The following is a 57,671-nucleotide window of genomic DNA, read 5'->3' as shown; positions in this document are numbered from 1 at the left end:
TAGCGCGGGCTTTGACAATTCGGAAGTCGGCACAGATGCAACGCAAGGATTGACGCCCATGCATCGTCAAAATATCGATGAATCGCGCGTCGATGAAGTGTTGGTTGACGACAATTTAGATGACAGTGATTATCCAGATATTACTGATATCGCCGATAAAGAAGCTGCTGAACGTAGTAACGATGATGATTTTTAAATAATCTATTTAAGCATATAAATCCCGCCCGATATCATGCATCGAGCGGGATTTTTTCATCTCATAAAAGACTCTTAGTTTTTAAGGTTTTATCAAACCTAAATTACACTGCGGATAATGGCTGATCGGTCCAAACGTCACGGTAGCTGGTGTAATAAGTGATCACCCCTATAGGGAGTAGCACCAATAAACCCAGTCCCAGTGTAAATATGACCGCAAGTAACATTATTATCGGGCCAATCAGACCAAATATAGTAAATGGTGCAATATTTTTCATGCAGCCTCTTAGGCTCATTTTCATCGCTGTGGTCGGTTTTATATTATGTAAGACCACCAACGCTGGTGAAAACCAAATGGCCATAATAATAGGAATCATCGCTAGCATCGCCACCAAGAAAATCAGCAATAGTATGATAACCATACCACCATTAATCCCGCTAGCATTTGCCATATCAGCAAAACCACCCGTAAGCCCAATAAGTAGTGCAGAGATAATACCTAAAGGAACAACGACTGCAAATATAGCCAGCAGATACAGCATAAACAAAATGACTAACGGTACAAAATGGGTACTAAAGGCGGCAAACAGATAATCAAACCTAAGCTCGTTACCAGTAGCTTGCGCATCAGCACCTTTTATTATCCCGCCAATAAAGACGAAGGTAATAAAAGAGAAAAAGAAGCTAACAAACGGGATGATACTACCCAGCATCAATATAACGAAATAGACCACCCCTATTCCTATCCATAATAGTGGCTGGTCTTTGAATAATAGGTAAGCCTTCGTCAGCCAACTAACTCCCCATCCTGCTTGACAAGCACGAGGCTCTGCCAATAACTGAGGTAAAAGCTGACCATAGTCGTCAGTGGGAGGCAAATCTGGCGGCAGACTATTGGGCTTCTGTAGAGATATGTGTTGTGGCGAACTGCTAGAGATGGACATCTTAATCCTCAAAGATAAAGTAAAAATTTTGCCTTAGTTTTACATATTGATGAAAAAAATCCCAACTTTATTTCATTAAATTTAATATAGTCAAAATATCCTAAAAACGTGACGGTATTGCTGATGTCAATTTTTTGTAGCCTCTGTCTGCGCAGGCACAGCAAGCAAGCAAAATGGATATCAGCAGTGCGTGATGTATCAATATTACTTTTCGCTGACTATAAGTTAAAATTATTTTTTATGATTGGACAATTCAAGCAATCAAGCCCAACCATCCAAAGTGCCTGCCCAACCTTTGACCAATGGCGCACTAATAGCTTCTAACAAATCTATGTGCGCCTCATCGGCATTCAGCGCTGGAATATAGTGATACTCTTGCCCGCCAGCATGAAGAAAGTTCTCACGGTTCTCAATCGCCAATTCTTCCAACGTTTCTAGACAATCCGCTGAGAACGCTGGACTGAGAATTTGTACTGACTTTACACCTGATTTAGCCCATTCATCGAGTATGACGTCGGTATAAGGCTTAACCCACTCTTGCTTACCAAAGCGTGACTGAAAACTAATAATCCATTCGTCATCTTTTAGACCAAGCTCGTGCGCGACTTGCGCTGCGGTACATTTACAACGTCTAGGATAAGGGTCGCCTTTATCCATATACGGCTGCGGAATACCGTGGAAGCTAAACATCAGCTTGTCAGGTTTGCCATGTACCGCTTGAAAGCGGCGAATACTATCCGCTAATGCTTTTATATATAAAGGATGCGCAAAGTAGTCTTTAACGATCGTAATATTAGGCAAGTTACGCTGCTTTAACGACCATTTAGTAATGGCATCGTACACTGCACCCGTTGAAGTCGCTGAATACTGTGGAAATACGGGTAACATCACAAAGTGGTCAACGCCTTCGCTACGCAGTTTGTCCATCACATCGGGCAAACCTGGATTGCCATAGCTCATTGCAGAATGGACAGAAACACGAAATGGTGCAGCCTGCTCAGCCAAACGCGTATCTAACATCGCCACTTGTTGGTTCAGGATATTGCGCATTGGCGAGTCACCATCCCAAATACTGGCATAAGCTTCTGCCACCCGTTTAGGACGGCTTGGCAACACAAACAGATTTAGGATAATCGCCCACAGGAATTTTGGGATTTCAATCACCCGTGGGTCTGATAAGAATTGTTTGAGGTAGCGACGTACCGCAGGCGCTGTCGGCTCATCAGGCGTACCAAGGTTGACCAATAAAACGGCAATACGTGGGGGCAATTTAGGTTTCATAGAGTATTATTTATTATTAGGTTAATTAAAGAAGAATATGAGGTAAAAGATTATTAAGTCATTATTGAATGACTGCGTTATGAGTGTAGCATTTTATAGATCGATAGCGCGTGGTAAAAGCACACTAATACAATTTGATACGCACTGGATGGTCACTGCGCTCGAAAGACTCAACTCGAAGGTTGTGCTCATCCGCGCATCGCCATACAATAGGCAAGCATATTGCCATCCTATTTTTTTATTGATAATTGATAATTGTCGTCTTGCGAGGTAGCTTTGAACGCACGTCCTGATAGTACCAGTGACCACCCCCCAAAAGATCACGCTCATGTGGATAGCTCAGTCGATACCGTTGGCTCAGTTGGAATCGTCACACCACAGAACTTCCATTTTGCCGAACCCTTGACCTTGGAGTGCAACCGCACCCTGCCCTCATTTGACTTAATGGTAGAGACTTATGGCACTCTTAATAGCGACAAATCAAATGCCATATTAATCTGTCATGCCTTGTCCGGCAGCCATCACGCAGCAGGTTTGCACAGTGCCGATGATAAAAAGGCCGGCTGGTGGGACAATATGATTGGCCCCAATAAAGCCATCGATACCAACCGCTTTTATGTGGTATGCCTCAATAATATTGGCAGCTGTTTTGGCTCTACTGGTCCAACGACGATTAATCCTGACAGTGTCAATGCAAAACAAGCAGATAACACTAGCGAAGCAGAGGTCTATGGCCCTGACTTTCCGTTGGTTACCATCAAAGACTGGGTAAAAACCCAAGCCATGCTCTCAGATCGCTTGGGCATTGACGTCTGGCATGCCATCATCGGTGGCTCAATGGGCGGTATGCAAGCACTACAATGGTCGGTCGACTATCCAAATCGTTTAAAACGCTGCGTGGTCATTGCCAGTACGCCCAAACTCTCTGCCCAGAATATTGCCTTTAATGAAGTCGCACGTCAGTCCATATTGTCTGACCCCGACTTTAAGGATGGACGCTATTTACAAGCTGGCACCTACCCTCGTCGCGGACTGATCCTCGCACGTATGGTTGGTCATATCACCTATTTGACCGATGATGCGATGAAGGCTAAATTTGGTCGTGATTTAAAATCTGGCAAATTTATGTATGGCTATGATGTCGAGTTTCAGGTTGAAAGCTATCTTCGCTATCAAGGCGAACGCTTTAGCGAAAATTTCGATGCCAATACTTATTTGCTGATGACCAAAGCCTTGGATTATTTTGATCCAACGCGTGGCTATCTGTCAGGGCAGTCATCAACCCAGTCAACAGCACCATCAGTAGACTCTACAAATCCGTCGGAGTCTGGATCGCTACTTGACGACTCAATCGCGGCGTCTGTCGAAACGACTAAAAATGCGACCAAACAAGCGGCACAGCATGCGCTTGAAGCTACCTTAGCAACTGATAATTTAGCAACTGGCGATGAAACTGACAGCGAAACTCAAACTGACACTGAAAACGATCGTCAGCAAGAATTAGCGGCGCTCAAAGCGGCCTTTGCCCACACTCAGTGTCAGTACTTAGTGGTGTCGTTTACCACCGACTGGCGCTTTGCTCCTGAGCGCTCACAAGAGATTGTCGATGCGTTGATGGCGACTGGCAAACCTGTCAACTATATCAATGTCGATGCGCCACATGGTCATGACTCTTTCTTATTTGATATTCCCCGTTATATGGGCGCCGTTAGAGGATTTTTGACCGCGCCATTTATCACGGACAACCATGCTAAAAACTGCCAGACGAAAAACAGTCGTCAGCAAACAGGAGTGCGCTCATGAGAATGGATCATCAACTGGCCGAGCGCTGGATTGCCCCGCAGTCACATGTGCTGGACTTAGGCTGTGGCAATGGTGAGCTGCTTGCACACTTGCAGCAACATCGCGGCGTCACTGGCTATGGGCTTGAGATTGACGAAGAAAAAATCAATGATGGTATCGCCAAAGGTTTGTCTATCATTGAGCAAGACCTGAATGACGGCCTTGCGCGCTTCGCTGATAATAGCTTCGATACCGTGGTCATGGCACGTGCCCTGCAAGCGGTGAAAGCGCCTGATGTGCTCTTGCTCGATATGCTGCGAGTTGCCCGCGAAGCAGTCATCACCTTCCCTAACTTTGCCCATTGGCAAAACCGACTGCATCTAGGGCTTAAAGGCATGATGCCCGTTTCAGAAGCGCTGCCTTATGAATGGTATAACACGCCAAATATTCATCTATGTACCTTTAAAGACTTTGAGCAGCTTTGTGCCAAGTATGACATCCATATCATCAACCGCTTTGCCGTTAGTGATTCGGAAAAAGGTCACACACCGCTCATGAAAGCCTTGATACGCCAAGCGCCAAATCTGCTGGCAGACGTCGCTATTTACCGTGTGACCAAACAAAAACCAGCACAATAATACCTACAACAATGAGGGTTTATGCCCCTTTGAAACTATCTAAAAATAGCCATTACGCACGTTTTTAGACCTTAATACATTGTTAACTCTTTATTATCTCTTAGTAACTCTATGATTTTATTAAGGACACTAAGGTAGTGATGAGGATTAAATCGTGTAATTAGTATTTGAGTTTCGTAAGTTTGGGTGTTAAGCTAGCGAAATAGTGTCAGTCACACCTCTATTTTAACCGTTTATCGGTCCGACTAAAGGTAACGGCTATACTCAACAACTATTTAAATTGCTAATAATTAGGTAAGTTCATATCGCAAGATTTCACCTAATTGTTATCACCGTCTAACTGTCTTTAGCGAGATAATGTTTAGCGGTACAACTCTTTTTGCTTATTAACTGCCTAATTTTGGAGCTGCTATGAAATTATTAAAAGCTGCGTTGTTCACTGCCTTGTTTTCTTGTGCCGGCCTTGCCAACGCTGAGTTGATATCGAACGTGCCACTTGATACCTCACGTTTTGAGCTAATGCCAGTCAGTGAGCTGTCTGCCAGTGCTGCTCAAGGCAACCATCACGCTCAGTTTTACTTAGCTAAGCGCTTGCAAAAAGGCCAAGGTATCGCTCAAAACACTCAACAAGCGATCCAGTGGTATACCAAAGCTGCTCAGCAAGGCGTTGCTCCTGCTCAGTTGAATCTTGCCATCATGTACTTGCGCGGTGAAGGCGTAAAACCTAACTTGCAACAAGCAAAGGTTTGGTTAGAAAAAGCCGCCATGCGTGGTGATAACCGTGCCAGCTATACGCTTGCCTTGCTAGATGAAAAGCAAAAGAACCTAGTTGATGCTTATAAATGGTACGATTTGGCTGCCCGTGACGGCATGCTTGATGAAAAAGTACGTAACAAAGCACGCGGTAAAATCGGTCAGTTGGCATTGAACTTATCAAGCTCAGACATCGCTAGCGCTCGTAGTAAAGCCGATACTTGGTTTCAGAGCAAGTAAATCTAGCAACATACAGCTTTAGTTTGAAAATAAAAATCCAGCCTTTGAGCTGGATTTTTTGTGTTTAGAGAATGATAAATGCTGACATTAACTGGCTTCGATAATGGCAATCTCAGCATCGGTTAAGTCATATAGCTTATAGACCATTTGATCTATCTCACGGTCGGTACGTTCAATTTCTGCTATCAATTGCTTTGCTTTAGTCTGTTCGGCTAAAAAATACTCTTCCCATTCCGCTTCATCACCCAAGCTCATTTTAATTTTCTTTTTTGCCAGCTCTTTGACGAACTCTGAATACGTTAGTTCATGCCAGTTTTCTAGCTTTTTACTCAGCTTGTCGATATCAAATTTTCGTTGCAAGGTGCGAATAAATTTACCTGTTAAGTCTTCCATTTGTAGTGTTAACTTAGATACCAATAACCCTTTATTCATTACTTCATCATCTTTTGGACTAATAATTGGAATAGCTGATATATTTTTCGCATTATATCTATAATAACCACCCAGTTTTTTTGGGCAAATTTGGTTGAGGTAAAATGAAATTAACTTTGAATTTAGTATTGATAATAGAGTCATTATTGAAATATTAGAGGAATCAGTTGGAATTAAAGCAGGCGTGTTAGCACCATTAAATGCTGTATTTGCACCCAACAAGCCAACTGTAAAATTAGTATCTACACCTTTTAGTATGAGTTTCTCGGGTGTAATATAATTGAAATTTCCAGCACGAAGATGTCTGTAAAAATTTTCTTCAAAAGCATATTTCTTACGACTATCCTTTCTTTCCATCAGATCATCTTTGAACTCAAGCAAATAATTGTAGCAATTAGGGAAAAGCTGGATAAAATCATTCATTTCAATTAATTTAGAATCTCCATTTTCATTATAATAGGGATATATAATTGATGCTGTAGGTTCTGTATTAGAATATTTAGAGACTTCCTGACCACGATAAGCATATGGATAGATAATCTCAGTTTCCAACTTATATCTCTCGATAATTTCCTGATTTACCACAAAAGCTGCATCCATTCCTGTTAGACAGCCGATATAGGCAGGAGCAAATCTTTCAAGAAGTTCATAATGTATGTTTTTGTCTTCTAGACTTTCTATTAAATCAAATGCAGAAAACTGCCATGCTTTTGATGATAGCTTATCAAATGTATAGTCTGTGGACGGACTATTTTTAACTCCAAAGAAGTTCAAATCTTTTTTATGTATCACCTTCTTATATTGAAAAAAATCATTTTCTTTGTTATTAAGAAAGAATATAGCTGGATACGTTTCTACATCTTCAAAAACAGGAAGAGAGCCAAAATCTATTATTTCGGAAAACTTATTTTCAGATAAAATTTTTCGAATATTTTCACCATAGTCTGTTTGCATCCATTGAGATGATGATATATAACCTGCAACTCCCTTATTGTTAATTAATTTAAAAACCTTTTCAAAAAATAATATCGACAAATCTAACTTACCCTTTGGACTTTGATATTTTTGGAAATAATAATCTACTAAATTATTTTCAATATTCTGCACCCTTACATAAGGTGGGTTACCAATCACCACATCGAAACCACCCTTTGCAAAGACTTGTGGAAACGCTGCTTGCCAATTAAAGGCTTTATCACCTGCGACTGCGGGATCATCAATCAGTGAATTACCACATTTGATATTATTATTGAGGTTATTCAACTTACGTCGCGGCTGCGCTGTGCGTAACCATAGTGACAGCTTGGCAATATCGACGCTTTCTTCATTGATATCGACCCCGAACAAGTTGTTTTCTAAAATACTGTTTTCGATATCAGGGTAAGCCAGACCACTACCAAACAATTTCGTCTCTAGCTCAACGATATACTCATGCTCAGCGATTAAGAAGTTTAGCGCCTCATTTAAGAACGCCCCACTGCCTACCGCAGGGTCACAAATCGTGATTTGTAATAGCCAGTCTCGATACGCATTTAATCTATCTAGAGCTACCTTTTCTTCTTCGATTCTCTTATCTGTTTTTTTTCGTTTTTTACCGCTTTTATTAATAGTAATATCTTGCTCATAATCTTCGTCATTCAATGCTAACGCTAACTTTTTGTCTTCACAAAGCTTGCCGACTGTGTTTTCGACGATATATTTGGTGATGTACTTTGGCGTGTAAAACACGCCATCTTTTTTGCGCTTGGTTTGCGATTTATCTACCACCTCACCTGTCAGCTGCGCCTTTACCTCATCAAGCTCTGATAATGAGTTTTCAAAGATATGACCTAAGATATTGACGTCTACCTCACTGTCAAAGTCGTATTCGGAGAGTATCTTGATATGGGTCTGTAGAATATCATCGCTGATGATGACGCTGTCCAGCAGCTCGTCAGTGCTGAACAGTCCACCGTTATAGGCGAATATCTCGCTATACTCATCTTTATGACCTTTATCCAAATAACCAAAGTACGCTTTGACCCTATCGTACAAAGGCACAGTCATTTTTAGCGATTTCCACTTCTCCCATTCGCTGATGATTCCCTTTGCAAAGTTGGCAGGCAACAGATGACTGTCCTCAGCGAAGAAAATAAACAGTAGCCGATCGAGTAATTTTTGTGACTTTTGAAATAATACTAAATTGTCTACGCTTGGGTTATTGGTGGTCAAATCATTGAATAATTCACGTTTAAACACCGAGTAATCTTTATAAAGCTGCTTAGTTATCGCTTCTTCTTGAGACAATGATGCCGACTTGAGCTTGGCAGGCAAATCGTTCATGATGCTGTCGCGATTGAGCAATAAATACAGTAATGCAAAGTCCTCTTGAGCCAAAGTGAATAGATTGAACTCTATAAACTCAACCGCATTATCGATATACAAACGTAGCTTTTGAAAGTTAGAGGTGATGACATAGCGGCACTTAGGTTGATTGTTTTTATAGCCAAAAGCTTGCTGCTCAATTTTGCTAAGGTCAGTGGTATTCATACCTTTTAGCTCAATCACGCCAATAGCATGACCGTCTTTGAGTATCGCGCCATCAGCCTTTTTACTGCCCGTTTGGTTTTTGAATTCTGTCGTTATATCATAGTCAGGATTGGGATTTAGCGTGTAACCAAAGACATCGACGAATAAGTCACGCAAAAAGCCTTCTTGATACTGCTCTTCTTTACTTAGGCGGATGTTGTCTTGCTTTGATAAGTTTAAAAAACAATGGCTAAAAGTCTGCCATGCTGTCTCTAGCTGAGTGTTATCAAGTTCACGGACATACTTTTCGATGACGATAGATTGGAACAGAGACATATGAGCGCCTTTACAATGAAATAAATATGGTCAAGATGATGAGCAAACGTCTACTATAGCAAGCTCTACTCATCGGATAAATGCCTAAAGACTATTATCACTCATATAGAATCTCTGTCATGAGTCGTTGATATCTTGAACGATGTCATCAGCCATTAAATGATTCAAAAACCTTGCCAAATTTGCTACACTACGCGCGCATTAGCCAATTCCACAATTACGCTAGTGTTATATCTCATTCTAAACCAACCAAGTCTATTTCAAATGAATGCGATATAAGGAAGCCGAGCACAGATTGTACCCAAAGTACATCAAGCGAGGATGACACAATAGCGTGTTTATTTGAACCAGACTGCTAACCCAACGCACTAGGTTTGCGACCTAGCCAGCAGGAGAAAAATATGAGTACCATTCAAAATAGCAATGCGGATACCAATCTGACCGATAGTAAGTCAGCCCCAGCCTACGATAGCGTCACCAATAACATCGTCGTTGCCGCTCTTTATAAGTTCACGCGCTTTGCAGATTTTGAGCAATATCGCGAGCCAATTTTAAATACCATGCTTGAGAATGAGGTCAAAGGCACTTTGTTGATTGCCGCTGAAGGCATTAACGGGACGATTTCTGGTACGCGCCAAAGTATTGACACCGTCCTTGACTACCTGCGTAGTATCGAAGCGATTGGCAGTTTTACCTTCAAAGAATCTTATACTGATGCTCAGCCTTTTTATCGTACTAAGGTGAAGCTGAAAAAAGAAATTGTGACAATGGGCGTAGAAAATATCGATCCTTTGCAATCGGTCGGTCGTTATGTAAAACCAAGCGAGTGGAATGCGCTTATCTCAGACCCTGAGGTTATTTTGATTGATACGCGTAACGATTACGAAGTGCAAATCGGTACCTTTCAAAATGCCGTCAACCCAAATACCGAAACCTTCCGCGAGTTCCCAGAGTACGTCGCAAAAGAGCTTGACCCCGCTAAGCATAAAAAAGTTGCGATGTTCTGTACCGGTGGTATCCGCTGTGAGAAGTCTACAGCCTATTTGCGCGAGCAAGGCTTTGAAGAGGTCTATCATCTAGAAGGCGGCATCCTAAAATATCTCGAAGAAGTGCCTGCCAGCGACTCTATGTGGCAAGGCGACTGCTTCGTCTTTGACAATCGGGTTTCGGTCAATCATAACTTAGAAAAAGGCAGCTATGAGCAATGCTTTGCTTGTCGTATGCCCATTACTCAAGATGACATGCAAAGTGCGGCTTATATCAAAGGCGAATCTTGCCCGCATTGTATCGATAAAGCCACTGACGAGCAAAAAGCACGATTCCGTGAGCGCGAGCATCAAATGCAGCTGGCGAAAAAGCGCGGCGAAGCGCATATTGGTAGCGATGTGATGGACGTTATAGAAAAGCGTAAAGCGGCAAAGATTGAAGCGCGAAAGCAGCAAGAAAACGCTAAATCTAAACAATAGAAATCAGCAAACACTTAACGACACTAGCGTCTATTAGAAATGCGGGTTTATTGAAAATGAGGGTTAAAAGAAGGGACCAACAGCGTATCTTCTTTTAACCCTTTTTTTATACCGCTGGATAAACCAATTGGTCTTGACTATTTAGCTCAGCTCCTGGTGTTGGTTTGGCAAGATCTAAGCGACCAACGCCCATGATATGATCCACCCTATGGCCTCTCAGAAGTAAATAATCGGTAATAATACGCCGATGGCAACGCCACCATACTGCTTCAGAACACATCAGGGTCAGACGCTGTTTTTTTCCCAGTTGCATGAGTTGGTCGAGAGCGGCTTGAAAAGTATCACTCAACGCATAATCTGCATAGTTATGAAAAGCTTGCACGCGCCATAAATCATTTATCTGCTCATCGACCTGCCTTTGTTTTGGACGTCGCCCGCCAAGGTCGGTGCAGTGCTGATAACTGATACCAACTTGACTGAGCGCTTGTGGAAAAGTATCGATATTAAAAACAGGATTGGTACGAGAACGAGGAAAGCTGCGCACATCGATGAGTAATTCGATATCAGCCGCTTGAAGCATCTCAATCAGCTCATCAAGACTACGGGTCGAATGTCCAATCGTATAAAATGTGGTGGTCATAAGTTAAGCCGTTATCGTATTGTCACATTGTGGTTTTAAGTTTTATGGTTGTCGTCCTATTTTGCATGGCTTTATTTTGCATGCTCTTGTCTTAAATGGTTTTGTCTTAAATGGTTCAATGGTTTTGCTCATTCAATATTAACCAGTCTCAACCTGCTCACTCATTAGGACTTTTGTAGGACAATCGTGGTCGAAGGTCGCTAACGCAGTAAAATCAAACAAAGCAATCTAGACCCTATACTTATAACGATACCCAACATAAAAAAATAGCAGACAACCACCAAGGTCATCTGCTATTTCGCTTAACTTACTTTAAGACGTGTTTTTATACCATCAGTATACCGTCAGTCTGAAACGTTATGAGTAATCTATTAGAACAAAATACGGACGCGAATGGTTTCTTCAACGTCTTTTAGCTGATCCAGCGCCGCGCTTGAGTCGTTGTAATCTACGTCCATGACCAAATAACCAACATCGCCTTCGGTCATTAAGCTCTGTGCCAAGATATTGATGTGCGCCTCAGCGAACAGACGGTTAATCTGTGAGAGGACGCCAGGTACGTTTTTGTGAATATGTAACAGACGATGTGAGCCTTCTTTAAACGGAATAGAGACTTCTGGGAAGTTCACTGCCGTGAGGGTATCACCTTGATCTGAATATCGAACGAATTTTTCTGCGACTTCTAGACCGATGTTGGCTTGTGCTTCTTGCGTTGAGCCGCCGATATGTGGCGTCAAAATCACGTTATCGAATTTACGTAGCGGTGATTCAAACTCTTGGTCAGCAGATTTTGGCTCTTTTGGGAATACGTCAATCGCCGCGCCCAAGATTTTGCCAGATTCTAATACCGCTGCTAGATCATCAATCTCGACACAAGTACCCCGTGCGGCATTGATAAAGTAGCTACCGTCTTTCATATGCGCAAATTGCTCAGCTTTCATCATATAGCGGGTGCTTGGCACATCAGGAACATGCAAGGTCACGATATCAGCGGTCGACAGTAATTCTTCTAAGCTGCCGACTTGTACGGCGTTACCCAATGGCAATTTGGTCACCACGTCATGATAAATGACCTTCATACCGAAACTTTCTGCTAACACAGACAACTGTGAGCCGATAGAGCCATAGCCGACGATACCCATGGTCTTGCCACGTACTTCATGCGAGTTGGTCGCAGACTTGCCCCAGCCGCCGCGATGTACGGTGGCATTTTTTTCAGGAATGCCGCGATACAGCATGATGGTTTCGGCCAATACCAACTCAGCCACCGAACGAGTATTCGAATACGGCGCGTTAAAGACGGGAATACCCAGTTCACGAGCCGCTTCCAAGTCTACTTGGTTGGTACCGATACAGAAGCAACCAATACCAATCAGCTTGTGCGCATGCTCCAGTACTTCACGCGTCAGTTGGGTGCGTGAGCGAATACCGATGAAGTGAGCGTCTTTGATCTTTTCGATCAGCTCTTCTTTATCTAACGCATGACTGATATTCTCGATGTTTTGATAACCAGCATCTGTCAATATTTTTAAGGCATTGTCGTGTAGACCTTCAAGCAATAAAAAGCGGATTTTGTCTTTTTGTAGTGATAACGCCATATGAGAACTGTCCTATAATTGTCTTATAAAATTATCTGAAGGATAATCTATAGTCGAAGCAGTTTAAAGTGGGTACAAGGCAACCGAGCGCAAATAGTACAACTTAGTACATTTAGAGAGGTTAACGCCGTAACCATTTACAAGTGCTTTGACTATACGATGGATGAAACGAAAACAGTCCGGATATCTTACACAAAATTCGACGTCGATGTTAGCAGATTAGATGAATTATTGGATATCAAGCCTGAAAACTTTTTATGCTATAGTGAACTATTATGTTCAATGTTTATTAAACTGTCTTTTTAACTATTTATGCCATGTATGCGCGCGCAAATATTTCATTATATAATAAGCATATTCATGAATACTAAAAACCACATTCGCGACCTTCTTATTATATAAACACAGTTATAGCCGCTTCGTTATATCCATTTAGCGATATAATAATCCCCTTTATGCATAGCGCCTACGTTCATACCGAGATTTGACCATGACCTCTTTATCTAGCCAGCCTAAACCTGATACCAATGACAATACCAACGCCGTGCAGACTATTTTACGCACACTGCTTGATAGCCATCAATTTGACGCCAGCCAAATCAAGACCGATAGCGAAAGCCTAGAACATTGGGGCAAAGACTGGACCAAGCATTTCGCGCCTGCCGCCTCTGCCATTGTCTTTCCAAAAACCACTGAGCAAGTGCAAGCCATCGTCTTGCTTGCCAATGAGCACAATGTTGTCTTGACGCCAAGTGGCGGTCGTACTGGTCTGTCTGCTGGCGCGGTCGCGGCCAATGGTGAGATTGTGGTCAGTATGGATAAGATGAACCAAATCGGCAAATTCTATCCTGCTGATCGCTTAGTCGAGATTGAAGCGGGCGTGGTGACTGAGCAATTGCAACAATTCGCCGAATCAAAAGACCTCTACTACCCTGTCGACTTTGCTTCGGCAGGCTCTAGCCAAATGGGCGGTAATATTGGCACCAATGCGGGCGGTATCAAGGTAATTCGTTATGGCATGACTCGTCAATGGATTATGGGCCTGACTGTGGTCACCGGTAAAGGTGATATCTTGCAGCTCAATCGCGGCATGGTGAAAAATGCCACCGGTTATGACTTGCGCCAGTTGTTTATCGGTAGCGAAGGCACGCTTGGTTTAGTGACTCATGCGCAAATCAAGCTTGAGCGTCAGCCGCAAGACTTAAACGTCATGGTACTTGGCATGGACAGCTTTAACGACGTCATGAATGTGCTATCAGCCTTTCAAGCAAAGATCGATTTGACCGCGTTTGAGTTCTTTGATGATGTGGCCATTGATAAGCTGATGGCGCACGGCCAAGTACAAGAGCCGTTTGAATCACGCACCAAGTTTTATACACTACTCGAGTTTGAAGCGCCGTATGAGCCTATCATGGACAAAGCCATGGCAATATTTGAGCATTGTATGGAACAAGGTTGGGTCGTCGATGGGGTGATGAGTCAGAGTCTGGCGCAGGCGGAAGAGCTGTGGAAGCTGCGCGAATATATCTCGGAGACCATCTCAGTATTTACCCCTTATAAAAACGATGTCTCGGTACTGATAAGCTACGTACCTGAGTTTATCGCTGAGATTGATCACATCGTCAGCAGCAACTACCCTGACTTTGAAGTGTGTTGGTTCGGTCATATCGGTGACGGTAACTTGCATCTGAATATCTTAAAGCCAGAAAATATGAGCAAAGATGACTTCTTTGCAGAATGTCAAATCGTTAATAAACACGTATTTGAGACGGTACAAAAATATGGCGGTTCAGTCTCTGCTGAACATGGCGTTGGCATGACCAAAAAGCCTTATCTGCACTATAGCCGCAGCGAAACTGAGATTAATTACTTACGCGAAGTCAAAAAAGTATTTGATCCAAACAACATCATGAACCGTGGGAAGATTTTTGATATGTGATTAGGGTCTGTTGATTGATGGTTTAGCAGGAAGTAAACCATTTTTATGGTATAAAAAAGACGCTAGACTGAAAAGTTTAGCGTCTTTTTTGCTCTTAAGCTGGCAATGCATCACTTGTATAAAAGATTAAAAGCGTAAAAGTAGTTAATCTATAAGATGTTTATGATAAATAAAGCAGTACCAATGCGACCATCAACAATAGACTCAAACAACCTTGGACGATTAAAAACGCTTGGTGCGGCGCCGCGATATGGCGAAACATATTGCCCAAGGCATTGTAAGTAATACCGGCGGCTTTTATATGTGGCGGCGTATCAAAGGTTTTGATAATTTGTAAAAACTGCTCGGTGCGCTCAGAAGTCCAGCCTTGCGGGGTAAACGGTAAAAAAGGAGACAACTGCGCGGCTTGTTTCTTGGTCGCTGGTGACCATAACCAACGCTCCAAAAACAACAAGCGCATGCGCCAATCGACAAAGCTGCGCTGATTGATGACTCGCAATAGCAATACTTCAATATTCTTGTGACGGCTATCCGCAAAAATGCGTTTTTGCAGGTCGAATACCTCAGATTTCTTGCCTTCGATACATTGTAAAAAATGACCATTGCCATAACATAAAGTACCAGTGATACCATGCTGCTCATTATGATCGCGAGCATGACCTTCTACTTCATCGAATATTGAGGCTTTTAGCCGTGCACTGAGGGTAATACTGCTGACATACACCAATTGTATCAGTGCGGAATCTTCTACGGTTTCTAATGTGTCGACCGTGCGCGTTAAGGGCGTCATAAAATAATCCTAAAAAGCCGCCCATAGGCCGCAAAACAAAACAAGAAAAACAAAGACTACGTCCAAGCTCATTCCAGACTCATTCTAAGCTAAGCAGAGATAGCGACTCACAAAAACGTAGCAAATATTTACTACGTGGGACTGTCATTGATCCGCTACCTTGGTATGATGATTATCGAAATCAGCAGTAATAAGCCAAACTGGGACTAGCCAGAAATAATAAGAGATGTGACAGAACTTGGGCACTAGTAGAACAGAGGTAGTTTATTCAAGTACGATTGATACAGCTACTAATGAGGTCAGTATTCTTGAATAGAGACGCTTGCAAACCTACGAAAAACCCTTATCAAAATCTTTGATATGAGATGTGGTCTTTATAACTCATTGTAAATAAAAAGATAAATTATTGTAACGATTATATAAGTCGATTGGAATATTTTTATCGCCTTTGTTACACAAAAGTTTTTAGTTCTACTGATAACTATGGCTATTACCGCGCATACAGCGTTAACTTTACGACATTTATTGACAGCGAAGACAGGAACCTTATGAGTAAAATCGAAAAAATAGACGACTTTCACCTCACGATTGCTGAGATTAAGAAAAAAGATTATCCGCAGTTAAAAGCCTTGATGGATCGCGTATATGTGAACTTGGGCGGTGCATGGTCGAAGACTACTATTCATACTTTGATTGATGCGTTTCCAGAGGGACAGATTGCCCTATTTGACCACGATCAATTGATTGGTATCGTGCTATCGATGCGCGTTGATTATGCCAAGTTCTCTAACCCGCATACCTATGATGACCTGATTGGGCACAAAGAAATCATTAGAGACAATCCAAAAGGCGATGCTATTTATGGCTTGGATGCTCTAATTGACCCTGAATATCGTGGCTACCGTTTGGGTCGTCGTCTTTATGATGCGCGTAAAGAGCTGTGCCGCCAGTTAAACTTCCGAGCCATCTTGGCCGGTGGTCGCATTCCTAATTATCATAACCACAAAGACCTGACCCCTGGCGAATATATCGATGCGGTCGAGTCACGTGAAATCCACGACTCTGCCCTATCTTTCCAATTATCCAACGGTTTTATTGTTAAACGTATTTTGACGGCCTATTTGCCAGATGATGCTCAGTCTAAAGGTTTTGCGACGCTACTTGAATGGGCCAACATTTATTATGAGCCGCAAGACTATAAGCCAAACACCCGTAAATCAGAGGTGCGTATCGGTGGTATTCAGTGGCAAATGCGTGAGGTTGAATCGCCTGAGGAGCTGCTACAACAAGTGGAGTTCTTCGTTGATATTATGGCGGATTACAACTCAGACTTTGCTTGCTTACCAGAGTTTTTTAACGCGCCATTGATGGGTCTGTGTGAATCCACGGATCAAAACGTGGCCATTCGCTTTTTAGCCGGTTATACCGAATGGTTCAAAAACGAAGTCTCGCATCTGGCAGTCAGCTATAACGTCAATGTAATCACCGGCTCTATGCCATTATTGGACGAAGACGATACACTATACAATGTCAGTTATCTCTGCCGCCGCGATGGGACGGTTGAAGAGCAGCGTAAGATTCATATTACCCCGCATGAACGTAGCGCATGGGTCATCGAAGGTGGCGACGAGGTCAAAGTATTCGATACCGATGCGGGTCGTATTGGGATTTTAGTCTGCTATGACATTGAGTTCCCTGAGCTTGCACGCTTGTTGGCGCTTGACGATATGGATATTTTGTTCGTGCCTTTTTGGACAGATACCAAAAACGGCTATTTGCGGGTGCGTCACTGTGCCCAAGCACGAGCCATTGAAAACGAGTGTTATGTGATGATATGCGGCTCAGTGGGTAATTTACCGCAAGTTGAAAGCTTAGACATTCAATACGCACAGTCCTCTATTTTTTCACCCTCTGATTTTGCTTTTCCGCATGATGCGATTATGGCAGAAACGACAGCCAATACCGAAATGGTATTCTTCTCAGATGTGAATTTGGATAAGCTCACTCATGTCCGTAACGAAGGCTCGGTGCATAACTTGCTTGATCGCCGTGATGACTTATTTAGCTTAAAATGGAAGAAAAAAGCCAAAATTCCAGCGAGTAAATTAACCGACGAAGAGCGTCGTGAAAATTCAGGTAGCGTCCTCATCGGTGATCCATTACAAAATCGCGCGCAAAAGCCTTAGGCGATTCGTATAAAAAAACCCTCTAACAAAATACTTTAATAAACGGCTGACTATTCAGCCGTTTATTTTTATCTATCGCTGGTTCAAGATAATTTAGATGTAAGGAAGGCGAATGAAAGTACTATATAGTCAAGGAATTTTAGAATCGCTACAAGGCGACCGACCGCAGATAGTACATTGAGTACCTCTAGGGCGGGTAACACCGTAGCGGTTTAAAAGTGCTCTGACTATATATAGTAGACTGAGCGAGCCTGACAGCGTATCTAATTTATAGGGGATTGACTATGCCAAAGCAAAAAAAGCAGACACTATGACGACTGATAGCCAAAAGATAATTGAGACACCTAAAAAGACGTCGAAGCAAAGAACGTTGTCGATAGTTAAGACCATACTGTTATATGGCTTGATATTTGCGGTGATTTATAGCGCAGTCAATTGGTGGCGACAACCGGTCATGCCAGCCAATCCGCAACTGCAATTGACCGACTATCAAGGTCAAAGCATTGACTTAGCAGCGCTGAGTGAGGATAAACCGGCCCTGATATACTTTTGGGGGACTTGGTGCCCGATTTGTCGTGTGACCTCACCGACGATAGACAAGCTTGCAGCGGCAAATAATTATCCAGTGGTTACCATTGCGATTAAGTCTGGCTCAGATCAAGAGCTGCACCGCTACCTTAATGAAAATAGTTACCGCTTTACCACGGTCAACGATCAAGCAGGTGAGATATTTGCCGATTGGCAAGGACAAGTCACGCCTTCTTATGTGGTTCTAAAAGATGGCGAGATGACGCAAGGGCTGACCGGTATTCAACCACTCTGGTCGCTTAGATTGCGCTTGTGGTTGTCAGAAGTTTTTTAGCGCTTAGCCAGTTAGGTATAATCTAATAAATAGACAATCAAACTTGCCAGACCTATGCTTTAATGGACAAAGTATTTATGCTGACATCAATGATTGGTTTTAGTTAAAAACAGGACGATACTGGTCAGCTCTTTTTACCCTACCCATTTTGTCATATAATAGCTGCCGTTATCATATTCACTTTTCTAATTATTCTGTTAAAAATATTTTTTGTTGCAATCGTCTCATTAGCATTTATGATGGACGTAACTATTTATAAGCAACACGTTATAAGCTATATCTTTTAAGCAACACGTTATAAGCAACGTTTTCTAAGCAAAAGGCTAGCATCGATTATCAAATATTTGACCCCATATTATATTTAACCTTAAGCCTGAATTTCAAACGCAACCTCTAACCCTCATTTTAAAAGACACCTTCTATGACTGATAAAAGCACTGATACACCAAGCCAAGATTATAAAGACACGCTAAACCTTGCCGACACGCCTTTTGCGATGCGTGCAAACCTTGCCAAACGCGAGCCAGATTGGCTGGCTGCATGGGAAGCGGATGATGTGTACGGCAAAATTCGTCAGGCGCGTACAGGTGCGACCAAATACATTTTGCATGATGGCCCTCCATACGCCAACGGTCAGATTCACTTAGGTCATGCGGTCAATAAAGTGCTCAAAGACATTATCGTAAAGTCAAAAACCTTATCGGGCTTTGACGCGCCTTATGTGCCAGGTTGGGACTGTCATGGTCTGCCTATCGAGCAAAAGGTCGAAGCCAAGGTCGGCAAAGTCGGTCAAAAAGTCTCTGCGACTGAATTCCGTGGTCTGTGCCGCGAATATGCAAGCACGCAGATTGAGCTACAGAAGGCAGACTTTAAACGTCTGGGTGTGTTTGGTGATTGGGACAATCCTTATCTGACGATGAACTTCCATCAAGAAGCCAACATCGTGCGCGCTCTTGCCAAAATTTATGACAACGGTCATGTGACTCGCGGTATGAAGCCGGTCAATTGGTGCTTGGACTGTAGCTCTGCGCTGGCTGAGGCCGAAGTTGAATATCAGGACAAAGTCTCAGATGCTATCTACGTTAGCTTTGATGTGCTCGATACCGAAAAAGTTGCCGCATTGAGCGAAATCGATGGTAATATCGCAGCCGTTATTTGGACGACGACGCCTTGGACGCTACCTGCCAACCAAGCCATCGCCGTACATCCCGAGCATGACTATAGTGTGGTGGCGACCGAAAAAGGCAACTTCCTACTAGCGACTGATTTGGTTGAAAGCGCACTGACTGCGTTTAAGCTCAGCAATGAAGGCGTATTAGCGACTGTATCCGGACGCGAGCTGGAAGGTCTACGCGCCCAGCATCCATTGATTGAAGATCGTCAAGTGCCATTAATTTTAGGCGATCACGTGACTACAGATAGCGGTACGGGCCTCGTCCATACCGCACCGGGTCACGGTCTTGACGATTATATCGTTGGTCTCAAATATGACTTGCCAGTTGAAAACCCAGTGAGCGGTACAGGCGTCTATTTAGACAGTGCAGCGGTATTTGCGGGCGAGCATATCTACAAAGCCAATCCAAAAATCATCGCCGCCCTACATGAAAACGGTCATCTCGTTAGCCATACCAAGATTGAGCACAGCTATCCGCATTGCTGGCGTCATAAATCGCCAATTATCTTCCGTGCCACGCCGCAGTGGTTTATCAATATGGAGAAAGAAGGCTTACGTGAGCGTGCACTTGCAGATATCCCAGCCGTCAACTGGACGCCAGCATGGGGTCAAAACCGTATTGAATCGATGATGACAGGTCGCCCAGATTGGTGTATCTCACGCCAGCGTACATGGGGCGTGCCGATTGCCTTTTTCACTCATAAAGAAACGGGCGAGCTGCATCCAAATACGCTTGAGCTGATGGAAGTCGCCGCAAAAAATATCGATGCTGGCGGCGTTGAAGCTTGGTTTGATGCCAGCTGTGAAGATTACTTAGGTACAGAAGCGGCTGATTATGATAAATCTACCGACACCTTAGACGTTTGGTTTGACTCGGGTACGACGCATTTTGCCGTCCTTGAGCAACGCGATGAATTGACCAATCCCGCTGATCTATACTTAGAAGGCTCTGACCAGCATCGTGGTTGGTTCCAGACGTCACTGCTTACCTCTGAAGCGATGTACGAGCGCCCACCGTTCAAGCAAGTATTGACCCATGGTTTTGTGGTCGATGAAAACGGCCGCAAGATGAGTAAGTCGCTTGGCAATATCATCACGCCGCAAGAAGAGATCAATAAAACAGGCGCAGACATGCTGCGTTTGTGGATTGCGTCGAGCGATTATCGTTATGAGATGAGCGCGGGCAAAACAGTATTCAAAGGTGCGATCGATATGTATCGCCGCATCCGTAATACTCTGCGCTTCTTGCTTGCCAATACTGATGACTTTGATCCAGCGACCAACAGCGTTGATATTAATGAGCTGGTCAGCCTTGATAAGTTCATCATTGAGCGTACGCAAACCGTGCAAGCACAAATCATCGACGCTTATGATGCGATGGACTTCCACCAAGTTACTCAACATATTGCCGCGTTTTGCTCACAAGACTTGGGCAGCTTTTACTTAGATATCATCAAAGACCGTCAGTACACCACCCAAACTGATGGACAGCCACGTCGTTCTGCGCAAACGGCTATTTATCATATTGCCCAAGCATTGATTCGCTGGATTACGCCGATTTTGTCATTTACCGCCCAAGAAGCGTGGGAAGTATTGCAAGGTAAAAACGGCAACGAAGCAGGCTATGTGTTTACTGAAGAATGGTATACCTTTCCAAAGTTTGAGCTAAGCGCTATCAGTAACGATGACTGGCAACGTATTATGCAAGCAAAAGATATGGTGAATAAGCATATCGAAACGGCGCGCGGCGAAAAAATCATCAACGCTAACTTATCTGCTGACGTTGACTTATACGCCGATGGGGCGATGTATGAAAGCTTAGCTAAGCTCAGTGAAGAGCTGCGTTTTGTCTTGATTACCAGCAATGCGACTTTGAAGCCAATGAGTGATGCACCTGCTGCTAGTCAGAATGACGCAGCAGAGCAAGCCGAAAGCAACACCAAAGAAGCGGCAGACTTAGTGGTCAATATTAGTGCTGCGACTGGCACTAAATGTGTACGCTGCTGGCATATCCGTAATGACATCGGTACCGATAGCGCACACCCTGAACTATGTGCCCGCTGCGTCACTAATGTCGCAGGCAATGGCGAGGTGCGCCACTATGCCTAATTCATCAAAAAACAATCTGCCACCTACTGACGTCGATAATTCGCCTAAACCTGCGCATGCAACAATAGGGAACTCAACGACGCCGAGAAGTCGCTTGACCAAAACGCCAAAAATGATTGCTAATGGCAGTCGTGCTTTTGTATGGTATTTGCTGTCGCTGGTCGTACTTATCATCGATCAAGGCACGAAGTGGCTAGCTGAAACCAACCTGACTTTCCATGAGCCAGTACCCGTGATTGAGCCATTCCTCAATTGGACGTTGGCTTATAACTACGGTGCGGCTTTTAGCTTTTTGGCGGATGCTGGCGGTTGGCAAAAGTGGTTTTTTTCCGGATTGGCATTATTAATGTCGCTATTCTTAATTGGCTATTTGGTCAAAGCGCCACGAAAAGCCAAGCTGCTTTCTGTCGGACTGGCCTTAGTATTGGGCGGTGCGCTGGGCAATTTAATCGATCGCTTGCTACATGGTCACGTGATTGACTTTATCCATGTGCATTATGCCAACGTTTGGAACTATCCTATCTTTAATGTTGCCGATATGGGTATTTGTATCGGCGTGGTGCTGATTGTGATTGACATGCTCTTTTTGGAAAAAAAGCGTGAGGTTTAACGATTATAATCGTAGCTAGTTTTTAGATTCAAAAGGTGGGTTTGCGAATACGTAACCCATCTTTTCTTTTGCCTGTTATTTTTGATAAGTTACTGTGTTGGAGCTGATCCTGCTATACGCTATTATCTTACCTAAGAAAGGCTATTCGACTAAAGCGCTGCTGGGATTGCTGACCGGCGACACTTCCAGCAGCTGAGTCTCATCAGCCTTTCTTAGATAAGGATAACCGCTACTATCAGGGCTAGCGGTGAGATTATGATTTTTTAGGTATGTGTTGTGGTTATGTTTTACGAATTTATCATTACGAATGGTTGTTTGTAAGCTACAACTTAGCTATATTTATATCATTATTCCTTATCGGGGCACTGGGTGCACCCTACAAAAACTGCACTGGAAGTTAAACGTAAATCAGGAGAAGAGGTTTTCCATCTTGAAGGAAAATCTCTTTTATACCAAAGAATCAAGCAACTCTTTTAAAAAGTTCAAACCACCGCCCGCCAATATAAACAACAACCCTGCCATATTAATCACGACGGTCAAATAATACGCCACTCGAAACTCAGGCTTTTGTGACTTGTGGCGCAGATACGTCTGCGCGACCATCGCCCCAACCCAACCACCTAGCGCACTTAACAGATGCAAGGTCGACTCAGGCGTACGCCAAGCGCCACTTTGCGCAGCCGCTTTGTCCTTGGCATACATACCATAGGTAATAACCCCTAATGCCGCATACCAACCAACGACCAGCCAGCTTAACTTATCAGTGACGGCCAGTAAGATTAAAACCCCATAAAATCCAACGCCGAGAAACAGCCGTTTCTTTTGTCCAGCTTCAAACTCCGCTTGATGACTACGTTTTGCATTACGCTGACGGATTTGGCTGTTTTTTTGTGCTATTTTCTGTTGGACAAAGCTTAGCTCTTGCACATCTTTTGCCTGCATCCGCCCTTGGTTATCTTGCCCAAGCGTAAAGACGACTTGCTCACCCACTTCAGGGCGACGGCGCGCTTTGAACTCATTGATATGAAAGAATACTGAATCGCCCTGCTCAGTGTCGATAAAGCCAAAGCCTTTATCATCTTGCCACTTCTTGATGTGGCCTTGTTGCTTATTTGCCATGGTTGCTCTCACCCTCATTTAGACATGCCAAATATAGTACACTATTTGCGTTACACTATTTACGCTTACAACCTTTCCCAGATGGCTTATCATTTCTTATACTTATCATTTTTTATATTAATTTTTGACCTGACTTCCCAATCCCGCAACAGATGGCTTTTGACTATGAATGACTCGCAATTTATCAATCCCAATGAAGACACCCGCATCACTTTTGGCAGTCTTGTAAAGCTGCATTTTGAAGTTTCCCTAGAGAATGGTACAGTGATTGACTCAACGTTTAGCCGCGATGCGCCAGTGACGCTAACCATTGGCGACGAGAGCTTATTGCACGGTTTTGAGCAAGTGTTAATGAACCTGCGTGCAGGTGATACACGCTCTGCCCACCTCGATCCAGAGCAAGCGTTTGGTGATTGGAACCCTGACAACATTCAACATTTTAGCCGGACCCAGTTCGCGCTAGTCGCTGACAATCCTGAAATCGGCATGATGGTAGAGTTTGAGGACAAAGGTAAAAACACCTTACCTGGCACCATTAGCGCCATCAGTGACGATGAGATAGAAGTAGATTTCAATCATCCTTTAGCCGGTCAATCCGTATTATTTAAAGTAAAAGTATTCAAAGTAACACCGCCGGGCGTCACTGGTATCAAGCTAATGTAGTATAAAAATTGCTTTAGAGTAAAAACCTTATTTAGAATAAAAACAAGGATAAACAGATGCAATATCAAAAACTGCCACAAATTAATGAAGACGTTTCCAAAATCTGCTTAGGCACTATGACGTGGGGACAGCAGAATGATGAGACCCAAGCGCATGAGCAAATGGACATGGCGCTAAGCGAAGGGGTCAACTTTTGGGATACGGCTGAAATGTACCCCTCACCGCCGGATAAAGACAAGCAAGGCGATACTGAGCGCTTTATGGGCACCTGGTTTAACAAAACCAAACAGCGTAATAAAGTCGTGCTAGCCAGCAAAATATCACCGATGGATTTTTTACGCGACGGGCAAACACGTTATACCGCAAAAGACATCAGTAGCGCCATTGATGGTAATCTTGAACGCCTCCAAACCGATTATATCGATATTTATCAGCTACATTGGCCTGAACGCCAAGCGAACTTCTTTGGTCAGCGCGGTTATACTGAAGAGATGGCAGCGCAATCATTGGAGGGTTTGACGCCATTTTTAGAGACCATTCAAGCATTAAATGACGAGATCAAAAAAGGTCGTATTCGTGCTTATGGGCTATCGAATGATACGGCTTGGGGTCTGATGCGTTATCTGTGGGAAGCGGATAAAAACGGTTTAATCGCGCCTATCACCGTGCAAAACCCTTATAGCCTGCTGAACCGCTTATATGAAGTCAATATGGCAGAGATTGCGCATCGTGAGAATGTTGGTCTGCTTGCTTATTCACCGCTTGGCTTTGGTGTACTATCTGGCAAATATCTCGATGGTAAACGCCCTGAAGGTGCACGTCTCACTATGTATGATCGGTTTGCCCGCTATGTGAACGAGCAAGCAAAATCAGCCACCGTACAGTATGCCAAGATTGCCTCTGATGCTGGTTTGGATATGGCGCAAATGTCGCTAGCTTTTGTCAATTCACGCCCATTTGTGACCAGTAATATTATTGGGGCGACCAGTACTGAGCAATTAAAATCGAATATTGACAGCATCGATTTGACCTTAAGCTCAGACGTACTAGACGCGATTGAAGCGGTACATACCCAGCAACCCAATCCGTCACCTTAGTTTATTATCTTGACCTATTAATTTGATAGTTAAGTTAATTCAATGCGAACGTTGGTCTGATACAAATCATACTGTCATAAATTGCGACTAAGGTATTTATAAGTTAGCGTATTTACATCAAAAGCAAAAGGCGCAAATCGCTAGCATTATCACTGCGATTTGCGCCTTTTTTATGGCTGATTTTCTAATTTCACAAGCGATGCTTTAGATGCTTATACTTTAGAAAATTATGCCTTAGGGTCGGTGGTTAACACCCGTGTGTGTAGCTCAGCCAAGCCTTCTTGCATACGTTTTTGTAGCAAGTCAGTTACTGAGCTCTTATTTAGACCCTTCGGATCTATTGGTTCTAGCGGCAATACATAAGCGGTCACATCCTTAGTATCAAGCACTTTTTTTAGGCTCTCTGTCATCGTCAGCTTGCCATAATACGGCAGTGCTTCGCTGAGCGTACCGTCCTTATTGACATAAGCGATAACAATGGGGCGGACCGGTACATCTGCATCTATCGCTGCTTGTAACAAGGTACCATGAATGCGCTTGATTTTCTTGCCATCTGTGGTGGTCGCTTCTGGGAAGAATACCACCGAAAACCCTTTCGCCAAAAAGCTGGCTATCTGCGCTGCCACCGAGCCTGCATCGCCGGAACCGCGCTGAATAAACACCGTGCCTGCCGCATGAGCCAACTTGCCAAATACTGGCCACTCACCGATTTCTGCTTTAGATAAGAAAAAAGCCGGACTCACCGTGCCCACAACCGGAATATCCATCCATGACACATGATTGGATACCCATAGACCATGATGCTGTTGTACTGGCTCGACTTCGACGACCTTTACCCCAAATGAGCCGGCCATCTTGCGACAAAACGCTTGAATATAGCGTGGCAGCTTTTCGCGTGGTGGCTGTTTAAAGGCACCAATCCGCTGAGCGGCGCGTAGCCCTCCAGCGATCGTCGTGGTCATACCGGCAATCTGTTTGCCGCGACCCAATTGTTTTCTGAGTGAAAAGCCTGACTTAGCTTGGCTCATCTTCGTCCCTCATAATTGAATGTCTAGTTTTTGGATAGTGAAAAAACGAGCTAAGTATAACAAAATTCTGATGCTCAGTGATAGTTTGTTCACTCAGTGTTGTGAGCTGCTACTCCATATGTTCGTTTATATACTGGGTATTAAGAACTTTGAAAATTTGCAACGATAATGGCTGTAACATAAAGTCATCGCAAATTATGCGAATACCCTTTAATATCAAGTGATAAGACCACATATAGAGGGTCATATGAACGTTATATCAAAGCTAGCTGAATGGATAATAGCGATTTATTTACTTTATTAATAGGTGATACTCTTTGGATTATTTTGACAAACATAAAGGTGGCGAACGCGCCATTATCGTACATTTAGACATCCGCCAAATTCAAGATCCTGACGATCTTAACGAGTTTGAGCTACTGGCAGATTCAGCAGGGGCTGATCGCTTGGCGTTGGTTACTGGCTCACGCCAAAGACCCGATGCCAAATTCTTCGTTGGTAGTGGTAAAGCGGAAGAAATCGCTGAACTGGTTCGTGAGCATGACGCTGATATCGTTTTGTTCAATCACAGTTTATCGCCGTCACAAGAGCGTAACCTTGAATCGGTGGTGCAATGCCGTGTACTCGATCGTACCGGTTTGATTTTAGATATCTTTGCCCAGCGTGCGCGTACTTATGAAGGTAAGCTACAAGTAGAGCTGGCGCAGTTGAACCATTTGTCGACACGTTTGGTCCGTGGTTGGACGCATTTGGAACGCCAAAAAGGGGGTATCGGCTTGCGTGGACCGGGTGAAACTCAGCTTGAAACGGATCGTCGCTTATTGCAAACACGGGTAAACCAGCTCAAAACCAAACTGGAAAAAGTTCGCCAAACCCGTGCCCAAGGTCGAGCCCGTCGGCAGAAATCTGACGTACCGACTATCTCACTCGTCGGTTATACCAACGCGGGAAAATCTACCTTATTTAACCGCTTGGTCGATGAAAACATCTATGCGGCGGATAAACTGTTTGCCACGCTTGATCCTACTCTACGCCGCTTAGACTGGCAGGGTGTTGGTCGTGTGGTTTTGGTGGATACCGTAGGTTTTGTCCGTCACCTACCGCATGAGTTGGTTGAATCTTTTCATGCCACATTGGAAGAGACGCTAGAAGCCGATTTACTGCTACATGTCATCGACTCATCAAGTGAAGATATGCATGAGCAAATCCAAGCGGTGAAAGACGTATTGGCAGAGATTGATAATGATGTGCCCGTGCTCAACGTCTACAACAAGATTGACCTGACAGATGAGCCTGCCCATATCGGTTACGCTAGCGAAGGTCAGCCCAATCGCGTCTATGTGTCATCTAGACAAAATCTAGGAATGGAGGAGCTGTCACTTGCGGTTCAGCAGCTGCTTACCGGTACCTTGACGACCTTTGATTTGACGCTGCCTTATACGGCTGGTCAATTTAAAAACACCTTGTATGAGCTGGGCGTTATCTTAGAAGAAAGCTACGATGATAATGGTCATGAGTGCCTAACGATTCGTCTGCCTAGCGAACGCCTAAAACAGCTGCTGGGTCAGGCCGACTTGAATCCTTTAGAGGTATTGCCATTAGCGCAAGCCACGCTACTGATGCCCATACTGGAAGAGTTCGAGCAGCCTGATGAAGAGGATGAACCGTCTATGACAGCAGCCGAAGAACAAGCGTTTGACGAATTTAATGCCCTCAACGCTGAGACATTAGATTCAGAGCAGTCTAAAGCGCTAGAAACGAAAATTCCAGATTCACAGACTTAAATAGCTGCCTAATACAATGATGGGCTTATTAATACAATTAGTTGATTGGTATATTATGATGGATGGTATATTATGATGGATGGTTTAGTATAATCGATTGCCCATCATAAATTATTAAATGATAAATGATAAATGGACGCTATCAACGATATCGTCCATTTTTTTGACTTTTTTATGTCAGTGGTTTTTTAATAAAATCTAGCAGATCAATAACACGCCCTAGCAGCCCATAGGCTTTATTAGTTGGACCACTCTCTATATAATCGAGCTTTATATAATCAACCAATCTTGCAGCCTAAAACTCGCGACACAAAATACTGAGTGCTCAAGACTACTATCAATGTTAGCAAAAATATTCTTTTCTGCCATGCTCGTGGCTCTATGCCGACTCGCGCTTATAAATACACTCCCTCTGAATTGGCCAAAACTGCTTATGAAGTCCACTCATTCCTCGCGTATGCCCCTATGGATGTCCGTCATCCTAACGTTGGTCATGGTCATCTTTGTCCGCGAATCTGCCGTTATTATCTGTCAGTGGGCAGGTATCGAAAAAGCGGCCAATATCGTTGGCCTAGTCGCCATGTTCCTTATTTTGATGGTATGGCGATTACTCAAAGGTCTGCCCAGTTGGCTCACCCAAGCCAGCAACACTTTATTGGTCGATAGTGGCTTTGCTTTTTTGCCCGTATCAGCTGGAGCAGGCTTGCTACTATTTGCCTTAGGGGATGAGTTTTGGGGTGTGATGCTGACTATGTTGATCAGTACGCTCATTCCGCTATGGGGACTTGCTATCCTTGCCAATCACTGGCTAAGCAATAGCGCAAATACCAATACTACTCATAAGCAAGAACAGCAGCCTTGAGCTGTGTGACCAAGGAGATGTAATGACTTTTGATAGTGTATTGATGGCGACCCTTGCAGCAATATTATTAACCTTGGCAGCGCACGTCATTGCCCGCGTACTGGCACGTAAGCTATCGTGGCTACCGATGGTGATTACCGCTTTGGGGCTTGTCCTTTTATTCTTATTCATCCTGCAATGGGATTACAATAATTATTATAGCGTTGCCAAGCCCGTATTTGACCATCTATTAGGGTATGTAACGGTACTGTTAGCCGTGCCATTAGCGGCGATGAATTTTAAAGGCTTACCAGTCAAGAAGCTGACCTTAATTGTAGCCATGGCCAGCGTTATTGGTGCGTTACTACCCATGTCATTGGCGTACCTGTTTTCCTTAAGTCATGACACTATATTGGCGTTTGCCACCCGTTCAGTCACTACACCCATTGGTTTGAGCGTCGCCGATTTGATTAAAGCGCCACTGGCCATGGCTAACTTGATTATTATTGTCTCAGGTCTAATCGGTGGTACTCTAGCGCGCTTTTTGTTTCGCAGTATCGATGATGATCGTGCTAAAGGTTTGGCACTTGGCTTGGCTGCTCATGCTTTCGGCACGGTAGAAGCTTGGCAAATTAGCCACACTGCCGGTCGTTATGCAGCCTTTGGTTTGGCAGTTAATGGTTTGGTCACTGCCGTGTGGGTACCTATTTTTATCAGTGCCTTTTCCGTTTAAGAGCGTTTAGAAAACCCATCACTATTGTGGCCAATTTTTCGTCTTTACTGATCATTTACCGTCGCAGTCCGTCTATTGAGGCGTTTGTATCAACTTAAAAACACTGAAGCAAGTATGCAATCGATGCGCTTAAAACCCTTAGTGTGTTGATTTTTTTACAAATTAAAGGCGGCTTTTGTGCTTTGTTCTGCTAATCCTATGCGCTAAAAAGTTATTATATGTTATAGTAAGCAACTATTATTTTTTGTATCTATCGCAAGTGGTTTCTTGTTAAGCGTGGTTATTGCTAGGTGGCTATCTTCTTTATAGCTATAAAATCCTGCAAACACGGTAACCGCTTTAACGCGCAACATGACGCGCCTATAGGCAAAACAATTTGCTATTATTCGATAAAAAGTGATATCTCTATGATAAATATCTCCCCTTTGATTACCCGCTGTTTGTCTCCGCTTTTACTCAGCACCATTGCTAGTACACTTACCTTCTCCACGCTTTCGATGACTGCTCACGCAGGCAATATGTATATCTATAAAGACAAAGGCGGACAAGTACTGCTCACCAATGTCAATCCTAGTGGCAACTTTGATAAATTTACCAAAAAAGTGAAAGTGACTTACTACAAAGACTCTAAGATGTATGATGGCAGTAATAGCAGCGGTAGTGATTATGGTAACAGCACAGCAAGTAGTAGCGGTAGCCGCAACGCTTATGACAGTTATATTCGCGCCTCTGCCGAGCGTAATGGTGTAGATCCTGCCCTCATGAAAGCCATGATGCATACCGAATCCGCATTCAATCCCAACGCGCGCTCGCCTGTGGGTGCTCAAGGCCTAATGCAGCTAATGCCAGCCACTGCCCGCCGCTTCAAAGTGAGCAATCCTTGGAATCCTGCCGACAATATCGAAGGGTCTGCTAAATATATCGCTTGGTTGATGCGCCGCTTTAATAATAACGTCGAACATGCGGTGGCCGGTTATAATGCGGGTGAAGGTAACGTCGATAAATATGGTGGCATCCCGCCGTTTAAAGAAACCCGCAACTATGTCAAAAGCGTCATGAGCCGCTATCACAGCTTATATAAAAATGACTCAGGTCTGTCTGGTAGTAGCATGAGCGCCAGCAACAGCAATACCACTGCTAGTAATGGCATGCAAAAAGTCAGTTATGGCACTAGCAGCAATACCAATAGCGCCAGTTATGCCAATTCAGCGTATGCGGCCTTACGTTAATATAGTGACATAATGATCAGCGAAAAGTAATATCAATACATCACGCACTGCTGATATCAATTTTTCTTGCTTGCTGTGCCTGCGCAGACAGAGGCTGCAAAAAATTGATATCAGCAATACTGTCGCGTTTTTAGGATGTTTTGACTATAACTGTTAATGATATAACTAAATCAGCAGACACAAAAAAGCCCGTTATTAAATAACGGGCTTTTTTGTGCTTGATTGCTTCTTATGTCAAACAATCTATAAGTACTGAGCAAAAACAAACTCAGCACTTACTGCATTTTAAAACTTACTTATTAGCTAGTGCTTGAGTTGCAGCAACTTCAGCAGCGAAATCTTCTTGCTTCTTCTCAATGCCTTCACCAACTTCTAGACGTTTAAAGCCAAGTACTTTTACGCCTTCAGCTTTCAATACGTCACCAACTTTTTTCTCGTTGTCCATGACGTATGGCTGACGCAATAACGTTACTTCGTCTAGGTACTTACGTAGGCCACCTTCGATCATTTTTTCAACGATGTTGTCAGGTTTGCCAGATTCTTTGGCTTTGGCTTCGATGATGTCTTTTTCGCGCGCTAGTACATCAGCAGCGACGTTTTCGTCATCGACGGCAACTGGGTTAAACGCAGCGATATGCATGGCAAGGTTTTTGCCAGTGTCTGCGCTGCCGCCTTCATAAGATACCACTACACCGATACGCAGGCCATGACGGTATGCAGCGATGTTAGCGCCTTCAAGTACTTCAACACGGCGAATCTGGATATTTTCACCGATTTTTTGTACCAATGATACACGTGCTTCTTCAACGGTTTGACCATCGCCATATGGTAATTCAGCGATAGCAGCAACGTCAGTCACGTTGTTCTCTAGAGCAATGCTAGCCACTTTTTCTGCAAATGCATTGAAGCTGTCATCTTTTGCAACGAAATCAGTCTGGCAGTTAACTTCTAACAAGAATGCTTTGTTTTCGCCTTGAGCGATGATGATAGCGCCGTCAGCTGCAATGTTACCCGCTTTTTTAGCGGCTTTGGCTTGACCAGACTTACGTAGGTTATCAATGGCAGTTTCGACATCACCGTTTGATTCTTCCAACGCTTTTTTACATTCCATCATGCCAAGACCAGTACGGTCGCGCAATTCTTTTACCATTTTGGCAGATACTTTTACTTCTGACATAAGAGTTACCTTTTATTATGTATGTGAGTATTGTTATGTATGTGAGTGCTTAACTTCTATTCAATATTTTTATACTGTTTATAAATATTGTTTACAGATACTGTATTTTATAAGTACTGTTTATCAATACTATATTGCTCTTGTGGTGATGAAAGTGCACATCGTTGATCGTGACAACTGAAGTCATTGTGATAGCAGACACTGAGTATCACGAGTCCAACTATAAGCGATAATACTCACCTAATAACGAGCAATTCATCAACAACAAGGCATGACGAGTAGAACTACATCATGCCTATTGTGAGCTTATACGCTGTTAATATCTTTATATGGATGCTGACAGAGTCACTATCAAGATATCCTTACAAAGGTAAACCTTTTGGGTCAGCTATTTATTCTGCTGGAGTGGCTGCTTCTTCGGTAGCCGCTTCAGCTGGTGCTGCTTCAGTAGCTGCTTGCTCTACAGGTTGCTCTTGATCAGCTTTGCCGCCTGCTTGAGTCTGTGCGTATTCTTTACCAGCAATAATCGCATCAGCCATAGAGGTTACATACAAAGTCACGGCACGGATAGCATCATCGTTTGCTGGAATGATGTAATCAACGTTATCAGGGTTAGAGTTGGTATCAACGATACCGATAACTGGGATACCTAGATTCTTGGCTTCTTTGATAGCGATCGCTTCATGATCCACGTCTACAACGAAGATTGCGTCAGGTAGGCCGCCCATGTCTTTGATACCGCCTAATGAACGCTCAAGTTTCTCCATATCGCGAGTACGCTCTAATGCTTCACGCTTAGTAAGCTTAGCGAAAGTACCGTCTTCTGCTTGTTTTTCTAGCTCTTTTAGACGGTTGATTGACTGGCGAAGGGTTTTCCAGTTGGTAAGCATACCACCTAACCAGCGATGGTCAACGTATGGCATACCAGCGCGGGCAGCTTGTTCACGGATGATACCGCTAGCAGCGCGTTTAGTACCAACGAACAATACTTTATTTTTCTTAGCAGCTAAGCCGTTTACGTAAGTCAATGCTTCGTTAAACGCTTTTACCGTGTGCTCTAAGTTGATGATGTGAATCTTGTTACGGGCACCAAAGATATATGGTCCCATTTTTGGATTCCAAAAACGTGTTTGGTGACCAAAGTGAGCGCCGGCTTGTAGTAGGTCGCGCATTTCGATTTTGGTTGGATTCTTTGTAGCCATGTGAAATTCCTATTGGTTGGGTTATGCCTCCACATCACAAAAACTGCCTATCTAGCGACACGCATTTGCTAATGATTAGTGCTGATAAATATCGCACTAACTTTTTGCAAATTAATCAAGTCGCCAAACACCCAGCAATTTTTTGCCATGATGTGTGTGTCATTGGTTGATGGGTTGGTTTAAAAAATGAGCTATAATTTGAACGTATAGAATACTATATGATTAAAAATAACTGGGCTGTATTTTATCATAAAAGTCAGAGTAATTCCCACTATTATTACATGATGGTATTGCCTAACTACTCCGCATCATCAAGATTTAAATTACGGTCTATCTGCCAAATTAAATAAGTACCCAGACTCATAAGCGAAAACATCGCAATACCGATTTTCAATACTGGATTGACTGGGAATAAGTTTAATAATAGGCCACCAAAAATACCCACTGAAAACATCAATGACCCTTGCATCGCACTGGCCATACCGGCACGACGCTTTTGAAAGGCAAGCGCAATAGCAGACGCGTTTGGCTGAGTCAAACCAAGACCAGCAATACAAAAGAAAATACAGGCCAATACCAAAGGCAGCCACGCATCGGTACCAAAGACAATCCCTATCACAAACAATACGCCGGCAGAGATAACCTGCATCATGGCACCAAAACGCAAAATACTTAGGATACGGAAGCGATTGGTCAGCCATTGGTTTAGCTGGGTTAAAGCGACAAAACCGGCTGCATTCATACCGAATAACCAGCCGAAATGGGTTGCTGACACTCCATAAGTATCCATGATTAGCTCAGAGGCCGAGCTGATATAGACAAACATCGCACCCATCAACAACCCTCCACCAATCGCTGGATAGTTAAAGGTTGGATCTTTTAATAAATCCCAATACTGACTAAGCACCTCTTTTGCAGGACGCACATTACGATTTTCTTCGGTCAATGTCTCAAAAAAGAAAAACTTAGTAAGCAATAAATTTAGGGCACCAAAAGCGGCCAAAAACCAGAAAATGGAATGCCAATCAAAAAACTGCAAAAACAGTGCACCAAGCGACGGCGCTAATATGGGTGCTAAGCCCATGACCAAAATCATAATCGAAAAAGCTTTTGCGGTTTGCTTGGCGGTTAGGCGATCTCGAATAGCAGCGCGAGTCACTACTGCCCCCACACAAGCGCCCAATGCCTGCATCGTTCGCCCTACAAATAATACATATTCATTGTCAGTGGTCGCACAAAGAATGGACGCAATCACATACAGTGTCATACCTATATATAAAGGCTTAACACGGCCGACACGGTCACTAAAAGGGCCATAAAATAACTGCCCGAATACCAAACCCAAAAAATACGCTGGTACAGAGTTGGCCATAAATGCCGTAGATACGCCAAAATCATCTGCCATTGACGGTAACGCAGGCAGATACATATCAATGGATAATGGTCCTACCGCAACCATTAACCCCAGCATCATAATCCATGCAACAGGCAGATCAGCAGAACGTACTCGTTCGGCAGCGATAGGTTTATTTGGGAGAGAGGATTTTGGGGCAGACATATTTACACCGTTTATATAGTGATGATTACTTAAGCGCTTGTAAGATGCATAGAATAGATATTTTTAACGACAATAGTGCATCTCTACCTAAATCTGTGCAAGCAAACAGTGTTATATCGTGCTGTCCGCTCGTATTTCAATAGTCATAGGGAACTAATGAAACAAGCCTTAACAACTAAAAACAATCAACGTAATTTATCAAAATATGTTTGGTATATTTTTGATCCCAATGCGGCTATAAAAGTGATTAAAATTAAAGGTTTTGAGAGCAGGATCGTTCTAAATAAACCCTTTGACCTCTAGCTTAGATTTACTTTTTTGAATTATTAATTTCGTCAAATTCTTCTTGAGTCATTATCTGTCTATGATCTTTAAAAAAATTAATAACGCGCTCATTATTATCAACAAACCCTTGGATAATCTCCGGATGCTTTAATATATTACCATCAACGGCTATTACATCTTTAAACGCCTGCGCAAACTGTGTATCGTAGCCGCTCAGATTAAATCTTTGGTTATAAGCATCATTCATTATTCTAACCTTGTACTGTAGTAAAAAATCCTTATCCAATATGGTATACAGATCATAATAATTATGAAAAGGACCAAGTTTTTCATTAGGATACTTAGCAAATATCAGTTGTAATGGACTGGTCTGATTTGACATACCATCTATCACTAGCATTTCTTGACTAGAATCAGCATAAAATCGCTCGATGTTTGACGTTTTTTCTAGTAGCGACTCTGGAGGAAAAGTATAGTAAAAATATTCCTTACCAGTGACAATTTTGCCATTAAGGTCATACAAGGGATCTACTTCTACTCTAAACACCTTCCCTAAGTCCTCAGAGGGACAATGAAACTCACCGGATAAGTTTCCTGATAAAGTCTCAGCTTGAAAGTTTAATACCAAGCTTTTCGTTGAGAACTCATCCAAATCGTCAGCATCATTATGGTTACATCTAGGAAAAGTAGTGACATACACTTTGTCTGATATTTCTGCGGGTATATAAGCGGTAACTGGCTCATTTGGATCTTCTGGCTCGGTACATCCGATTACTAAGATTCCTATAGTATTCAAAACAAAAATGCCTATGAACCTTAGCATCGTCATAATCATCCTAGTTCGTACAGTTAAGTCTTATTAAGTTCTGAATGGAGCGTACTTCTAGCACCAAAAGAATGTTAGCGGAACTGACGTTTGCTAAATACGGTACTGGCTTGCTTGGCTTTTCTGAGCGCAAGCTTACGGTTACGACCGAACATCATCTTTAACTGCCAGACTTTTTCTTGATATAACGTCAACGCTGATTGTTCATACATCGCATTAATGACCCGCTTACTGGCCAATACCGCATCTGGTGAACGCTCTGCAAATTCAGCAGCGAGCTGTTGTGCTTGCTCTAAAGGTGTCTCGCTACAATGACTGACGAGACCTAACTCTTTACCTTCGGTTGCATCAATCGTACGCGCACTCATCGCCAGCTCTTTTAGGACATCAGCGCGAACCACACCCAACGCCGATTGAGTCAATCCCATATCTGGCACGAGTCCCCACTTGGCTTCCATAATAGACAACTTGCAATCAGGATGACTGATACGAACATCGCAAGCCAGCGCCAGTTGTAGTCCTGCACCGATACAGTAGCCTTCTAGTACCGCAATAACAGGGACAGGCACATCACGCCAAACCAAACAGACGCGCTGAAAAAGGCTCTGCCAAGGTTTTACCAACTCCCAAAGGGCAAATGCTTGGTTTTTTGGATGGTTTAAATCACCCAAATCGATACCGGCACAAAACGTCCCTTCGGCACCATTTAAAATCACCGCACGTATCGTCTTATCTTTGCTGATGCGACCCGCTACTTTGATCAACTCATCGACCACCTGAAAGCTCATGGCGTTTTTTTTCTCAGGGCGGTTTAAGGTAACGGTGAGAATGTGGTCAGTCACGCTCACTTGTAAGGTCTTATACTGATAAGTGGCAATCGCGTTCATAACAATCCTTATTAATAAATAAAATAAATATCCTGCTAATGAGGCCAATATTAACAGGGTTATATCTACCATACCCTATGAATAACTGACTGTCAGGATATCATCCCTCCTATTAATCAATAAATGATGGTCAATTTGGCAGATAAATCTAGCTGATATATTAGGGCATGTCCTCAATTCAACCGATAGCAATCTAAATGGGCTAAAAATGGTTAAATCTTGCCAAACATCGTCAAATAGCTAGGTAATATATCGATATTATCTGCACTATTTTCCTTGTTTGACTGCAATTTACCTCATTTTTATCGCCATTTTTAAAATGAGGACACGCCCTAGGGTCTTTTAAACATTCAAATGTAGCACTGTCGGTGGCTGTCTTAAATCATTTTCCATGTCATATCATTTTCACTCAAACGATGATAATTCAGCTGCGGATAAGCCGATAAATCTAGCGCTTGTAAATTACTTAACGCGCTTAGCAATGCGTCATAATAGGGTTCAAGCATTGCAAACTGGGCGGGCGTGGTATGTTGGACATTCAATAAGCACTTGTCTTCCAAATCTTGGCTGGCCTGACGCAACTGCGGCACACCAGTATAGCGGCTACCACCTAAGATACGATGGGCAATTTGCGCAAGGGCACTACGGTCACGGGCATCCCACGCTTGAGTGAGGGCGCGTTTTTCCTCATTGATCGTATCAATCATCATAATAATAAGCTTGGCTGCGAGATCTGGTTTATTGGCTGAACGAGTCAGCGCATCTTGCCAGTCTAAGATATGGGAGCTGCTCGTATCATTAACGCTTAGGTCGAGGTTTATGTCGTCGTCCAATTTGGCCTGCGTGCTTGCAGACATCTCTTCATCTGTGTCGCTTGACACTTGGTAAGGAGGATACAATAACGACGCTTGGCGTTGTTGTTGATAGCGCAAACTTGCATAACGTGGCTGAGTTTCGCGCAGCGTTTCTCGTCTATAGTCATCACGAGGCTGGCTGTCTCGTAAGTAGTCATCACGGATTTTTTTCAATGATAAAGGGCGAGTAATTTTTTGCTGATTGATACCTTCGGACGCCTGATCACGATTATCGTCATTACCCTTAACTAGCGGACAAGCAGGCGATATATCATCTGGCAGCAAGCCTAAAGGATGATTTCGCGCATCAAAATCTTGCGAATTAAAATCTTGAGCATCAGTACCTTGTTGTGCATGGGCTTCTGGCATAGCGGTTAATTGCGGCACGGTCGTCGTGCGTCCTAGCCACTTTTGCAGCACTTGTAGCAACTGTGGTTGGCTAATAGGCTTACCCACATAATCATTGATACCGCTCGCCATCAGCTTGTCACGCTCGTCAGCCAAGCCATGGGCGGTCAAGGCAATAATAGGAATACGATTATCAGCATTTTCGATATTACGAATTTGTCGAGCCGCTTCATGCCCTGACATCCGTGGCATTTGTATGTCCATAAATATCAAGTCAATACTGTTTTTATCCTGATTATTGGTTTTATCCTGATTGCTGCCTTTGTCTTCATTAGCCTCTTCAGAATACCCAGAACTGCTAGTGGTTTTACCCACCTCGTCACGGGTTTCGGCTTTTGAGATTTGGGTCTTTTTAGAGAGACTTTGCTTATCGGCTTTGGCTGTCTTGATATTTTTGGTTTGTTGCTTGCTGATAAGTTCTATGGCTTCAAAACCGCTATTGGCCGTAATCACCTGAATGCCAAGCTCGCTGAGCAAGGCATCGAGCACCAGCAGGTTGGGCAAATGATCATCGACTGCCAGCACGGTCACGCCCTTCCAGCGCGGCTCTTGCATGTCTTTAGGAGCGCTGCGTTTTTGTGTATCGAGCATGGCATAGAGCTGGCGCTTGTCTAATGGCTCATACAATATATTGGCATGATAGCGGTTGAGTAGCGCTTGATCAGCGGCAACTTGATAGCCAAATACCGCCAGCTTGCCTTGGTAATGGAGGCGGATCTGTTTGAGTAATGCCATCATATCGTCTTGGGTGTCATCATCGACGATGACCCAATCCCAATAGTTACCGCGCTCTTTTAACGACTCAAGTACACCGGGTAATGAGTTGGCTTGGGTCAGCTTAATTGGTAGGTATTGCAAGCTGGCTTTGAGCACTTGGATGGACGCCGTATGATTGATCCATACCAACACATTAAACTCATCTGTGGCACTTGCCAGCGGCGCTAACACGGGTAGCGCAATCGTCTGACCAGTAGCGGCTTCTAGCACATCGACGTGGGCTGGCATCCGAAACCAGAACGTCGCGCCTTGATTGGCGATGTTTTCTTGTGCATTATCATAAAAACCAATATCGCCGCCCATCAAACGGGTTAATTGCTTGGAGATAACCAAACCCAGCCCTGTACCACCATACTGGCGAGTGATTGACGGATCGCCTTGACTAAAGCTTTGGAACAGCATTTTTTGATCAGCTAAAGAAATACCTTTGCCGCTATCTTGCACGCTAATCATCAAGTAATTGTCGCGATGGTCATCCAAGCTGACGCGCACCACCACATCACCACTGTCCGTAAACTTAATGGCATTGCCGACGATATTGGTCAATACTTGTTTGAGCCGCAAGGCATCGCCATTGACGCGCATCGGCACATCATTATAAAACAGCACCGCCATGCGTAGCCCCTTTTCTGAGGATACCGGTGACAGCATGTCGACCACATCATAGATGGTGTCATACAAGTCAAACTCATGGCGATCGAGCACCAATTTGCCCGCTTCGATTTTAGAAAAATCTAACACATCGTTCACTAAAGCGAGCAAGTGTGCCGACGATTTGCGTATGGTTTGCACATATAAGTCTTGTTCAGGATTGAGCTCACCATGACGCGCCAGCAAATTAATAAAGCCGTCAATACTGTTGAGCGGCGTGCGTAACTCATGGCTGATATTGGCCAAAAACGCAGATTTGGCTTGGCTGGTTGAAATAGCGGCATCACGTGCGTTTCTTATAGAGATGTTTTGCATTTCCATCTCATCAAACGCCAAACGCAAGTCATCTTCGGTCTGCTCGGCGTGGTCTTTAAGCTCTTGAAAGCTACCATGTAAGCGGCGCAACGTCCTGACTAAATCCTGTTGCAACAAATTCAGCTCGCCATTTGACTCAACCGGAATAGGTTGGTAGAGATTGTCAACATGGGTACGTTGTAACTGCAAGCGCAACTCATAAATCGGTGCAATCCAACGTTTTGAGTAAATATTCAAACTCAGCAGTAATATCAAAATAGTGAACAAGCCCGTGATGACTAGCGCCATGGCAATACGATACCGAGCAATATAAAGCGGCTCATTGTCCATATCAATCATTAGCCAGAGTTGCTGACCGTCAAAATCCCCAAGCATACTGCCATAGGCGTTACCGATAGGTGTTGGCTTTTGCGATAAAAACTTGCCGGTCGTTTCGATCATAGGCCACGCTTCTTCAACGCCATAACCTACCGTTGCGAGTACTTGATTGTCCTGATTAATAATAGCAATACGCTGGACATGCTGCTCAGACTGTATACGCCCAAGCCTCTCTTGGATACCACCGAGCGTAGTGGCAGCTCTTTGCGATGCTTGATCTGCATTGCCAGCATTGACCTTACTGGCTGCTTGTTGGCGCTGCTCCAATAATTCAGGAATACGCTCAGCAATCGTGGGTGTATAGCGGATGAGCACCGCCTCTGCCAATGCTTCTTGCTCTGAGTTGCTGGCACGCATCGTCTCATAAAATACCAGAGTACCGCCAACCGCTGCTAATAAACAGATCGGTAAAAACACCAATATAATCAGCTGGCCATAGGCGCTACTGGTATCAAAACGTTTTTTGTATGCCATGCTGGGTTGACTCTCCACTGATATTTTTACAATAAATACGTATGCTGTTTTCACTTATTACGCCGCAGCCTATCACTGACGCTCGAGATTATCTTAACAGGATTTTATGAATGGCTGTTAAACATTCATAGCGCTTATCTTAACCTTCATAACGCTTATAAGAGAAACATCGCTCATTGATAACACTGACGTCTGCAAGGTTTAAACGATTCATTTTGTTAGCAAGACATTTACCAATAATATCTGATGTCATCAGCGCGGCTGAAAACAAAATGATATAATGACGCAACTTTTTATCTGTCACCATCAATACCTTGTCATAGGACAAGATTTATCATGACGGTTTCAGAATTTACGCTGATGGTCTCAAGCTTTTATTAAACGATAAAAATAGTGTATTAATTAGGGCCTGTCTTCAATTAACTCGATAGTCATCTAAATGGGCTAAAAAGCACACATTATTAAATAAATTGTCCTCTAAAAAACCAATAAGGATACCTTATGTCCACTACGGCCATGGCAAACGCCAACTTTATCACTCAAGTAACGGATCTTGCCGACTGCGTAGGTCAGACGCCTTTAGTCAAATTGCATCGTCTGCCTGAGCAAGAACATATTACTAACGGTGCCGTACTGCTCGCCAAACTTGAGGGCAATAACCCTGCTGGTTCTGTCAAAGACCGTCCGGCCTTTAATATGATTTATCAGGCAGAACAGCGCGGTGATATCAAGCCTGGTGATATGCTGATTGAAGCAACCAGCGGCAATACTGGCATTGCCTTGGCTATGGTCGCAGCGATGCGTGGTTATCCAATGACGCTATTGATGCCAACCAACTCGACCCAAGAGCGCAAAGACGCCATGATGGCTTATGGCGCGACGTTGATCGAAGTGGACGAAGGTATGGAAGCGGCACGTGATTTGGCATTGCAGATGCAAGCCGATGGCAAAGGTATCGTCTTAGATCAGTTTAATAATCCTGATAACAGACAAGCGCATTATCTAACGACTGGGCCTGAGCTATGGGCGCAAACTGACGGTAAAATTACCCACTTTATTAGCTCGATGGGTACGACTGGTACTATTACCGGTGTCTCACAATACTTAAAAGAGCAAAACCCAGCGATTAAAATTATCGGATTGCAGCCTGACGAGGAAGCTTCTATTGCGGGTATCCGCCGTTGGCCTGCCGCTTATATGCCGGGTATTTTTGATGCAAATTTGGTCGATGAAGTGATGGATATTGACCAACATATCGCTGAAGTATATATGCGCAAACTGGCCAAAACCGAAGGTATTTTCGCGGGCGTATCTTCAGGTGCCGCTGCATGGGCTGCCGTACAAGTGGCTAAAGAAAACCCTGATGCCGTTATCGCCTTTATTGTCTGCGATCGTGGTGATCGCTATCTATCGACAGGCTTATATAACGTTGATGACAGCATAGACCATGCAGCACCATAATTTCAAAATTAATTAGGTTTATCTATGTCACATGCCCTACCCTCTGACCCTATATTGGTCTTTGATATTGAAACTGTCGCGGATACAGCGGCGGCTCGCCGTATTTATCCACAATTGGCAGATCTCAATGATGCGGATGCCCTGAGCGCATTGACAGCGTTACGTATACAAGAAGCTGGGCATGACTTTATGCGCTTGCCGTTGCAACGTATTGTTTGTATTTCGGCGTTATATATTAAAGATGGTAAGTTATCGTTGTTTTCGTTGACCGCAGATAAGTTTAGCGAAAAAGACATTCTCGTTAAATTCTTTCGAGCCTTTAGTAACATTGAAAAATTACCACAGCTCATCAGCTGGAATGGCTCAGGTTTCGATATTCCGGTATTGATTTACCGCGCCATGCAATATGATCTGTCAGCGCCTTGGCTGTTTGAAGAAGGCGCACGCATCAAAAACATGCGCTTCGATAATTATGTCAATCGTTTCCATACTCGTCATCTTGATTTGATGGACAGATTTAGCCAATACGGTGCCAGTCGCCGTGAAGCGATGGATATCGTCGCCAGCCTCTACGGACTGCCGGGCAAAACCAGCGTCGATGGCAGCATGGTTGGTGATCTCGTGAGCAATGATGACTGGCAGACGCTGTCTATTTATTGCGAATCTGACGTGATGAATACTTGGTTAATATATCTGCGCTGGCTGCGTTTGACCGGTCAACTGTCTTCACCAGATTTTGATGCTTGGCAGCAGCAAAGCCATGATTATCTAACCAATTACACGCAAGCCGATGGTAGTGCCCGTCATCAAGAATTCATCGCTGATTGGTCATTTACGCCGCCCGTATAAAAATTATTCTTTGTACTAATATCTGTACTCACCTTTTAGTTATTTATTATTTATTTAAGGCAGGTTTATGCAACCCACCGATTCAAAAACATCTACCGCAGCTGATGCGACGCCGCAAGTGAACGACACCAAGACCATTACTATTCCACCAAACAAGAAAAAATCCAAACCGTCGTCAAAGACTCGTCGCCGTCTGAAAGAGGCTGAACCCTTACCGTTTACTATTGACGGGCTGTCGCACGATGGTCGCGGCGTGGCTGTATATGGCAATGGCTTCAGTGAAGAAGACGGTCATGCCGTAGACAAACATGGCAAAAAAGTCTTTGTTAGCTTTGCTTTACCGGGTGAAAGCGCTGTGGTCAAACTCACTAATAGTCGAACCAGCTTTGAAGAAGGTGACGCGATCAGCATCACTGCCAACCCAAATCCTGAGCGCGTAGTACCGCCCTGCCCGCACTTCGGTGTCTGTGGTGGCTGTAACTTACAGCATTGGCAGCCAGATGCTCAGATTAACTTTAAACAATCTGTCCTTGCTGAAATGCTGATGCACCAAGCCAATGCTGAGCCTGAACATTGGCTCGCTCCTGTGATAGGCGATCGCCTCGGTTATCGTACCAAAGCACGAATGGGTGTGCGTTATGTGACCAAAAAAGAAACTGCCTTGGTGGGCTTTCGTGAGCGCTCAAGTAACTTTTTGGCTGAGCTAAATGAGTGTCATATCCTAGATCCCCGTATTGGCTTTGAGCTTGAAAACTTAAAAACCCTTATCAGCACTCTAGAGAGCCGTGACAAGATTGCCCAGCTTGAATTGGCGATGGGTGAAGCAATGCCAGAGCTGCCAGATGGCAATCAGCCAGTCGCCCTCATTGTACGCAACTTAGCACCGTTATCAGACGCTGATGTAGAGAAGCTAAAGGTGTTTTTTGCCGCGCGCAATTGGCAGTTATATTTACAGTCAAAAGGCGTTGACAGTATTCAGCGTATCGCCTTGACAGCTGCTGATGACCTGAGTGAGCAGTTTGGACGTTTATATTACCAACTGCCAGAATATGACCTTACTTTTGAATTTATTCCAACAGATTTTACCCAAGTCAATCTTTCGGTCAACCGTCAGATGACCAAGCTTGCTTGTGACTTATTAGACCTAAAAGCCGGCGAACGCGTACTTGACTTGTTCAGTGGTCTAGGTAACTTTAGCTTACCATTGGCACGCTTGGTTGGTGAGACTGGTTCTGTCGTTGGTGTTGAAGGTAGCGAGGCGATGACCGCACGCGCCGCTGACAATGCACGTCGTAACGGTATCAATAACACCGAATTCTATAGCCAAGACTTGACGCAAGACTGTACTGACAAGCCTTGGGCCAATCAGGGCTTTGATGCATTACTTATCGACCCACCTCGCTCTGGTGCGTGGGAGATTATGCAGTATCTGCCAAAATTTAATGCCGAGCGTATTGTCTATGTCTCTTGCAACCCTGCAACGCTCGCACGCGATACCAAAGCACTGTTAGAGCAAGGCTACCGCCTGACTCATGCTGGCGTGATGGATATGTTTTGCCACACTGGACATGTCGAGTCCATTGCACGCTTTGAAAAGATACCTACTTAGCAATGATTTTGCTTACATGCTTTCTTTTATGTTGGCACTAGTGACGAGTAGTCGCGAGATTAACCGTCTTAGAGATATTTATTAACAAGGTCAAATTGCGCTACTAAAGTAACGGCTATGCCAATCTGAGTGACATGAGCATTACAGAGCCTCTCTTGATTTGTCCTGTTAAAGTGGGATAATAATAGGTGATCTTCTTATGCCTGTCTAATCAGCATGTAGTGGATATTAGCACTCATAATCTTATAGATGCTACGTACAACTCTATGGCTGCTAAAAATGGATTTTTAGCGGCTATATTGATTTATAGCTGTCCACTTATGCGTTTTATAAGTTGAGGTTTTGTATAAAGTAGACGAGATTATAATCAATTCGAAATAGCTAAGAGGAGTCGGCTATGGTAAAAATTCGTGAAGGATTACCGTTGGTAGATGGACAGACCACACAAGCCGATAGTGCGACATTAGCGGCACAACTGGTAGCGAGCCAACGCTCTCACCAGTCTGCCAACAGCTATGCTCAAATTCCACTCGATATCAAATACCAACTGGCCACCCATAAGCTGCACACGACTTTTGATCGCTCTGCACAACACGCTTACCACAGTCATGACCCAAATCTCAAAAACGAATATTTGGACAATCAGCTTTTAGACGATGCTCATATTCTCTCAGAAGAGGAGCTTGAAGAGATTGATCTAAATAATGCCAATATTGATGTGCCGGCATGGTTAGATAATGTGGCCAAGCGTATCGGGCAAGAGTCTGTCCCCAACCTTAGCGCTGCCTGTAATTTTATCCGTAGTCATATGAATACTAGCGAATCTGAACGCTCCGGTGCCTATGTTACTGGTATTGGCATGACCGATATTTTAACCTATCTTTATCAAGACGAAGATGCACTCGTGGCTGCGATGCTCTATCGCAGTGCCCGAAAATCAATCATCAGTCTGGCTGAAATTGAGCAAAAATTTGGCAATGATATCTCCACCTTGGTCAAAGATACCTTGGCGATGGGGAAACTGTCGGAAATCATCGAAAGTAACAAACGCTTAGAAGACCACTTCGTCAACAATCAGCGTGATCAGCTATCGAATATTTATAGTATGCTCATCTCCGTCACCAATGACGTGCGTGTGGTGCTGATTAAGCTGGCTGAACGTACCTTTGCCATGCGCGAATTGACCTTTTCTCATCTAGAGCGGCAAAACCGGGTGGCGCGTGAGGTCATGACGATTTATGCCCCACTGGCCCATAGATTAGGGATTGCCCAACTTAAATGGGAGCTTGAAGACCTCGCCTTTCGTTATCTCGCTCCTGAGCGTTATAAAGAGATTGCCAAGCTATTGTCTGAAAAACGCAGTGAGCGTGAGTCTTATATCGAGCGCGTACAAGATAAGCTCAATGAGGCGCTGGCAGAAGCTGATATCGCTGGTGAAGTGTCGGGGCGCGTCAAGCACATCTATTCTATCTATCGAAAAATGAAGCTCAAAGGCTTATCGTTTGACCAGCTTTATGATATCCGTGCGCTGCGCGTTTTGGTGACCAATCCTTCCGACTGTTACCATGTTCTTGGACTGGTACACGGTCTGTGGCGCTATATTCCTGAGCAGTTTGATGACTATATTACCAATCCTAAATCTAACGGCTATCGCTCGCTACATACGGCGGTCATTGCCGAAAACAAATCGCTCGAAGTACAGATTCGTACCCATGAAATGCACTTTGAGGCCGAGCTTGGCATGTGTGCTCATGTCAATTACAAAGAAGGACTAAAGAACAAAAAAGACAATTATCTCAATCAAAAAATCAGCTCGCTGCGTCAACTGCTTTCTATTAATAACGAAACACGCAATCAACCACGTTCGGCGATATTGGACGGCGATGAGCTAGACGAAATTGAGTTTGACGAAGAAGAACAACTGGTTGATTTTGATGAGCTCGAGCGCATCTATATCTTTAGTCGTGATGGTGATATTACCGAACTCCCAAAAGGCGCCACCGTCCTTGATTTTGCTTATTACGTGCATACGCAAGTCGGTAACCGTGCCCAAGCTGCACGTGTCAATCAACGCTATGTACCACTCACTTATCAGCTAAAAACTGGCGAACAAGTGGAGATTATTACCAAAGCGTCCCGCGAGCCTAATCGTGATTGGCTGGTTGCCTCACTCGGTTATATTCATACCAATCGGGCGCGCTCAAAACTGCGTCAATGGTTTAATAAACAAGACCGTGACAAAAACATTGAGATTGGTCGGCACATGCTTAGTAAAGAGCTTGAGCGTTTATCCGTCCACCCCAACAGTATTGATCTTAACGATTACACGCAGTTTTTTCACGTTAATAATACGGACGATATCGTTGTCGGTTTGGTCACAGGTGAGATTGGCTTAAACCAGCTAACCAGCCATATTTCTCGTCAGCTACACTTAGAGCCAGAGAGACCAGAGGAAGACTTCACACCCAGCGTCGATGCCAGAGACGCGGGCAAGCTTGATGCGTATAAAATCCATATCGATGGTCTAGACAATATTGAGATCAACTTAGCAGGCTGCTGCCACCCAGTACATGGTGAGCCTATTGCCGGTTATATCACTTTGTCACGCGGCGTTAGCGTGCATAATCGGGGCTGCCCAGAATATTTGCGCCTCATTGAACGTGACCCTGAGCGTCAAATCGATGCCGCTTGGCGCGTAAAATCAGGTCGCTATCAACCTGTCGATATTCATGTGGAAGCTTATGACAGACGTGGATTGTTGCGCGACTTAACCCAAATTATCGACAAAGAAAATGTTAATATTCGTCAAGTTGAGACTCTTAGCAATGACGATAATATTGCCTTTTTAAAGTTTCATATTGAAGTGTCAGGATTGGCACATTTATCCAAGCTCTTAGCCAAGCTTGAGCAGCAGCATGGCATTTTACATGCTCGACGTGCGGTTGCCTGATTATTAAGCTAGCACAATTTCCCGAGAATATATTTAATCCATAATAGAGTTTTCATAAGAAATACTATGCCTGAGTTACCCGAAGTAGAAACCACCAAAACCAGCCTTGCGCCGCTATTAGGTCAGCAAGTAACCAATGTTAAAGTCTTCCAACCAAAACTACGTTGGTCGATGCCTGATGACTTGACTCAATTGATTGATTGCACTTTGGATAGTGTCGAGCGCCGAGCAAAGTATTTGATATTGAGTTTCTCATCCCCCTTACCTAAAAGTAATGTCACTACTGGGCTTGCTACATTAGCACCGCGTCAACTTCTCATTCATTTGGGCATGTCGGGTAGCTTACAACAGCATAGCGCTGGCACTGAGAAGCGTAAACATGACCATTTAGTGATGGTGTTTAACAGTGCTGATGATGGGCCAATACAATTACACTATCATGACCCTAGACGCTTTGGCTCGGTATTGTGGTATGAGGATTATGGCCCTAAGCTACTAGAGCGTTTAGGTCCTGAGCCATTATCAAAGTCCTTTACCGCAGATTATTTATATCAGCTGATCCAACGCACGGATTTATCTGATAAAACAACGGTCAAAACCACAGCTAGTAAAAAAATGGCGAGTAAAGCAAAACCTAAAAAACAGCCAATCACTCGAGCCATCAAATCCGTCATTATGGAACAGCAAGTCGTGGTTGGCGTTGGCAATATTTATGCGACCGAAAGTCTGTATCTATCCAAAATACATCCGGCTACTCCCGCTCACCTGTTGTCGTATGATGATATTGCGATTTTGGTCGATCATATTAAAACGATTCTACAAAAAGCGATACAACTGGGCGGCTCGACCTTACGAGACTTCACGGTCGCTAGCGGGCAAACTGGATATTTCCAACAGACATTAAATGTCTACGGTCGACAAGGCGAAGCCTGTCCGCACTGTCATACGGCACTCGAAAATATTAAGCTGAATGGACGAGCTAGCGTATACTGCCCCGATTGCCAGCCACTAAAATAAGTCTACTGCTATGGTTAGGCTTTATGATATCAATTCTGTATATCTATGCTGTAAGCCAGCACCGATATAGCGATAATCTGCTCGTCATTTGATGATAGTAAGTTTTGTCGCTAAAGCGATTATATCGCACGCATTTTTGTTGCTTATTGACGCACATCTTGCTTTAATAGTAAAAGAGCTTACATAAATAGTGCAAAGCATTTATTTATCTGTAATAATCAATCTATTTATCGTTGCCGCATTGCTTATATAGGGAAATTGTCTCTGTGTGAAAATAGCAGCAGCCATTCATCATACTGCTTACGAGTTTTAGGATATCACCATGACTGTTAAGGCCAATACACAACGCACCGTTAAGCGCAAAATTTTCACTATGATTACCAGCCTAAGCTTAATTGTGGCCAGTATGCAGCCTGCTTTGGCAGCGATAGAAATTGATGAAGAAGATTTTGGGCCTTCTTATGGCACAATGGCAGCCGATACCATCGTTGGCAAACCATTAGGTTTGGTAACTGCCATTGCGGGTACAGCAGCGTATATTGTCAGCTTACCCTTCTCTCTTATCGGTGGCAACGCCGATCAAGCGCAGCAGAAGTTATTTGTAGAGCCGTGGGATGCGATGGGACGTTGCTTGGGCTGTACCGTTGCCGAAGACAACTATTATAAGTCACAAGTCACTGATAACAATGTCGTGCGTATCATCGTCGATCAGCCATCAGAGATTTTAATCAATACCAATGACTATGTGATAGTAAGACCGTAAGATATTCAAATCTTTTTAAATACTCTCTAACTATTAAGTCATACCTTCATACTAACAACTTTATGAACTGACAATAAAAAAGGCTAACATCGCGTTAGCCTTTTTTTATATTCTACTAGTCCAATAATATGGGTTTATTTAGTAATATTAGTATTGCTAAGCTTTGCACTAATTTCACGAAGCAATTGCACTTCTTCTGAAGGCTCCTCTACCGCCACTTCTTCTACTTCGTCAGCACGACGCATGTTATTGACCATTTTAACCATCATAAAAATGATAAAGGCCAAAATTAAAAAGTTGATAAGCACTGTAATAAAGCTACCGTACGCTAATACAGGGACGCCAGCTTCTTTAAGGGCATCATAAGTCATCGCGATACCTTCAGGGGCATCACCCAAGATGAGAAACATATTCTTAAAGTTAATCTCACCGCCAAAGATAAAGGCGACGATCGGCATAATAATGTCTTCAACCAACGAGGTGGTAATGGTTGCGAAAGCACCACCGATGATGACACCGACCGCTAAATCCATCACATTACCCTTTAAAGCAAACTCTTTAAACTCAGATACCATACTCATAATGTGTCCTCCTAAAAAATATTTTTGGATTATACTATAGCCCATTTAGTATACGACGAAGTATCAGACAATAGGCATTATTTGGGTATTATAAGGAAAATTTCATGCATTTATTATGGGTATAATAGCAAAATGCAAAAAAGGCTAACATAGTGTTAGCCTTTTTTTAAATATTTATTGGTATTAATATAAGCTATTAAGCACCTTTCTTGCTACGACCATGACGCTTACGTTCACTTTCAGTTAAGTAGCGCTTACGGATACGTATCGCTTTTGGTGTTACTTCAACCAATTCATCATCTTGAATAAATTCAAGCGCTTGCTCAAGAGTAAACTTGACAGCTGGTGTTAACGTCAACGCTTCATCCGTACCACTAGCACGAACGTTAGTCAACTGCTTGCCAGTTGTTGGGTTCACCGCCATATCATCGTTACGTGAATTAAGTCCAACGATCATACCTTCATAAACTTCAAGCTGTGGCTCAGCAAATAGTTTGCCACGCTTTTGTAAATTAAACAGAGCAAAGCCTAGACAAACACCTTTGGTCATAGAGACCAATACACCATTAGAGCGACCACCCACATCACCAATTTTTTGTGGTCCATAATGTGAGAAGCTTGACGTCATGATACCAGTACCTGAAGTCAATGTTAAAAACTCAGAACGGAAACCAATCAAGCCACGCGCTGGCATAGTCGCTTCAATACGCATACGACCTTTACCATCAAGCTCCATGTTAGTCATCTCGCCTTTACGTAAGCCGATTTGCTCCATGATTGGACCCTGATGCTCTTCTTCAATATCAAAGACAACATTTTCATACGGCTCTTGTAGCTTACCATCAACTTCTTTAACGATAACTTCTGGGCCAGATACACCCATCTCAAAACCTTCACGGCGCATGTTTTCGATCAACACCGATAAATGTAGCTCACCACGACCTGATACTTTGAATTTATCAGGGGACTCAGTGTCTTCTACACGCAAAGCCACGTTATGAATCAACTCACGCTCAAGACGCTCACGAATATTACGTGAGGTCACAAACTTACCTTCACGACCTGCGAATGGTGAGTTGTTTACTTGGAAGTTCATTGATACCGTTGGTTCATCAACCGTCAATGCTGGTAAGGCTTCAACGTTGTTCGGATCACAAATAGTATCTGAGATATTAAGCGCGTCAATACCAGTGATACAAACGATATCACCTGCTTGTGCATCTTCTACTTCGATACGATCAAGGCCATGATAGCCCATGATTTTTAAGATACGACCATTACGCGTGTTACCGTGCTTATCAATGATCGTTACTTGAGTATTTGTTTTAATCTTACCGCGTTGAATACGACCAATACCAATAACACCAACAAAGCTATTAAAATCAAGGCTTGAGATTTGCATACGGAAAGGCGCATCTGCATCCACTTGTGGTGGCTGCACAACGTCAACGATAGTTTTGAAAAGTGGTGTCATGTCATCAGCCAAGCTATCGGCTTCTAGACCAGCAACACCGTTCAATGCCGAAGCATAAACCACTGGAAAATCTAACTGCTCATCTGTGGCACCAAGGTTATCAAACAAATCAAAGATTTGATCCATAACCCAATCAGGGCGCGAACCAGGACGGTCAATTTTATTGATAACGACAATTGGTTTCAAACCTTGTTCAAAGGCTTTTTGTGTCACAAAACGAGTCTGTGGCATTGGTCCATCAACAGCATCAACGACCAAAAGCACGCAGTCTACCATCGACATAACACGCTCAACTTCTCCACCAAAATCGGCGTGACCTGGAGTATCAACAATATTGATACGATATTCGGTATCGTCAGTACTATCTGTCCATCGAATAGCTGTGTTTTTGGCCAAAATAGTAATGCCACGCTCTTGCTCAATATCACCTGAATCCATTGCACGTTCAGCAATGTTTGCACGGTCGCCAAAAGTGCCAGATTGATGTAATAGTTTATCAACCAAAGTTGTTTTACCGTGATCAACGTGGGCAATAATTGCGATGTTACGCAGGTGTTTGATATCGTTCGCCATATAAAATGCTCTTTTCGTCTTAAAAAAATGCAGTAGCAGTAAGCACCGCTGGATAAACTTTTACTATCAACCAGAAAGATACGATTATTTGACTCTTAAATGATTACACAATTTGTAGACTCATTTAATTAATAGTAATAAAATCAAATACCTATGCTGGAAAATCCATCGTACAGATAGCTATGCTAATGTACACTTTGTTAATCTACAAAGTGTTTGGGTCGCTAGTATAACATTATTGCACGATTAATTTACGTAATAAGTTGCTTTTCTCAGTACATAAATAAAAAAAAGCCACCCATTGGGCAGCTTTTTTTGTAACGATATAACTAAGAAGTTAGCTGTCTAGCTATTATTTACTGAACAACCATGTCTTTAGTTTGTTCAACAGTCATAGTTTTGTCACCAGTGATGATGGCATAAACACGACGGTTCATAGCGCGACCTTCTTCAGTGTCGTTTGGCGCGATTGGTTGGTCATAACCATAACCAACGGTTGATAGACGGTTTGGAGCAATACCAAATTCGTTAGTCAACATAGATTTCACAGCAACGGCACGGGCTTCAGACAGACGTTGGTTATAACGTGCTGAAGGACCAGTTTTAGAAGCATGACCTTCTACGCGTGCAGTTGAGTTAGGATACTCGCGCATCTTCTCTGCTACTTTAGCGATTTCAGGTTTGTATTGGTTTTTGATAGCTGATTTGTCGTTATCAAAGAATACACGAAGTTCCATTTTCAGCTCGTCAGTAATATCTACTGGTACTGGGCAACCGCGCTCATCAACAACAACATTCATTGGAGTGCCTGGGCACGCATCAATGCTATCAGGTACGCCATCACCGTCAGAATCAAGATCAGATTCAACAACAACGATTGGTGGAGTCTCAACCATAGGCTCTACCATTGGAGGAACAGCTACTGTAGGTGCTAAATGGCCACCAAGTACAACTTCTAGACCGGCCAAGGCCATGCCTTCCCACCAGTTGTTATCAAAGTTATGAATCGCACGAGCTTCACCACGTAGGCTTAGCGCGTCATTGATGCGATACATAGCACCTAGACCTAGGTTACCGATAGTATCTTTAGAGTTTGATACTTCAGTACCAGCATCAACTCGAACTGGACTACCATCAGCATTAGTCTCTACATTCGAATTATAGGCTTCTTGGTTTTCAACTTCAATCTTAGATTGACCAGCACCGATTAGAACATATGGTTTGAACGGGCTATCAGTGTAACCAGTAAATTCTTCAGTACCGATTAAGAAGTTACCAGAAATCATAGTTTGTTCAATGTCAAAACGGTTAGCGCCAGATTTCGCTGAATCTTCAGAAGCTTCACCATTAGCATCAGATACACCATACTCTACTTGGAACTGAGTAGAAGGAGTTAATTCGATACCTAGTGCTGCACCAGTGTATAGGCTACTTTCTTTAGCAACACCGCCGTTCAAAGTACTGCCTTCATTAAGTTGTTTGCCAGTACGTAGAACTTCACGCTGTTTGTCAGATGTATCACTGAATTCTTCAGTCATGTGATAACCAAGTAACAATGGGCTAATAGTAACACCAGCGTTAGCTGCCAAAGGTGTAGCCGCTACAGCTACCAGAGCTAGAGCAATTTTATTCAATTTCATGGACTTCCTCCAAAGGATAATTTTAGTGATGCGTTAAGCAAAACTACTTCTCAAGATGCTACGAAATAGACATCTTTTACGAATTTTAAATTACAAAGCAAAACTAATTTAGAAGTAGCTTAGCGATTATCAATTCAGTTTACAACTTTTTTCGTTAACGAGCTACACATTATTACACGATAATGTCGTAACTAAAACACAATGACCAGCTTAAGTTACTGAGGACTAACACACCTTACGATTTTTACCTTTTGTGTATGAGTCCGCAATAGATTCTAAACCGAAGCGTATCTGTTGGTTGAGGGTATTTTAATACAACTAGTATTTTTTCTCTATTGTTAAAACTATCTATTCACTAATTGAAACATTTTTTGACAGTAGACATATATTCTGTTTATATTGTAATAACCAACATTAATCCATTATGAATATCTGATCGATAATGATACGTGCATAGAGTGATGATTATCTCAAAAACTTAAATGTTATTAACTTGCATGTTTACGGACAAGAATGAGTGATAGTGATCATAGGCATATCAATATAGCATCAAATACATAATTTGTTACAGGTAATACTCGTATGGCTATATTACATATAATATCGTCAAATTGCCAACAACTATCTGTATTTATTTTACTTAAGTTGCTCTTAGCTAAGAATAAGCTTGCCCGTACAATCATATTTATTTATACGTCTCAAATCTCTTCTATAAATCATAAACAAACGATTCTAAATCAGAATGCCACCGACGATAAACACGCTTATAAACTTTCAAGTCAAAATGGTTTTACGCTGGTAGAGCTAATTGTCACCGTTGCAATACTCGCGATTATCACAACGATTGCTGCGCCAGCTATTTTGACGCAATTAGCAAGCATGGAAGCCAAACGTATCAGGCATGGCTTAACAGATACGCTAAAGCTCGCGAAAGTAGAGAGTCTTATTCGCCGTCAAAATATATTGGTATGTTTGTCAGATAGCAATGGTCGCTGCGATAAGAACAGCAATAAAACCTTGTTGCTATTCGTAGATAACAACGATAATCAGCATTTCGATAGCGGCACAGATGACTTATTACAAGAACAAACCCTAAACCCTAAATATGGCACCCTACATCTGCGTGCAGGAAGACGTCGTTACGTCAGATTCTATGGCGATAGCGGCAAGCCACGCGGACATTTTGGCCACTTTAAGTATTGTCCAAGCTCAGTATACAGTCAGGCGATGTATCAAATATCATTCAGTCAAGGCGCTAATATTAGTTTTAAACCTAATGACAGTCATCCTACTGATTGTGGTGACTAACATGCTTTGAGGTTAAAGCTTTTAAATTTTTTCATGCCTTAGCTATAACTGATAACGCTGTTGCTGTTGCCAAAGCAAGCGACTTTGAAGCGGCTGATAATCTAAGAGATGGTCAATCAGTTGCCGATGTAAACGCGACCAAGCATTAAGTGTGACATCACTTATTCCCTGCTCTACCATCAGCACTATCTCGTTGCCCTCAAAAACCGTTCGCCCTAGGCTAGCACTGTCTAAAAACTCAGCTTGTACAATGGGGACCAAACCGACATCAGGTAAGAACCGATAGACACTGTGAGGCTCAATGCTATCTTGAACATTGTCATGCGTTAACGTCAAGGCAAAACCCAACTCGTTAAATAGATACTGTTCAAATTGCCGCAAACACAAGCGCAGCTCATTAGCAGACAAGGGCTGTTTAAGCCTATCTAAACTGTCTTGATAATGCTGCCATAAGATTGGCATCGGATCTTCAGTGGGCAATAAGCGCCAGAGTATCTCATTTAGATACAAGGCAGCGTATTGCTGTTGGCCAGTGATGTTTTCGTAAGGAATGGCTGTGAGTGTTTTCGCGGTAGCGTCTTCTAGAAGCACATCTGTTTGTACGACGTACTGAGGTGCGATATTAATCTGGCTGAATGTCTTTAAATCCCGCTTACCCGTAGCAAACAATTGCAAGGGCATAAATAAGGGCGCGCCTTTTTTACCAATACCATGTATGACCCCATGCTGCTGAGAGAATAGGTAATATAAAGCGCGTTTTTCTTGGTAAGGGCGCTGGTGTAACAAATAACCAATCAATGCTTCATTACGCATTTATCATTACCTCAGCGCTGATCATAAAATGCACTCAAAGATGCTATTCTTAAATCACTGTTAATAGCCCAAGCTGGTCAATGCACGTTCGTCATCAGACCAACCACGTTTCACTTTTACCCAAAGCGTTAGCATGATTTTTTTATCAAACAGCTGCTCCATATCCTTACGTGCATCCATACCCACTTGTTTAATACGTTGACCTTTATCACCGATGACAATTGCCTTTTGACCACTACGCTCGACGTAGATCGTCGCATCGATAAAGGTACAAGCTTTACGTGGGCGGCCCGTCTTTGGATCGGTATGCGCAGGTTCGTCTTTGAAGCCATCAATCTGTACCGTTAAGTCATAGGGTACTTCATCACCCGCGCTGCGCATGATTTTTTCACGGATAATTTCACTGGCTAAGAAACGCTCTGAACGATCGGTAATTTGCTCAGTGTCATAGATAGGCGCAGCAATAGGCAGATGCGAAGCAATAACTTCTTGCAGACGATCTAAGTTTTGATTTTTTAATGCAGAAACTGGAACGATATCAGCGAAATCAAAGCTATCACTAAAGGTTTCGATTAATGGTAAAACGCTGCCTTTGTCTTTTAAGGTATCCGCTTTATTAATCACTAAAACTACTGTTAGATTAGTATCACCAAGCTTTTGTAAAACCAGTAAATCATCGTCACGCCACTGATCTGAGTCGACGACAAACAGAACTAAATCGACATCAACCAGTGCCGATACGGCAGCCTTATTCATACGCTCATTGATAGCTCGCACTTCATTACGATGAATACCTGGCGTATCAACGAACACCGCTTGCATTTCATGATTGGACAAAATACCGTGGATACGATGACGGGTCGTTTGCGGTTTACGTGACGTAATAGATAACTTCTGACCCAATAAATGGTTCATCAAGGTTGACTTACCCACGTTTGGACGTCCAACGATTGCCACATAACCTGCTTTAAAATCCTCAGCCATACGCGCATTATTATTTGGCGAAAAAAACTCTTCGATGGCCATATCATTTTCTGCATCGTTGTTTTCTGCATCGTCGTTTTCTGAGTGCTCGGAATTTAATTCAGCACTTTTTGATTCAGCGATTTCTGGCGTTGGTTTTACGTCTGTTTTTTGGGTCATAGCGTCGGTATTATCTTCATTATTTGATGGCAAGTCAGTACGATTGCTCATAGATTTATCCTGTGGGGTTTATCATTAGCTCAGCAGTTCTACTGCTATCTACAATAAAGTGGTAGTAAATAAGATAGCAGCACCATGCTTGGCTTGAGATATTTGCGGTTTTAAAATAAGTATTATTTAAAAATAACCCTTACTTAAAAAAATGTAAATTTATTGTTTCCTAGATTCAAATAAGAAGTGCAACGTTTTAAAAGAATGAGTTGAAGAGTAAGATGTGCCGTGTTGCATTTCAAACTTCAACTCCTACATATCAGAACGTTATGAAACACTATACACATCTTACCCAAGAGCAAAGATATCAAATATCAGCGCTATTGCAAGCTAAAAAAGGCATGAGTGAAATAGCTAGAATTATTGGCTGTCATAAATCAACGGTGAGTCGAGAGATAAGGCGAAACATGGGACAAAGGGGTTATCGCCCCAAACAAGCCCATCGATTGGCAAACGCGCGCAAAGTTGTGAATAGCTCACAGATCAGCCGCTTTGGCTGGTGCTATATTGATCATCTACTCAGCAAGCACTACTCACCTGAGCAAATCACAGGGCGACTGAGAATGCTGGGTTGGCAAGAGGTCCCAAGCCATGAATCGATATATCAACACATCTATACTGACAAAAAGGCAGGGGGTAACTTACATAGCGCCCTTAGATGTCAAAAGCG

43 protein-coding genes (1 of these 43 running past the window's edge) are annotated in these 57,671 nt (G+C 43.2%); 24 read left to right on the top strand and 19 right to left on the bottom strand.

All coding sequences use genetic code 11. The features are described 5' to 3' along the window. A protein-coding gene (locus W293_RS0102520) for a hypothetical protein (protein WP_025650947.1) crosses the window boundary here: on the top strand, positions 1–196 show its 3' portion. The gene continues 137 nt to the left of window position 1, outside the view; only the last 196 of its 333 coding nucleotides appear in the window; its start codon lies beyond the left edge, outside the window; the stop codon is at positions 194–196. 103 nt (positions 197–299) lie between these two features. Here W293_RS0102520 and W293_RS0102515 read toward each other — a convergent pair whose 3' ends face one another. Beyond that, positions 300–1,139 carry a BPSS1780 family membrane protein gene (locus tag W293_RS0102515; protein WP_025650946.1) on the bottom strand — a complete coding sequence of 280 codons (840 nt, stop codon included), beginning with the start codon at positions 1,137–1,139 and terminating at the stop codon, positions 300–302. A 261-nt stretch (positions 1,140–1,400) separates the two neighbouring features. Further along, the gene (hemH, locus tag W293_RS0102510) at positions 1,401–2,420 is read right to left on the bottom strand and encodes a ferrochelatase (RefSeq protein WP_025650945.1); all 1,020 of its coding nucleotides are present in this window, start codon (positions 2,418–2,420) and stop codon (positions 1,401–1,403) included. Positions 2,421–2,750: 330 nt separating this feature from the next. On the opposite strand from hemH, the gene metX reads away from it, so the two are divergent. The 3 genes from metX (at position 2,751) to W293_RS0102495 (ending at position 5,833) form a co-directional block, all read left to right on the top strand. After that, entirely contained in the window at positions 2,751–4,223 is a 1,473-nt protein-coding gene (metX, locus tag W293_RS0102505; RefSeq protein WP_025650944.1) for a homoserine O-acetyltransferase MetX, read from the top strand. Further along, positions 4,220–4,840: a methionine biosynthesis protein MetW gene (metW, locus tag W293_RS0102500; RefSeq protein WP_025650943.1), complete on the top strand. Its 621-nt coding sequence runs from the start codon at positions 4,220–4,222 to the stop codon at positions 4,838–4,840. The genes metX and metW overlap by 4 nt, the downstream gene beginning before the upstream one ends. A gap of 411 nt (positions 4,841–5,251) precedes the next feature. Continuing rightward, positions 5,252–5,833: a tetratricopeptide repeat protein gene (locus W293_RS0102495; protein WP_025650942.1), complete on the top strand. Its 582-nt coding sequence runs from the start codon at positions 5,252–5,254 to the stop codon at positions 5,831–5,833. An 87-nt stretch (positions 5,834–5,920) separates the two neighbouring features. Here the strand turns inward: W293_RS0102495 and W293_RS0102490 are convergent, their stop codons facing one another. Further along, entirely contained in the window at positions 5,921–9,109 is a 3,189-nt protein-coding gene (locus W293_RS0102490) for an Eco57I restriction-modification methylase domain-containing protein (RefSeq protein ID WP_025650941.1), read from the bottom strand. Positions 9,110–9,510: 401 nt separating this feature from the next. Here W293_RS0102490 and W293_RS0102485 point away from each other — a divergent pair, with 401 nt between their 5' ends. Then, on the top strand, positions 9,511–10,575 hold the full coding sequence (locus tag W293_RS0102485; protein WP_025650940.1) for a rhodanese-related sulfurtransferase: 1,065 nt from the start codon (positions 9,511–9,513) through the stop codon (positions 10,573–10,575). A gap of 106 nt (positions 10,576–10,681) precedes the next feature. Here W293_RS0102485 and W293_RS0102480 read toward each other — a convergent pair whose 3' ends face one another. Both W293_RS0102480 and serA read right to left on the bottom strand, forming a co-directional pair. Continuing rightward, positions 10,682–11,215, bottom strand: coding sequence for a DUF488 family protein (locus W293_RS0102480; RefSeq protein WP_025650939.1), 534 nt, complete (start codon positions 11,213–11,215; stop codon positions 10,682–10,684). Between the two features lie 371 nt (positions 11,216–11,586). Then, the gene (serA, locus tag W293_RS0102475) at positions 11,587–12,813 is read right to left on the bottom strand and encodes a phosphoglycerate dehydrogenase (protein WP_025650938.1); all 1,227 of its coding nucleotides are present in this window, start codon (positions 12,811–12,813) and stop codon (positions 11,587–11,589) included. A 490-nt stretch (positions 12,814–13,303) separates the two neighbouring features. Between serA and W293_RS0102470 the strand changes: the two genes are divergently transcribed. Further along, positions 13,304–14,752 carry an FAD-binding oxidoreductase gene (locus W293_RS0102470; protein ID WP_025650937.1) on the top strand — a complete coding sequence of 483 codons (1,449 nt, stop codon included), beginning with the start codon at positions 13,304–13,306 and terminating at the stop codon, positions 14,750–14,752. A gap of 160 nt (positions 14,753–14,912) precedes the next feature. Here the strand turns inward: W293_RS0102470 and W293_RS0102465 are convergent, their stop codons facing one another. Further along, entirely contained in the window at positions 14,913–15,542 is a 630-nt protein-coding gene (locus W293_RS0102465; RefSeq protein WP_025650936.1) for a BLUF domain-containing protein, read from the bottom strand. Positions 15,543–16,090: 548 nt separating this feature from the next. Between W293_RS0102465 and W293_RS0102460 the strand changes: the two genes are divergently transcribed. From W293_RS0102460 to lspA, 4 genes are all read left to right on the top strand, one after another. Then, positions 16,091–17,728 carry a carbon-nitrogen hydrolase family protein gene (locus W293_RS0102460; protein ID WP_025650935.1) on the top strand — a complete coding sequence of 546 codons (1,638 nt, stop codon included), beginning with the start codon at positions 16,091–16,093 and terminating at the stop codon, positions 17,726–17,728. A 310-nt stretch (positions 17,729–18,038) separates the two neighbouring features. Further along, a complete protein-coding gene (locus W293_RS0102455; protein ID WP_025650934.1) occupies positions 18,039–18,590 on the top strand; it encodes a protein disulfide oxidoreductase in 552 nt (183 codons plus the stop codon). Between the two features lie 421 nt (positions 18,591–19,011). Beyond that, complete coding sequence (gene ileS / locus W293_RS0102450; protein WP_025650933.1) at positions 19,012–21,873, top strand: isoleucine--tRNA ligase; 2,862 nt, start codon at positions 19,012–19,014, stop codon at positions 21,871–21,873. Beyond that, positions 21,866–22,483, top strand: coding sequence for a signal peptidase II (lspA, locus tag W293_RS0102445; protein WP_025650932.1), 618 nt, complete (start codon positions 21,866–21,868; stop codon positions 22,481–22,483). Before ileS ends, lspA begins: the two co-directional genes overlap by 8 nt. A gap of 447 nt (positions 22,484–22,930) precedes the next feature. Here the strand turns inward: lspA and W293_RS0102440 are convergent, their stop codons facing one another. Beyond that, positions 22,931–23,602 (bottom strand): DUF1294 domain-containing protein, encoded by a 672-nt coding sequence (locus tag W293_RS0102440; protein WP_025650931.1) that lies wholly within the window; start codon positions 23,600–23,602, stop codon positions 22,931–22,933. A gap of 165 nt (positions 23,603–23,767) precedes the next feature. Between W293_RS0102440 and W293_RS0102435 the strand changes: the two genes are divergently transcribed. Next, complete coding sequence (locus tag W293_RS0102435; RefSeq protein WP_025650930.1) at positions 23,768–24,265, top strand: FKBP-type peptidyl-prolyl cis-trans isomerase; 498 nt, start codon at positions 23,768–23,770, stop codon at positions 24,263–24,265. A gap of 56 nt (positions 24,266–24,321) precedes the next feature. Next, entirely contained in the window at positions 24,322–25,362 is a 1,041-nt protein-coding gene (locus tag W293_RS0102430; RefSeq protein ID WP_025650929.1) for an aldo/keto reductase, read from the top strand. Positions 25,363–25,589: 227 nt separating this feature from the next. Here the strand turns inward: W293_RS0102430 and W293_RS0102425 are convergent, their stop codons facing one another. Next, positions 25,590–26,390 carry a lysophospholipid acyltransferase family protein gene (locus W293_RS0102425; RefSeq protein ID WP_025650928.1) on the bottom strand — a complete coding sequence of 267 codons (801 nt, stop codon included), beginning with the start codon at positions 26,388–26,390 and terminating at the stop codon, positions 25,590–25,592. Positions 26,391–26,707: 317 nt separating this feature from the next. On the opposite strand from W293_RS0102425, the gene hflX reads away from it, so the two are divergent. The 4 genes from hflX to W293_RS0102395 all read left to right on the top strand — a co-directional run bounded on the left by hflX (position 26,708) and on the right by W293_RS0102395 (position 30,977). Next, positions 26,708–28,174 (top strand): ribosome rescue GTPase HflX, encoded by a 1,467-nt coding sequence (hflX, locus tag W293_RS0102420; RefSeq protein ID WP_025650927.1) that lies wholly within the window; start codon positions 26,708–26,710, stop codon positions 28,172–28,174. A gap of 433 nt (positions 28,175–28,607) precedes the next feature. Beyond that, complete coding sequence (locus tag W293_RS0102410) at positions 28,608–29,036, top strand: hypothetical protein (RefSeq protein WP_025650926.1); 429 nt, start codon at positions 28,608–28,610, stop codon at positions 29,034–29,036. 22 nt (positions 29,037–29,058) lie between these two features. Further along, complete coding sequence (locus W293_RS0102405) at positions 29,059–29,748, top strand: LrgB family protein (RefSeq protein ID WP_025650925.1); 690 nt, start codon at positions 29,059–29,061, stop codon at positions 29,746–29,748. A 407-nt stretch (positions 29,749–30,155) separates the two neighbouring features. Then, positions 30,156–30,977, top strand: a complete 822-nt coding sequence (locus W293_RS0102395; protein WP_025650924.1) for a lytic transglycosylase domain-containing protein — start codon at positions 30,156–30,158, stop codon at positions 30,975–30,977. Between the two features lie 292 nt (positions 30,978–31,269). Here the strand turns inward: W293_RS0102395 and tsf are convergent, their stop codons facing one another. From tsf to W293_RS0102355, 6 genes are all read right to left on the bottom strand, one after another. Beyond that, on the bottom strand, positions 31,270–32,154 hold the full coding sequence (tsf, locus tag W293_RS0102390) for a translation elongation factor Ts (RefSeq protein ID WP_025650923.1): 885 nt from the start codon (positions 32,152–32,154) through the stop codon (positions 31,270–31,272). Between the two features lie 392 nt (positions 32,155–32,546). Continuing rightward, positions 32,547–33,356 (bottom strand): 30S ribosomal protein S2, encoded by an 810-nt coding sequence (gene rpsB, locus W293_RS0102385; protein ID WP_025650922.1) that lies wholly within the window; start codon positions 33,354–33,356, stop codon positions 32,547–32,549. Positions 33,357–33,654: 298 nt separating this feature from the next. Then, positions 33,655–34,914: a multidrug effflux MFS transporter gene (locus W293_RS0102375; protein ID WP_025650921.1), complete on the bottom strand. Its 1,260-nt coding sequence runs from the start codon at positions 34,912–34,914 to the stop codon at positions 33,655–33,657. 310 nt (positions 34,915–35,224) lie between these two features. Beyond that, a complete protein-coding gene (locus tag W293_RS0102365) occupies positions 35,225–36,028 on the bottom strand; it encodes a hypothetical protein (protein WP_025650920.1) in 804 nt (267 codons plus the stop codon). Between the two features lie 71 nt (positions 36,029–36,099). Further along, complete coding sequence (locus tag W293_RS0102360) at positions 36,100–36,912, bottom strand: crotonase/enoyl-CoA hydratase family protein (protein WP_025650919.1); 813 nt, start codon at positions 36,910–36,912, stop codon at positions 36,100–36,102. Between the two features lie 377 nt (positions 36,913–37,289). Then, positions 37,290–40,769, bottom strand: a complete 3,480-nt coding sequence (locus W293_RS0102355) for an ATP-binding protein (RefSeq protein ID WP_025650918.1) — start codon at positions 40,767–40,769, stop codon at positions 37,290–37,292. A 501-nt stretch (positions 40,770–41,270) separates the two neighbouring features. Between W293_RS0102355 and cysM the strand changes: the two genes are divergently transcribed. The 6 genes from cysM (at position 41,271) to W293_RS0102320 (ending at position 49,418) form a co-directional block, all read left to right on the top strand. Further along, entirely contained in the window at positions 41,271–42,230 is a 960-nt protein-coding gene (cysM, locus tag W293_RS0102345; RefSeq protein WP_025650917.1) for a cysteine synthase CysM, read from the top strand. Between the two features lie 24 nt (positions 42,231–42,254). After that, entirely contained in the window at positions 42,255–43,079 is an 825-nt protein-coding gene (locus W293_RS0102340) for a 3'-5' exonuclease (RefSeq protein WP_025650916.1), read from the top strand. 67 nt (positions 43,080–43,146) lie between these two features. After that, complete coding sequence (rlmD, locus tag W293_RS0102335) at positions 43,147–44,688, top strand: 23S rRNA (uracil(1939)-C(5))-methyltransferase RlmD (protein ID WP_025650915.1); 1,542 nt, start codon at positions 43,147–43,149, stop codon at positions 44,686–44,688. Positions 44,689–45,085: 397 nt separating this feature from the next. Further along, on the top strand, positions 45,086–47,638 hold the full coding sequence (locus tag W293_RS0102330) for a RelA/SpoT family protein (RefSeq protein WP_025650914.1): 2,553 nt from the start codon (positions 45,086–45,088) through the stop codon (positions 47,636–47,638). 66 nt (positions 47,639–47,704) lie between these two features. Further along, positions 47,705–48,655 (top strand): bifunctional DNA-formamidopyrimidine glycosylase/DNA-(apurinic or apyrimidinic site) lyase, encoded by a 951-nt coding sequence (mutM, locus tag W293_RS0102325; RefSeq protein WP_025650913.1) that lies wholly within the window; start codon positions 47,705–47,707, stop codon positions 48,653–48,655. 322 nt (positions 48,656–48,977) lie between these two features. Next, positions 48,978–49,418, top strand: coding sequence for a hypothetical protein (locus W293_RS0102320; protein WP_025650912.1), 441 nt, complete (start codon positions 48,978–48,980; stop codon positions 49,416–49,418). 134 nt (positions 49,419–49,552) lie between these two features. Here the strand turns inward: W293_RS0102320 and mscL are convergent, their stop codons facing one another. The 3 genes from mscL to W293_RS0102305 all read right to left on the bottom strand — a co-directional run bounded on the left by mscL (position 49,553) and on the right by W293_RS0102305 (position 53,686). Next, positions 49,553–49,999: a large conductance mechanosensitive channel protein MscL gene (gene mscL / locus W293_RS0102315; protein WP_025650911.1), complete on the bottom strand. Its 447-nt coding sequence runs from the start codon at positions 49,997–49,999 to the stop codon at positions 49,553–49,555. Positions 50,000–50,195: 196 nt separating this feature from the next. Further along, complete coding sequence (gene typA / locus W293_RS0102310; RefSeq protein ID WP_025650910.1) at positions 50,196–52,046, bottom strand: translational GTPase TypA; 1,851 nt, start codon at positions 52,044–52,046, stop codon at positions 50,196–50,198. Positions 52,047–52,402: 356 nt separating this feature from the next. Beyond that, the gene (locus W293_RS0102305) at positions 52,403–53,686 is read right to left on the bottom strand and encodes an OmpA family protein (protein WP_025650909.1); all 1,284 of its coding nucleotides are present in this window, start codon (positions 53,684–53,686) and stop codon (positions 52,403–52,405) included. Between the two features lie 582 nt (positions 53,687–54,268). Here W293_RS0102305 and W293_RS15985 point away from each other — a divergent pair. Continuing rightward, the gene (locus W293_RS15985; RefSeq protein WP_025650908.1) at positions 54,269–54,994 is read left to right on the top strand and encodes a GspH/FimT family pseudopilin; all 726 of its coding nucleotides are present in this window, start codon (positions 54,269–54,271) and stop codon (positions 54,992–54,994) included. Positions 54,995–55,036: 42 nt separating this feature from the next. Here the strand turns inward: W293_RS15985 and recO are convergent, their stop codons facing one another. Then, positions 55,037–55,807 carry a DNA repair protein RecO gene (gene recO / locus W293_RS0102295; RefSeq protein ID WP_025650907.1) on the bottom strand — a complete coding sequence of 257 codons (771 nt, stop codon included), beginning with the start codon at positions 55,805–55,807 and terminating at the stop codon, positions 55,037–55,039. 60 nt (positions 55,808–55,867) lie between these two features. Then, complete coding sequence (gene era / locus W293_RS0102290) at positions 55,868–56,833, bottom strand: GTPase Era (protein ID WP_051395131.1); 966 nt, start codon at positions 56,831–56,833, stop codon at positions 55,868–55,870. A gap of 437 nt (positions 56,834–57,270) precedes the next feature. On the opposite strand from era, the gene W293_RS17160 reads away from it, so the two are divergent. After that, positions 57,271–57,671, top strand: a 401-nt coding sequence (locus W293_RS17160; RefSeq protein WP_037025970.1) for a helix-turn-helix domain-containing protein, incomplete at its 3' end; no start/stop codon positions are given.

Origin of the sequence: Psychrobacter sp. TB67, from assembly GCF_000511065.1 — a bacterium.
GTDB classification, from domain to species: domain Bacteria; phylum Pseudomonadota; class Gammaproteobacteria; order Pseudomonadales; family Moraxellaceae; genus Psychrobacter; species Psychrobacter okhotskensis.
The sequence above is the reverse complement of the archived record's forward strand: the minus strand, read 5'-3'. Positions and strand labels throughout refer to the sequence as shown.

Excerpts from the sequence above, each read along its gene's own strand:
- W293_RS0102515 (WP_025650946.1), bottom strand. The coding sequence starts at position 1,139 with ATGTCCATCTCTAGCAGTTCGCCACAACACATATCTCTACAGAAGCCC.
- hemH (WP_025650945.1), bottom strand. The coding sequence starts at position 2,420 with ATGAAACCTAAATTGCCCCCACGTATTGCCGTTTTATTGGTCAACCTT.
- metW (WP_025650943.1), top strand. The coding sequence starts at position 4,220 with ATGAGAATGGATCATCAACTGGCCGAGCGCTGGATTGCCCCGCAGTCA.
- W293_RS0102495 (WP_025650942.1), top strand. The coding sequence starts at position 5,252 with ATGAAATTATTAAAAGCTGCGTTGTTCACTGCCTTGTTTTCTTGTGCC.
- W293_RS0102490 (WP_025650941.1), bottom strand. The coding sequence starts at position 9,109 with ATGTCTCTGTTCCAATCTATCGTCATCGAAAAGTATGTCCGTGAACTT.
- W293_RS0102485 (WP_025650940.1), top strand. The coding sequence starts at position 9,511 with ATGAGTACCATTCAAAATAGCAATGCGGATACCAATCTGACCGATAGT.
- W293_RS0102480 (WP_025650939.1), bottom strand. The coding sequence starts at position 11,215 with ATGACCACCACATTTTATACGATTGGACATTCGACCCGTAGTCTTGAT.
- serA (WP_025650938.1), bottom strand. The coding sequence starts at position 12,813 with ATGGCGTTATCACTACAAAAAGACAAAATCCGCTTTTTATTGCTTGAA.
- W293_RS0102470 (WP_025650937.1), top strand. The coding sequence starts at position 13,304 with ATGACCTCTTTATCTAGCCAGCCTAAACCTGATACCAATGACAATACC.
- W293_RS0102465 (WP_025650936.1), bottom strand. The coding sequence starts at position 15,542 with ATGACGCCCTTAACGCGCACGGTCGACACATTAGAAACCGTAGAAGAT.
- W293_RS0102460 (WP_025650935.1), top strand. The coding sequence starts at position 16,091 with ATGAGTAAAATCGAAAAAATAGACGACTTTCACCTCACGATTGCTGAG.
- W293_RS0102455 (WP_025650934.1), top strand. The coding sequence starts at position 18,039 with ATGACGACTGATAGCCAAAAGATAATTGAGACACCTAAAAAGACGTCG.
- ileS (WP_025650933.1), top strand. The coding sequence starts at position 19,012 with ATGACTGATAAAAGCACTGATACACCAAGCCAAGATTATAAAGACACG.
- lspA (WP_025650932.1), top strand. The coding sequence starts at position 21,866 with ATGCCTAATTCATCAAAAAACAATCTGCCACCTACTGACGTCGATAAT.
- W293_RS0102440 (WP_025650931.1), bottom strand. The coding sequence starts at position 23,602 with ATGGCAAATAAGCAACAAGGCCACATCAAGAAGTGGCAAGATGATAAA.
- W293_RS0102435 (WP_025650930.1), top strand. The coding sequence starts at position 23,768 with ATGAATGACTCGCAATTTATCAATCCCAATGAAGACACCCGCATCACT.
- W293_RS0102430 (WP_025650929.1), top strand. The coding sequence starts at position 24,322 with ATGCAATATCAAAAACTGCCACAAATTAATGAAGACGTTTCCAAAATC.
- W293_RS0102425 (WP_025650928.1), bottom strand. The coding sequence starts at position 26,390 with ATGAGCCAAGCTAAGTCAGGCTTTTCACTCAGAAAACAATTGGGTCGC.
- W293_RS0102410 (WP_025650926.1), top strand. The coding sequence starts at position 28,608 with ATGAAGTCCACTCATTCCTCGCGTATGCCCCTATGGATGTCCGTCATC.
- W293_RS0102405 (WP_025650925.1), top strand. The coding sequence starts at position 29,059 with ATGACTTTTGATAGTGTATTGATGGCGACCCTTGCAGCAATATTATTA.
- W293_RS0102395 (WP_025650924.1), top strand. The coding sequence starts at position 30,156 with ATGATAAATATCTCCCCTTTGATTACCCGCTGTTTGTCTCCGCTTTTA.
- tsf (WP_025650923.1), bottom strand. The coding sequence starts at position 32,154 with ATGTCAGAAGTAAAAGTATCTGCCAAAATGGTAAAAGAATTGCGCGAC.
- rpsB (WP_025650922.1), bottom strand. The coding sequence starts at position 33,356 with ATGGCTACAAAGAATCCAACCAAAATCGAAATGCGCGACCTACTACAA.
- W293_RS0102375 (WP_025650921.1), bottom strand. The coding sequence starts at position 34,914 with ATGTCTGCCCCAAAATCCTCTCTCCCAAATAAACCTATCGCTGCCGAA.
- W293_RS0102365 (WP_025650920.1), bottom strand. The coding sequence starts at position 36,028 with ATGACGATGCTAAGGTTCATAGGCATTTTTGTTTTGAATACTATAGGA.
- W293_RS0102360 (WP_025650919.1), bottom strand. The coding sequence starts at position 36,912 with ATGAACGCGATTGCCACTTATCAGTATAAGACCTTACAAGTGAGCGTG.
- W293_RS0102355 (WP_025650918.1), bottom strand. The coding sequence starts at position 40,769 with ATGGCATACAAAAAACGTTTTGATACCAGTAGCGCCTATGGCCAGCTG.
- cysM (WP_025650917.1), top strand. The coding sequence starts at position 41,271 with ATGTCCACTACGGCCATGGCAAACGCCAACTTTATCACTCAAGTAACG.
- W293_RS0102340 (WP_025650916.1), top strand. The coding sequence starts at position 42,255 with ATGTCACATGCCCTACCCTCTGACCCTATATTGGTCTTTGATATTGAA.
- rlmD (WP_025650915.1), top strand. The coding sequence starts at position 43,147 with ATGCAACCCACCGATTCAAAAACATCTACCGCAGCTGATGCGACGCCG.
- W293_RS0102330 (WP_025650914.1), top strand. The coding sequence starts at position 45,086 with ATGGTAAAAATTCGTGAAGGATTACCGTTGGTAGATGGACAGACCACA.
- mutM (WP_025650913.1), top strand. The coding sequence starts at position 47,705 with ATGCCTGAGTTACCCGAAGTAGAAACCACCAAAACCAGCCTTGCGCCG.
- W293_RS0102320 (WP_025650912.1), top strand. The coding sequence starts at position 48,978 with ATGACTGTTAAGGCCAATACACAACGCACCGTTAAGCGCAAAATTTTC.
- mscL (WP_025650911.1), bottom strand. The coding sequence starts at position 49,999 with ATGAGTATGGTATCTGAGTTTAAAGAGTTTGCTTTAAAGGGTAATGTG.
- typA (WP_025650910.1), bottom strand. The coding sequence starts at position 52,046 with ATGGCGAACGATATCAAACACCTGCGTAACATCGCAATTATTGCCCAC.
- W293_RS0102305 (WP_025650909.1), bottom strand. The coding sequence starts at position 53,686 with ATGAAATTGAATAAAATTGCTCTAGCTCTGGTAGCTGTAGCGGCTACA.
- W293_RS15985 (WP_025650908.1), top strand. The coding sequence starts at position 54,269 with ATGGCTATATTACATATAATATCGTCAAATTGCCAACAACTATCTGTA.
- recO (WP_025650907.1), bottom strand. The coding sequence starts at position 55,807 with ATGCGTAATGAAGCATTGATTGGTTATTTGTTACACCAGCGCCCTTAC.
- era (WP_051395131.1), bottom strand. The coding sequence starts at position 56,833 with ATGGCCATCGAAGAGTTTTTTTCGCCAAATAATAATGCGCGTATGGCT.